The sequence below is a fragment of the Kribbella catacumbae DSM 19601 genome (assembly GCF_000372465.1).
In the GTDB taxonomy this organism is placed as follows: domain Bacteria; phylum Actinomycetota; class Actinomycetes; order Propionibacteriales; family Kribbellaceae; genus Kribbella; species Kribbella catacumbae.
This window is the reverse complement of sequence record NZ_AQUZ01000008.1, coordinates 115343-170869: the sequence shown is the minus strand read 5'-3', so window position 1 is coordinate 170869 and position 55527 is coordinate 115343. Positions and strand designations below refer to the sequence as shown.

Genomic DNA, 55527 nt, shown 5'->3' with positions numbered 1-55527 from the left:
CCGCTCACCGTCTTGGTCATCACCTCGCTGGCAGCGATCGGCTACGCAGCCACCGAGCAGGTCAAGAGCCCGATCGCCCTCGCGCTGGGGTGCGCGGTCTACACCGTGGTGACCCGTAAGGACCGGCGGACCCGCTCGATCGCGGTCGGCGTGGTCGCCGTGGCGATGGTCGGCTCAACCACATGGTTCATCGACGGCGACGTGCTCGAGAACCTCTCGGTCGCGATCTTCGTCCTGTTCGCCGCCGCCATCGGCGAGGCGGTGCGCTACCGCCGCGCCTACCTGCACGAGCTCGAGGATCGCGTCCGGCGGGCAGAGCATTCCCGCGAGGAGGAGGCCGAGCGCCGGGTGATCGAGGAGCGGCTGCGGATCGCGCACGAGCTGCACGACGTGATCGCCCATCACATCGCCTTGATGAACGTGCAGGCCGGCGTCGCCTCGCACCTGCTCCGCGAGCAACCCGACGAGGCCGAACGGGCGCTCGCCCTGGTTCGCGAAGGCGGCAGGACCGTCTTGCAGGAGCTGACCGTGCTTCTCGGCGTACTGCGTCGCTCGGGTTTGGGCACGCTGCCGACCGCGCCAACGCCTTCCCTGCAAGAGATCGGCGCGTTGATCGAGTCATCCACGGCGGCCGGACTGGAGGTCGACTGGCAGCCGCCGGTGTCGTTGCGGTTGCCGGACGTGATCGAGCTGACGACGTACCGGATCCTGCAGGAGTCCCTGACCAACGTGGTCAAACACGCGCCCGGCGCCGCCGTCCGGATCCGCATCGAGCACGAGCCCGGTTCCCTCACGGTCGAGATCACCGACGACGGCGGCCACCCCGGTACGCCGTACCGGAGCGCCGCGGTGGATCCGGTCGGCGCCGGGCACGGGCTGCTCGGGATGCGGGAGCGAGTGACCGCCGTCGGAGGCGACCTGACCGCAGGGCCTTTGCCGGACGGGGGTTTCCGCGTCCGGGCCGTTCTTCCTCTAGAGACTGGTGGAGTCACAGGTGACGATCCGGGTACTGCTGGCCGACGACCAGACGCTGATCCGCAGCGGGTTCCGGGTGCTGGTGAACTCAGCACCGGGCTTGGAGGTCGTTGCTGAGGCGGCGAACGGCCGGGAAGCCGTCGAGCGGGCCCGCAGCGAGCGCGCCGACGTGGTGCTGATGGACATCCGGATGCCCGAGGTCGACGGCCTGGAGGCGACCCGGCAGATCACCGCGGACGAGTCGCTGGCCGGGGTGAGGGTGCTGATCCTGACCACCTTCGAGGTGGACGAGTATGTTTTCGAGGCGATCCGGGCCGGCGCCAGCGGCTTCCTCGGCAAGGGCGTCGAGCCGGACGAGCTGATCAGTGCGATCCAGGTGGTCGCGCGCGGAGACGCGTTGCTGTCGCCGAAAGCCGTGCGTGGGTTGATGAATCGCTTCCTGGCCCAGCCGGAGCTGGAGCAACTGGCCGCCCCGACGCTGCTGGAGGTGCTGACCGACCGCGAGCGCGAGGTGGTCGGCCTGGTGGCGCTCGGGTTGTCGAACGACGAGATCGCCGAGCGGCTGGTGGTATCCCCCTTGACCGCCAAGACGCACGTGAACCGGGCGATGGTGAAACTCGACGCCCGCGACCGCGCGCAACTCGTGGTGATCGCCTACCGGACCGGGCTGGTCCGCAGCGGAGTACAACCGATGCAGTAGCTCGTACGGCATCCGTAGTACGGCGAGAAGCCCACGACTGGCGGACGCGGAGTAGGGGGTGCCGAAGGAACGATCGTCGGCATGGCTACCTATCTCTACCGGCTCGGCCGGTTCGCGTTCCGCCGACGCAAGCTCGTGGTGTTCGTCTGGCTGGGACTGCTCGCCGCGGGCATCGCGGGCGCCGCCACGTTGTCCGGGCCGACCGCCACGGGCTTCTCCATTCCCGGTACCGAATCGCAGCGAGCCGTGGACCTGCTCGACGAGCGGTTCCCGCAGGCCGGCGCGGATGCCGCCACGGCCCGGATCGTCTTCGAGGCTCCACCAGGACAACGGCTCACCGATCCGGCCAACACCGCCACGGTGACGAACACGCTGGCTCAGCTGACCAATGCTCCTCAGGTCGCGCGAGTCGTGGATCCCTTTACTGCCAAGGCGATCTCACCCGACGGGCGCGTCGGCTACGCGCAGATCTCCTACCAAGTCCCGGCACAGGACGTGACGCCGGAGGCCCAGGAGGCGGTCGCTGCCGCGGTCGAGCCCGCTCGTGCGAGCGGCTTGACGGTCGAGTACGGCGGGGACGCGATGCAGATCCAGGACGAGCAGAGCCTGACCGAGGTGATCGGCGTCGGCGTCGCCGCGGTGGTTCTGCTGATCACCTTCGGTTCGCTGATCGCGGCCGGTCTGCCGTTGCTCTCGGCACTCATCGGGATCGGCATCGGCGCGTCCCTGATCACGGCGGCGACGGGGTTCATCGACATCGGCGAGGGCACGACGATTCTGGCCTTCATGATCGGCCTGGCGGTGTCGATCGACTATGCGCTGTTCATCATGTCCCGCTACCGGCACGAGCTGAGCAACGGGCTGGAGCCGGAGGAAGCCGTCGGACGGGCGGTCGGGACGGCCGGCTCCGCGGTGGTGTTCGCCGGGCTGACCGTGGTGATCGCGCTGGCCGGTCTGTTCGTCGTCGGCATCCCCTTCCTGACGGAAATGGGTCTCGGAGCCGCGTTCACCGTCGCTATAGCCGTTGCCATTGCTCTTACTCTGTTGCCGGCCCTGCTGGGCATGGCCGGGCGTCGCGTGCTCGGTGGCCGCATCCCCGGTCTGCGGGGCGGAGACCCTGAGGCTGCGGACAAGCCGACCATGGGCCGCCGGTGGGCGGGCTTCGTCACCAAGCGACCGATCGCCGTTCTGCTGGTGACCGTCATCGGACTGGGCACGCTGGCCATTCCTGCCCTCGACCTGAAGCTCGGACTGCCGGACGACAGTTCCGCGGCAGTGGACTCCACGCAGCGCAGGGCGTACGAGATGTTGTCCGAGGGATTCGGCCCCGGCTTCAACGGACCGCTGATGCTGGTCGTCGACGCCGCCGGATCAGCTGACCCCAAGGCCGCCGCAGCCAGTACTGCGAACGCAGTACGCGGGCTGACGGATGTGGCCGTCGTGACCCCGCCGACCTTCAACCCAGCTGGGGACACCGCATTGATGACGGTGATCCCGTCGAGTGGCCCGAGTACGGCCGAGACCAAGGAACTCGTCGAGGCGATCAGGGCTGCACCCGAGGCGGCCGGGGCCGAGGTCTCGGTGACCGGAGCGACCGCGTTCAACATCGACATCTCCGCGAAGCTCGGCGACGCGCTGCTCCCGTATCTCTCGTTGATCATCGGCCTGGCCTTCATCCTGCTGATGATCGTGTTCCGCTCGATCCTCGTGCCCCTGAAGGCCACGCTCGGCTTCCTGCTGACGGTGGCCGCCACGTTCGGTGCGGTGGTCGCGGTGTTCCAGTGGGGCTGGCTGGCCGGATTGTTCGGCATCGAGGGGCAGACCGGGCCGATCATCAGCATGCTGCCGGTGTTCCTGGTCGGCATCGTGTTCGGGCTGGCGATGGACTACCAGGTCTTCCTGGTCACCCGGATGCGCGAGGAGCACGTGCACGGCTCCCCACCGGGTGCCGCCGTCGTGGACGGCTTCTCGCACGGCTCCCGAGTGGTGACGGCCGCAGCGGTGATCATGATCGCGGTCTTCTCCGGCTTCATCATGTCCAGCGAGATCCTGGTCCGCGAGATCGGGTTCGGCCTCGCCTTCGCGATCCTGATCGACGCCTTCGTGGTCCGGATGACGATCGTGCCCGCCGTGATGGCGCTGCTCGGCCGCTCGGCCTGGTGGCTGCCGCGCTGGCTGGACCGGCTGCTGCCGAACGTCGACATCGAGGGCGAGAAGCTGCGCCGGCAGTTCGAGCCCGTCGTCCCGGAACCGTCACCGGAGCCGGAACTGAGCTACCACTGAGGATGATCGGCGCCTGAAGGGTGACGGTGGCCACTGACAGTGATCGAGGTGGCCTGGATGATGGGCGCCATGCTGCGCTCGATGATGAAGTCCAAGGTCCACCGGGCCACCGTCACCCAGGCCGACCTCGACTACGTCGGGTCCTGCACGCTGGACGCGACGCTGATGGAGGCGGCCAACCTGCTGCCCGGCGAACAGGTCGACATCGTCGACATCACCAACGGCAACCGGCTGACGACGTATCTGATCGAAGGCCCGCGCGACACCGGCATCGTCGGCATCAACGGCGCCGCGGCACACCTGATCCATCCCGGTGACCTGGTCATCCTCATCTCGTACGGACTGTTCGACACCGCGGAGGCGAAGACCTTCGAGCCGAGCGTAGTCTTCGTGGACGGGCACAATGCGATCACCCGCATCGGCTCGGACCCCGCCGAGGTGCTGCCGGACAGCGGCACGCTCCGCGGCGACCAACTGCACACCGCGCGCTGAGATGAGGATGGCTCGACGATGAGCGACACGGACAAGGCCCCCAAGACCGCGACCCACGACAGCCCGTCGGGCGAGAAGCTGCGCGAGTTCATGAACTCCGGCTGGGGCTCGATCGAACGCGACGACCTCACGCTCAGTGACGTCGGCACGTGGGCAGCGAAGCGGCGCGACGCCCTGTCGCAGGCGTTCCCGGGTGAGCGGCTGGTGATCCCAGCCGGCACCTACAAGGTCCGCTCGAACGACACCGACTACACGTTCCGCCCGCACACCGACTACGTCTGGCTGGTCGGCGACCAGACCTCCGACGCCGTCCTGGTGCTGGAGCCGAACGGGACCAGCGGCCACGACTCGGTGCTCTACTTCCGGCCCCGCGCGGACCGCAGCCAGGGCGAGGAGTTCTGGCGCGACCGGATGTACGGCGAGCTGTGGGCCGGCCGGCGCCCGTCGCTGACCGAGACCGCCAAGGAGTTCGGGATCGAGACCCGGCACGTCGACGCACTCGCCGACGTACTGAAGAGCGACGTACCGACCCGGGTCCGCCGCGGCGAGGAGAGCTCGATCGCCTCACTGCTGAGCGGCGCGAAGATCGACGAGGACCGCGACGGCGAGCTCGCCTTCGTACTGTCCGAGCTGCGGCTGGTCAAGGACGCGTTCGAGATCGAGCAGTTGCGCGAGGCGTGCGCGATCACCCACCGCGGCTTCTCCGACGTACTGTCCGACATGGACAAGGTCCGCCAGTACGGCGAACGCTGGATCGAGGGCACCTTCTGGCGCCGTGCCCGGGCCGAAGGCAACGACGTCGGCTACACGTCGATCGCCGCCGCCGGACCGCACGCGACCACGCTGCACTGGATCGAGAACGACGGCCCGGTGAACGACGGCACCCTGATGCTGCTCGACATGGGCGTGGAGAACCGCAACCTGTACACCGCGGACATCACCCGCACACTGCCGGTGAACGGCGAGTTCACCCCCCGCCAGCGCGAGCTGTACCAACTGGTGCTCGACGCCCAGAACGCCGGCATCGCGGCACTGAAGCCCGGCGTACCGTTCCGGTCCGGGCACAACGCGGCGATGGATGTCATCGTCCGCGGCCTGGAAGCCATGGAGCTGCTTCCGGTCACCGCCGACGAGGCATTGGACCCGAACAGCGGCATCTACCAGCGCTACACCCTGCACGGCGTCAGCCACATGCTCGGCATCGACGTCCACGACTGCGCAGCAGCCCGCAACGAGAAGTACAACAAAGGCAACGTCGAAGCCGGCTACGTCCTCACCGTCGAGCCCGGCCTGTACTTCCAGGCCGAGGACCTGACCGTCCCCGAGGACCTGCGCGGCATCGGCATCCGCATCGAAGACGACATCCTGATCACCGCGGACGGCAACGAAAACCTCTCAGAAGCCATGCCCCGAGAAATAGAAGCCGTCCAGAACTGGATGGCCAGCTAAAAGCCCCGCGCCTCCTCCGTCGGCACTCCTGCCCACCCACCCCAGGCCACCGCTCCTATGTCGCGGCTCAGGAACAACGTGGTGGGCAGGAGCCGATCCACATGCGTGGCAGGAAAGGCATCCACCTCGCGCCTCCTCCGTCGGCACTCCTGCCCACCGACCCACGTCGCCGCTCCTGCGTCGCGGCTAAACAACGTGATGCGCGGGGCCGACCACCCGGCGTCCGCGACGACATCCGCATAGTTGCTCAGGCCAACTGAACATCAGCGGCAACCAGGCCTACGCCCTCGTGCACAGCGGCGCTCTACCCGCCGTCAAGGTCGGCGGCCGCGGGCAATGGCGGTCGAGCGGATCCAGCTGGAGAAGTACATCAACGGCTACCCCGCCGAGACAGCCCAGTTCGTGGCAGTCACGGCAGCAGAGCCACCGGCACAATCAGCGGGGGTCTGGGCGGCTGGCAGCTTCCGCTGGTGTCGACGTCAGTACAACAGAGTCGTCTCCGATCTTGGTGAGCATCCGGTGCACCTTCTCGTGTGCGAGCGCCATCCTCACGAGAGCCCAGATTTTCCAACCGGGTGGTACTTCGAGGGCTGTAGTGATCGGGATCCCCAGATCAGCGATCTGCGTCGCCTTTCGGTGCCGTGGCCGCATCGAGAGCATGATGCCGTGGACGGTGGTGACGTAGGCGATCAAGGTCTCGCGGAACTGACCTGGGTAGGCCTGGGCGAAGCGAGCGACGTCGTCCATCAGCGCGCGGGATTGGCTCTGCAGCACTTCGTACTGCCGGTCGCGCTCGGCGTTCCATACCCGTTGTAGGTCAGTCCGGGCGGTGGCGGGCAGATCCTCCCCGTACATCTTCGCCGCCAGCGTCAGCTTGGTGATCACCGTCAGGAGCTCCTGGCGTGCCCTGAGGATGCCGAAGTACCGCTCCTTGCGCGCTTCCATCCGTGGCTTCACGAGGTACTCGATCGCCAGCGTGACGAAGACAGCCGTAGCGCCAGCGGTGACTACGGTGTCCCAGTTGATCGTCGGCATCTCGCTCCGAGCCTCGGTATATGGATCGCTCGCGCCGTGGATCCCAGGCTCGTAGCTGCGCCAGGCGGTGTAGCTGACCTTGCTGTCGAAGGTCAAGGCGTCTGACGAACGCTAGTGCTGAGTGCGCGCTCGAACGGGTGAAGTGGCAGGTTATCGGCTCTAGGTAAGCGATCTGAGCATGGCGCCCGCTCCGTCCTTGTACTGGGGAAACGATCGCGCCCCGATGAGCGATACACCGGGCGTGGAGGGACCGATGGACGACGCCGATGCCGAGATGGGGGCGTTGGGCTGCTGGTACAAATGCGCGACGATGCCGTCGGAAGGAGCGTGTATGGAAGTCGAGTGGACAGTTGCAAGTCCCGGTCTGGCTGTCCCTTCGCCAACGCGTTCGGACGCCAAGGCATACCGCAACCAGCTAACGCAGTTGGTGGAGCAACGCTGGAGCTACTCCGAGGTCTGGGGGGTGGGGACGGTGTACCCGACCATGACGCTGTCGATCAGCGACGATCTGGCGGTAGTTCATCGGTTCGTTGACGCCGAGGCATGCTTCCTCCTGGACGGTGAGGACGTGGTTCCCGCGGACAAATCCCGTGACTTCCCGATCCAGGATGCTGTGGTGTCGTTTACCGGGGGCTTCATCTCAACATCAACTCGCGCCGCCGCCATCATCGACGCGTTCGCGCGTGGCGCCGACACGGGTGAGCTGGGTTCTTGGTCTCGCCTGTGACGGCGGACGTCCGGACATGCCGCTGATCGGTTGTCCGCAAGTCTCGCTCATGCCGAGATGAGGATGTCGAAAGCACGGCCATGCCGCGGTGGCGCGCCCAGGAAGGGACCATCTCGGCCCTAGTCAGTCGGGCAGGAACTGTCGCACTGGGTGCCCCTCGGTGAAGTCGACCAGGCGATCGCCTGTCCGGGGGTTGACCCACTCCTTATCGGCGCCCGCACGAAGGAGAAGATCAAAGATCCGGTGTAGGTCTTCACGAAGCTCGATCAGAACCGGCTCGTCCAGAACTTGCCGCGCGTCCAGAACCGCGCGCATCAAGGCCGGGTTTCCCGCGGAGTCCTTGGCATTGACGTCCGCTCCCTCTGCGATGATCCGCCCAAGTACGCCGAACGCGCTGTCGAACTGCTCAGACGTACTCATTATCTCGATGTCAGGCGGCTCGCCGGGCAGCGCCATGTTGCGCCCGAACCGCGCGCTGAAGACCGCTGCCCGGATAGCGTCATGCAGCACCGGTACATTCCAGCTGTTCACATCCGAAGAGTCGATGAAGTTGACGTCCGCACCCTTGTCCATGAGGACTCGAGCAACCTCGAAGTTGCCGGACTTGATGGCAACCTGCAGTGCCGACTGACCATCGTCCTTCTTGGGCGGAGCCTTCGCGACGGCACGCACTAGACCAGGGTCGGCATCGATCCGCGCAACGACTGCCGCCATGTCACCGGCGCGAATCTCCTTGAAGAACGCCCTCATCTTCGTGAGTGTGGCACAGCGATCCTGGGACGAAGTCGGCAAGGCCCCTCTCATGCCACAATCCGCGCTGTCATGCCGAGTTCCGGGCGTCGCTCAGCGAGGCAGAGGGTTCGGGCCGGTCGCGGTCACGAGTCGCTGGGGCACCCAGTCGTCGACGTGATGGAACCCGCCGTCGAACGGGCCAGCATCGAGCTCGACGGATGCCCTCAGTGAGAGTCGATAGAACTTCACGTGGGTGAAGTCCTCGAACAAGATGTAGACGGGGTCGGGTGTGCTGCTCGGGCCCTGGAACTGCTGTCCCGTCAGGACGGGCTTGTGGGCTCCGACGAACGCGTCGAAAGTGTCGCCGACCACGACGCCGAGGTGCTCCAACCCCATCTTGTAGACGCGCTGGTGCACGGGCGGGATGAGCTCGATGAGCGGGACGACCTTGCCGTCGAGGACTTCGAGCGGCTCGGCGGGAACGATCAAGGAGATCGGACGGCCGTTCCAGACGTTCTCGCGATTGGCGACCGCGTGGCGTTCGAGCAGGTTCCGTACATGCGCGTACTGGTCCCACTCCGGCACGCGGACGGCGAGGTGGCTGAGCGGGTACGGGCGGATGTCGATGCCCCGGGCGAGCAGGCGGTCGTTCTGCTGCGCGGCGAACGCCCGATAGTCCCCGATGATGTCGCCTACCGGATCGGCCATCGCCGCCTCCTCTCGGCCGCTAGCGTACGACGGGGTGGGCGGCGGACGCATCAGGCCGCCGCTCGCCAAACGTCCGGACATGCCGATGAGCGGATGTTCATGAGTAACGTCATCTGTCCCGTACCGGACTGACCCTGTCAGTCCAGATTGCGATAGCGCCACCAGTTGCTGTCGACAGGCGAGAACGGCTGCGGAGAAGTTGCTCGTAGGAAGCGTTCATCCAGCGCCTTCACCTGGGCCGAGATGCGCTCGGCTCGCCTGCCACCTCGGCGGATCAGTGATTCAAGCTGGTCACGTGCGTCGAGGCCCTCGGTACCGTCACATTCGGGACAGCCGGTCGCGGTTTCGTCGAAGCCGGCTTCGGCCCGCTTGACGATGTGCTGCCAACTCCGCAGCAACCATTGCGTTTGGAGGCCATAGGCGAGTCTGGCCTCGCGGGGCCGATGAGGCATCCCGCGTGAATCGTTCTTAGTCATCTGCTGCGCCGTAACGTGACGTGACCGGTGCGGTTTCGGACAGGGTACGTCGCCAGCGGACGCAGCGTCACGCGATGCACTCATTTGCCGCGATCAGCGCGCCGTTATGCCTGCGCGGCGCCTCAATCCTCGTCAGCGACCCAGTAGACGCCGGACCCTGCTTCACCCATGACCGCGATCCCAGCGTCGAACGTGAACTCGGTCGCAGGCGCCCAGGAGAATGGAAACACATCCGGCATGTCTGCGCTGTTGGTTGCGAACCGTGAGTTGAACTTGCCGAATGCGCGAAGGAACTCGCCAGCGAGCCACTCCGCCCGGTGCTCAGTCATCACTTCGCGCTTGTACGCGAGGTCCTTGTGAAGGATCGCAGCGAGGAACTGCCGGGCCCGGTCAGCGTCGACCTCAACCCATGCTCGGCCGAGCGGCTCCAAGCCCGCGATCCGAGCGATGTCGTCAAAATCCTCAGCCTCATGGGGTTGCAGGAGCGTCAGCCAGACCTGGATGGCCGGGCGCTCACGCATCATCCGAACAACCTCGGGTGCCAGATCCATGGCCTCGATTCTTCCAGCCCCAACGCTCTCATCTGCCGCGATCCGCGCGGTTATGCCGAGTTGAGGGCGGCGCCGGTCAACCTTCGGGAGCAGTCGGTTTCCACGGTCCCTCGATGACCGTCGCTTCCTGGTCGCCGGGCCAGGGAGGCATGGTGATGCAGAGGAACTGGAGCGGGTCGACGCCGGTGCAGCGATACTGGAATGCCGTCCCAACGGGAATGTCGATGGAAATGCCTCTCCCCAGAACGGTCGTCTCTTCACGAGTGCCGTCTCGTCGCCACATCTGCCCCTCGCCCGCGAGGACATGCCAGAACTCGCTCACGGTGGCGTGGACGGTCGCCCGATTCACCTGACCTGGCGGGACGGTGGAGTGGATCATGCCGCCGGTCTCGCCTTCGATCAGGTAGCGGATCTCGGCCCCGGCAGGCGAGCGGCCATCCGGGGTGGAGGGGAACGAGCGGGTCTGCATGGAGAACCTCCGTGTGCTTCCCAGCATTATCTCGCCGGCGGACGCCTCGGTAGTTCTCGGTCTTCGAGTTCCGGGTGTCTCCCGTGCAGGAACGTACCGAACTCTGGTCCGTCGCCCACCCGTACTCGGGAGCGCGCCGAACCGAACTGCTTGGGTACGTCGGTATACGAATGTCAGCCCTGTCGTGCCCGAATCGGTCGTGCCGAGCGCGAAGACTCAATCTGATGGCCGCGCCGCCGTGAGCATCGCCTCCAATTCACTATCGCGACGCCGCTGTGCTTCCACCGTTCAGACGTGCAGGTCCACAACAAGCGGTGACTCCCAGACGATGGGATCGTTCTCCACCTCGCATGAACGCGCCTCATGAAGGGCTTTGCTGGCTCTTCACAATCGAGGGTGTAGTTGCGGCCTGAAGCCACCGGTCTCCAGCAGGGATCTGGCGATGTAGTTGGTGAGGTTGCGGAACCCGAGAGCTGAGCCGCGGAGGTGTTCGAGTCGTCCGTTGATGGCCTCGGTCGGGCCGTTGCTGGTGCCGGGCCGGTCGAAGTAGGCCAGGACGTCGGCGGCGCGCTTCTTCAACGTCCGGCCGAGCGTGATGACCTCGCTCAGCACGCTGGGGACGCCCCGGCTGGTCGACTCGATCAGCTTGGTCATCAGCTCATGGCCCTTCCTGCGGTCCGGCTCGCGGTAGGCGGCGATCATCCGCTGGTAGATCCCCCAGGTGGCCTCGACCTCGACGTGTGCATCGTCGGCGAACAGCTCGTGCAGGCGGTCCTTCTGCTTGTCGGTGAGCAGGTCGGCGCCGGTGTGCAGCGTCCGGCGAGCCGAGTACAGCGGATCGCCCTTGCGGCCGCGGTGGCCGTGGATGGCCTGCTGGACGCGGCGCCGGCACTCGTCGAGGGCGTCGCCGGCCAGGCGCGCGACGTGGAACGGATCCATGACGGCTACCGCGTCGGGCAGTTCCTCGGCAGTTGCGGTCTTGAACCCGGTGAAGCCGTCCATGGCGACGACCTCGGTCCCGTCGCGCCAGGACTCCTCCCGTTCGGCCAGCCACTGCTTGAAGGCTTGCTTGGAGCGGCCCTCGACCATGTCCAGCAGCCTGGCTGGGCCGGTGCCGTCGCGGATGGGCGTCAGGTCGATGATCACGGTGACGTACTTGTCGCCGCGTCGGGTGTGGCGCCACACGTGCTCGTCCACCCCGATCGCCTTGACGCCGTCGAACCTCCCAGGATCATCGATCAGCACACGCTTGCCTTCGGCCAGGACCGCGTCGTTGGCGGTGTTCCACGCGACCCCGAGGCCCTCGGCGACGCGGGCAACGGTCAGGTGCTGGCACACAATGCCTTCCAGCGCCCACCGCAGCCCGCGGCGGGACAGCTTCGCCCGAGGCTCGGCAGCCAGGCTGGTGTCTTGGCGCCACACATGCCCGCAGCCGGTGCAGCGGTAGCGGCGCACGACTACCTCCAGCATCGTTGGGCGCCAGCCCAGCGGCTCGTGCGCAAGCCGCCGAACCACGGTGTCACGCGCGGCTCCCTCGCATCCGCAGCGGCGGCACCACCGGTCGGGTTCGACGACCCGGCACGCCAGCACCGCACGATCCGGCTCGAGCCGCTGACCTACGACTTCGAGGCCGAGCTCATCGATCCGGCAGAACACGGTGAGGTCAGGGCAGGCGAAGCCCTCATCCGGGGTAGCGTCAGGCACGTCGAGGTCTTCCAGATGGGCAGTGTGAGAACTTCCATCCTCGGGAGACCTCGACCTCTACCCGGACGCCGACGCGCCGAGCACGCGCCGAGAACAGGTCACACGCCCGCTACACCCTCAACTGTGAAGAGCCGCTTTGCTGAGCGCTCGAAGGTGAGCATCATCGAGCGCCGTGAGGTCGAGCATTCTCAAGATGCTACTTGTGGTCAGCTCGATGTCGGATCAAATTCCGACCGCTCATGCCGCGAGTGTGAAACGCGGTCATGCCGGATTAGGGACGCATCTTCGCCGGTCCGGTGTCGGGCAAGGCGAGTTGCTGTCAGGATGATCCGCGTGACGAAATGGCGGTCGCTTCAAGATGCCTACGGTACGGCTGGGCCCGTCGAAGCGCTCCTTGAGCGTGGCGACACGGAAGATCGCGCCGTCTGGGACGAACTATGGTCGCGGCTTTGTCACCAAGGCACGGTCTACAGCGCCAGCTACTCCGCGCTACCCCGGCTGGCAGAGTTAGCGGCACGCCAGGATCGGTCTGGCTTCGTCGAGCCCCTATTTCTGGCGGCGCGCATCATGGCATCAACGGACGGCCCAGAGGCGCCAGCGGCCGTTCGGGCCAAGTATGCCGAGACGATCCGGGCGCTGCATGAAGTGGCTGAGGGACTAGTGCCGTTTGCGACCGACGACACCGACTTCATATATCGAGCGCAGGCCGTCTTGGCGACCGCAAGCGATTCGGTGTGGGCGACGCGTCTGGAAGCCCTCGCGAATCAGGAGCTGGAATTCGCGTGCCCCGGCTGCGACGAACAACTCGTCATGGGCCTCGAAACCTCGCCAGCGCTCGTCAAACAGTTTGACGACGCTTCCGTGGGAGTGACGACGGTTGCGCCGTCTGCCCCAGGCCAGCTCACGGGTAGCGAGGCACGTGCCTACGAACTGACAACCACTTACCGGCGAGCGCAGGTTGCTAAGCAGCTTCTGGACCTTTTCGGGATCTTCGAGTGCCCGGCTTGCCACTTCACAGGACGTACGTCGACGGCGTTCAGCTGACGGCCCCGAGCAGTCCGCCTAATACGCACGGAGATGCGACGATCGTTCTCCGCCTCGCCGGCAAACCCTCCTCCTCGCGACTTCGTCCGCCGAACAACGGGTGTTCCAGCCAGGACTCACCTGAACTGCGGAGACGGCGACAAGTTCGGTAAAGGCCCCACCGGAAGCTACGCAACTGTCGGACCGGCTCCTCGTCCTCGGGCGCGTCCCGGTGTGTGCGGGCGATGAAACCGGCGGCTGCTTGGTCGGAGGCGTTGAAGTCCGGGCCCCGCAGCTCATCGGCGTTCTTCTCGTCGACCCAGGAACTGTTCCAAAAGGTTCGCCCGGCTGGCTGTCGATGCATAGCGACCACACATGCGATCCAGGCTGCCGCGAACAGCCGACAATCCAGCGGATGACGGTGCTGACGTAGCGGGATGGACCAAGCTGCGTGCGCACCCAGCCTGGTCAACTTGTTCGGCCCGTCAGCGGCCGTCGTTACCGATCCTCCGATCCCATTCGCGGACTCTCACCTCTTTGCGATCAAGGAGTGAAGGCCTCCAGCCGTGGCGAGGCCGGCAAGGCATCCGGCGGCCAAGCCGCTCACCACTGCGGCCACGATCGTTGTCAGGAGACTCGATGGCTCGCTGGAGGGAGCGCCTAGGATCTGACCCGCAACTGCCAAGCCAGTGGAGATCGCGGCAGCGAGGCCCGCGACCCTTCGGCCACCGCGGGCATCGGGTGTTCGAACCGGGCCGTGCGTTCCCGTCGGCTGGGTGTGGGGAAATCAGGCACGTCGTGGCGGGTGACAGCGACCATCAGCTCGTACCAGTGGCCCATCGCCACGGAGTCAGCCGGATCGAGCTGCGTGATGGTCATGCCCGCATCGTCCCGACGGGCCTGACCGTTCAGCAATTGAATTACTCAAGTGGAGCAATAAAACGTTCGCGCGTACCGCCGTCCGATGATGAGCTGGCACGGTGACCAACCACGATGAGACGGCGGCTGTCCGACCGTTGACACTGGCTTGGGTGAGTCGGCACCTGGAGGCCGGCGAACGGATCGTCAGAACCGAGGCGCTGCACGGCGGCATCACTGCCGAAATGCGGAGACTGACCATCGGCACGCGAGACGGAGACACCCGTGACCTGGTACTGCGGACCTTCGTCGACGCGGAGCACGCCGAGGACGGGCTGACCAGGGAGGCTGGCGCCCTGACCTTGCTCGCGCAGACCTGCCTACCGGCTCCTGAGCTGGTCGCAGTTGATCCGACCGCCGTGCAGTGCGAGTATCCATCGCTCCTCATGACGCATCTGGCGGGCCGGACGGTCCTCGACGATGAGGGATTGGAGGCGCGTGTCCCGCTGCTGGCCCGTCAACTCGTGGCGATCCACGCGTTGCGACCCGCCGAGCAGCCCCGCAAGTATGTGGCGTTGACGACCGCCGACACCGTCGTGACTCCGAAGAGCGCCGACGCGGCGGTATGGGCCGCGGCGATCGACGTGATCCGCAAGCCCGCGCCGCCCTATGAAGGACGGTTCCTGCACCGGGACTTCCAGCCGGGCAACGTGCTGTTCGACGTACCGCCGCCTGCGCAGGCAGGTGCCCGGATCACCGGCGTCGTCGACTGGGCAGGAACCTCCTGGGGCCCGGCGGATCTCGATGTGGCGCACTGCTCCGTCAATCTCGCGCTGTTGCACGGCCCGGCGTGGGGCGTGCGGTTCGCCGAGGCGTATGAGGAGGCCGGTGGCGTGCTGGCCGCAACCGCGAGCGAGCGGCTCTATTGGCAGGTGCGGGACGCACTGGCGTCATCAGAAGAAGTGCAGGTGGTGTCGCAGCCATGGCGAGAAGCAGGAAGGACAGACCTCACAACGCGAGCCGTGGAGGAACGGCTGGATGCCTATGTCACCGCCCTGATTGACGCCCCGGACTAAATCTCCACGATGTGAGAGCCCGCGGGTGGGGGTCACAGTCCGGAGTGGTGTCCGGAACAGGACAACGGAACTGATCTTCCGGCGGGCGAGGGTTGACAGTCAGTGATTGACAGCCTTGGCTAGTGAAACGGCGGCCTGCTGGGGATGGGCCGACGAACCTCGGGGGAGGGCGACATGTCGAATGTCGAGGTACGGCTGCGCGCGCTGTTGTGGCGGTTGTGTGCCGTCGCGGAGGCCGGTGACGATCCAGACATCGTCCGGCTGGACGGGTTAGCCGACATCGATTCCACACGTGACCGGCTGGTCGAAACCTGTCGTACGTCATTGCGTTCGCTCCACAGTCATCTGCCGCACGGCGACCAGACTGCGTCGGCGCAGCGGACCGCGGAACTGACGACGCGGGGCATCCGGATGCAGACGGTCCGGCTGCGCGAGCGGCTGCTCGGGCCGGAGGGCGCGTCGATGCACGGATACCTGCGAGCCGTGGTCGGTCTCGGTGAGGAACTCCGGGCCGCGGAACGGCTGCCGATGACACAGATGATCCTGGCCGATCGATCGGCGGCGCTGATCCCGGTGCTCGGGGCGCCGATGACCCAGGCGGCGGTGCTGATCCAGTCCGAACAGTACGTACGGTCGCTGGAGGCAGTGTTCCAGGCGACCTGGGAGCAGTCGGAGGCCGTCGAGATCAGCGAGGCCGATCCGCTCGACCGGTTGGGCGAGCGGTCCCGGGAGGTGCTGGTACTGCTGGCCGCGGGTCTGACCGACGAGGCGATCGGGCGTGAGCTCGGCGTCACTGACCGGACCGTACGCCGGCAGGTCGCCGGCCTGTGCCGCAAACTCCGAGTCGACTGCCGCTTCCAGCTGGGCCTGGAGATAGCCCGCCGCGGCTGGCTCTGAAAGCCCTTACGTCCGAAGAACTCGAGGGACGTCATCGACGAGGGACGTCATCGACAGTTCTTCGGACGTAAGGACTACGAGGCCGGGGCCCGGCTGCTGGAAATCAGCAGCCGGGCCCCGGGTTGGTGATGGCGGTTCTCAGGCGACGCCGCGAACCCACCCGCTCCAGCCGAGCCCCTGGACGCCGACTCGCACATAGACGCGATGGCCCTCACGGATGCTGAGGTTCACGGCGTAGCAGGGCTTCTTGGCGCCGTTGCGGTCCAGCAGAGTCACGACCTTGCCCCTGTAGTACAGCTGGCCGTAGACCTTGCGGTTGTCCCCGCGGGTGTCGCAAACGGTCAGGATCTCGCCCCGAGCCGCGAACCCGGCGCAGCCCCGGGTGGTGCCTCCGTAGCGCAGGCAGGCCACCGCGTTGACTCCTCTGGCCGCCGTCGGCGCCGTCTGGACGTTGGCCGTCTCGCTAGACCGGGACCCGGTGTCCTGTGCCGGTGCCGCCGAGCCGACAGTCGGAGCCATCACACCGGCGGACGCCGCGGCGCCCAGTACGGCGATACCCCGGACCATCGAACGCTGAATCTTCATGATCTCCCCTTGATCTCTGATTTCGGTTGTTGTGCGCAGGAGCTCTCCTGCCCACTACGCAACCGGATTCAGCCCCGCCCGGCAGCCAGATGTCCGGATCCGGAAACAGCGGGGTGACGTAGAGGTTGATCTCGACGATGGTGCCGTCGCTGCCCGTTGGTTGCTGGCGGCAATCATTTGGCGAGGAGACAAGAAAGAAGTGATTGGCGCGCCGGGAAGGGTCCATCGAGCGTCCATCCACCAATTCTTCTGCGGCTGGCGGCATGATCTGGGTGTGGACAGTACGGGTGGGGCGAGCGTGTGGGGCGGTCGGTCTGGTGATGCTTTTGCTGAGCGGATGCTGGAGGTCGTGAACGACTGTGGTCGCACGGCGAACGTTGCCGTGAGTCCCGTCAGCGAGCAGGTTGCTCCGCCTGGGGCGTACTTGGTGGAGGTCTCGGTCCGCGAGGGTCCCGACCTTCTGTATGAAGTCGCAGACTGGGTGCAAGGCGCTCGGATTATGGATCCTAACGGTGAGGATCTGACCGTCGAGGAAGCACTCCAGTACCTGAGGCTGCGGATCGGAGGACTGTCCCCTTCCGAAGCCCTCAACCAGTGCTGAGTCTGCCGACACCCTCGATTGAAGGTTTTCGCTGTCAGTTGTGCGCGTAGCGGGCTGAAACATTCAACACGGGATTCAAAGTTAGGATTGGAGAGCATGGAGAGACAGGCGGAGGGCCGATGATTCTGCCCAAGATTCGCGATCCGCGGATGGTGACCATCCGGCGGGGTGGCACGTTGAGCGATGAGGATCATCGGTTGCTCGCGTTGTGGGCTGCCGAGTGTGCTGAGCATGTTCTCGGGTACTTCGAGCAGGAGCGGGCGGACGATCCGCGACCACGAGAAGCAATCGCGGCCGCCCGTGCGTGGGCGCGCGGTGACCTGCCGATGATGCAGGCACGCGCAGTCGGTGGGCACTCGATGGGCGCTGCACGGCCCCTGGTTGGTGCCGCCCGTTTCGCTGCGTACTCGGCCGGACAGGCCGCCTGCGTCGGGCACGTGGCCGAGCACGACCTCGGCGCCGCCGCCTACGCGATCAAGGCCGTACGGAGCGCGCGACCTGATGATCCCGAGGCGGGCCGAGTCGAACGGGACTGGCAGCGCACTCAGCTGCCGGAGCCCGTCCGCCTACTCGTTCTCGAAGACCAACTCCGACGCAACGACATCTGTTGGTCAACCTTCTCCGACTGAGACAGCCACCCCTGCCGCCGGCCGTGGGCAATGGGACGATCGGGCATGGCGCTGACGAATCCCTGGTTGTCCGGTCCCGCTCCTACCGAGAAGCTCGATCAGGAGCGGCTCTCCGAACGCATCCTGAACCTGCTGTCGAGCCAGAACATGTGTGTTCTCGCGACAACAGGCCCGGCTGGTCCGCTGGCCACGCCCGTGCGGTACTACCACCTTGACTTCGCCATCATCTTCACCGCATCCGGCCGATCGCCGAAGATGCGCAACCTCGCCGACGACCCGAGGATCTCGATCGGCGTGTTCGCCCCACTGGTCGGCCAGGCGAGCAGCCGTGGCGCCCAGCTCTTCGGCGATGCAGTCGTCCTGCAGCCGGGCACCGCCGACTTCGATCGCCACTGGGAGGCTTACCGGTGGCAGTCCGACCACGTTGAACGCGGCAACTCCCTCTACGACCCACCGGAGAGCCCGCTGGTCGTCGTCAACCCGCACCGCATCGTCTACACCGACCACTGGCTCCGGCGCGAAGGCTACGCACCCCGCCAGTTCTGGAAACCGGAAGAACCGGTCAGCTGAGTACCACCATGAACCACGAACTGCTTCCCCTCCGCTCGACGGCGGAGGGGAGCAACTGTGGTGTTTACCAGATGCGGACGCGTTCCTCCGGAGGGAGCCACATCGTGTCGGATTCGGTGACAGCGAAGGCGGTGTGGAACTCGTCGATGTTGCGGACGACCGCGTTGCAGCGGAACTCTGGTGGAGAGTGGGGGTCGATGGCCAGGCGGCGGATCGCCTCGGCCTCGCGGGCCTTGGTGGACCAGCCCATCGCCCAGGCCAGGAAGAAGCGTTGTGGGCCGGTGAGACCGTCGACCGTGGGCGGCTCCGCGCCGTCCAGGGACAACGCGTAGGCGACGTAGCCGATCGAGAGGCCGCCCAGGTCGCCGATGTTCTCGCCCAGGGTGAGCTCGCCGTTGACCTTGTGGCCGGGCGCGTCGCCCGGTTCCAGTACGTCGTACTGCGCGACGAGCCTGGCTGTGCGCTGCTCGAAGGCCGCCCGGTCCTCGTCGGTCCACCAGTCGTTGAGGTTGCCGGTGCCGTCGTACTTCGAGCCCTGGTCGTCGAAGCCGTGGCCGATCTCGTGGCCGATCACGGCACCGATGGCGCCGTAGTTCACCGCGTCGTCGGCGTCGGGGTGGAAGAACGGCGGGTGCAGGATCGCGGCCGGGAAAACGATCTCGTTCATCCGCGGGTTGTAGTACGCGTTCACCGTCTGCGGCGTCATCAGCCACTCGGTCTTGTCGATCGGCTGGCCGAGCTTGGCCAGGTCGCGGGCGGTCTCGACGGCGACCGAGCGGCGGACGTTGCCGACCAGGTCGTCGGCGTGGATCTCGAGGCCGCTGTAGTCCTTCCACTTGTCCGGGTAGCCGATCTTCGGGGTGAAGGCGGCGAGCTTGTCGAGCGCGCGCTGCCGCGTCTCGGGGCTCATCCAGTCGAGCGCCTCGATCCGCTGCCGGTAGGCCTCGACCAGGTTGGCGACCAGCTCGACCATCCGGGCCTTCGACTCCGGCGGGAAGTGCTCGGCGACGTACAGCTGGCCGACCGCCTCGCCGAGGGCGGAGTCGACGACGCCAAGCCCGCGCTTCCAGCGCTCGCGCAGCTCCGGCGCACCGGTCAGCGTCTTGCCGTAGAAGTCGAAGTTCTCGTCGACGAAGGCCTGGCTCAGCAGCGGAGCCGCGCTCCGGACGACGCGCCAGGAGAGCCACTCCTTCCAGTGCACAAGGTCGATCTCGTGCAGGGCGGTCGCGGCTGCGGTCAGGTAGTCCGGCTGACGGACCACCAGCTGGGCGAACGCCTCCTCCGGTACGCCGGCGTTGGACAGCCAGCCCGCCCAGTCGAACCCAGGCGTCAGCTCCTCGAGCCCGGCCCGGTCGAGCTTGTTGTACGTCGCGGTGACGTCGCGGTTGCGGACCCGGTCCCAGTGCCCCTTGGCCAGCCGGGTCTCGAGCGCCATGATCCGCTCGGCGGCGGCACTCGTGTCGGCGAGTCCGGCGAGCTCGAGCATCCGGGCCACGTGCGCGACGTACGCCGTCCGCACGTCGGCGAAGGAGTCCTCGCGGTAGTACGACTCGTCCGGCAGGCTGATGCCGCCCTGGCTCGCGTACACGATGTACTCATCGGACTTCTTCGCGTCGATGTCCGTGCCGTAGTAGAAGATGCCGGCCACGCCCTGCAGCTCGAGCCGACCGAGCGAGGCGACCAGGCCGGGCACGTCCTGGATCGAGGCGACCAGCTCGAGCTGGTCCGCGATCGGCCCGGCCCCGAGCCGCTCGATCGTCTCGGTGTCCATGAAACCTGTGAACAGGTCACCGATCTTGCGTGCCTCGCTGCCGGCCGGGTGCTCAGCGGCCGCGGTCTTCTCGACGATCGCCCGGACATCCTGCTCGGCGGTGTCCCAGAGTGCGTGGAAGGCGCCGTAGATCGCCTTGTCCGCGGGAATCTCGGTGCGGTCCAGCCACGGTCCGTTCGCGTACCGGTACAGGTCGTCCTGCGGCCGGACCGTCGTGGACAGATCCGAGCTGTCGATCCCTGCTGTCATACCTGCCCGCTCCTCTGCTGGTGACTGCCACTCACCGTGACATTACCCGTTGCCGCCCAACGGCCGGGATGGTTATCAACAGGCTTTGAACCGTTTTGTCCTGGGAACCGTGTACCTACTGTTGAAAGCACAACCAGCCGCTGTGTCGGCGTAGACAGCAAAGGCGTCGACCCGGTCATCGACCAGGAGGACACTCCGCCATGTCACGTCCACAGCCGAGACGGCTAGGCCGCGCGCTCGCCGCGACTCTCGGCCTCCCCGCACTGCTTCTGGGCAGCGTCACCGCATCCGCGTTCACCGGGACGACCGCTGCCTCAAACTCCGCCCCCGCACACCAGGTCGTCAAGCACACCAGAGACGACGACCGCTGCAACTCCATCCGCTTCGGAGCCACCCAGGCAAGCCACAGTGCTCGCTTCCCCCGCCGCTTCGACCTCCCGGCCGGCTTCCAGCCGGAGGGCATCGCCATCGACCACTCCGGTACTGCGTACTTCGGCTCGCGCGTCGACGGTGACATCTACGCCGCCGACCTGCGGACCGGACTCGGCAAGGTGATCAGCCAGGGCCCAGGCACCGCCTCACTCGGCATGAAGGCCGACCAGCGTGGCCGGCTGTTCGTGGCCGGTGCTGCCGGCGGCAACGGCCGGGTGATCGACACGCGCTCCGGCAAGGTACTGGCCAGCTATGCCTTCTCCACCACGACGCCGACCTTCGTCAACGACGTCATCCTCAGCAAGGACGCCGCCTGGTTCACCGACTCGCGTCAGCCGCTCTTCTACAAGGTCCCGCTCGGCCGCAACGGCCAGCTGCCCAGCCAGGCCGCCATCCAGACCATCCCGCTCACCGGCGACTACAAGCATGACCCGATGATCAACAACGGCAACGGCATCTCGCTCACGCCGGACGGCCGCAACCTGATCATCGTGCAGTCGGCGACGGGCTTCCTGTTCCAAGTCGACCCGCGCACTGGCGTCACCAAGAAGATCGAGCTCGGCGGCGCGGTGATGACGAACGGCGACGGCCTGCTGCTGTCCGGCGACACCCTGTACGTCGTCCAGAACCGGCTGAACAAGATCGCAGTGCTGGACCTCGACCAGTCCGGTAGCAGCGGCCGGCTGGTCCGCGAGATCAAGAGCGCCGACTTCGACGTACCGACGACGGCCGCGCTCTTCGGGTCGCGGCTCTACCTGCCGAACGCCCGGTTCAGCACTCCGCCGACCCCGACGACGCCGTACTGGGTGGCGGCCGTCGACCGCTGACGGTCAGGAGACGGTGCGGAGGTCGCCTCGGGCCGCGGCCTTGAGGCGGCTTCCGCACGACAGCCGGACGGAGTACCCGGCCGGGATCGAGAGCGGCTCGCCGGTCTGCGGATTGCGGCCGGTGCGGGGCGCGCGCATCACCCGCTCGATGCTCAGCAGGCCGGTCAGCGAGACCTTGTCCCCCTTGTGCACGGCCTCGGTGACGACGTCGCCCAGCGCGTCGAGGACCTTCTCGGCCTGGTTGCGCGGGATGCCCGCCTTCGTCGCCACGCCGGCGACCAGCTCGTTGCGGTTCACGGTTCTCCTCTGACTCGGCAGCCGCCGGGCAGCTCCCCAAACGCTGCCCCGGTCGGTCCCGAAACCTTAACCGAAATGATTGTCGTTAGCGAGAGCGATCCCAGATAGTGGGGAAAACCCGCGCGATCCAGGCTGTCAGAGCCCTCGGATGCAGGGCACTAGAGCCCGTCCCGGTCGTGCCAGTGGGACTGCCAGCGGCCGTCGACAGGAGTGGCAGCCAGTTGGTAGCGGATGTCGGTCGAGAGCCGCATCGAGGACGAGACGTTGTCCAGCGCGGCATGGACCGTGTGCGCGGTGTGGATGACGACATCGCCGGCCGCGTAGTCGGCAACCAGCCAGTTGGCGTCGTACTCGTCGGCAAGGCTCGGCAGGTCGGCAGTGATCGACGCGGCCGGGCGCTTGAGTGTGCCGGCCGCCTCCTCCCGCAGTACTCGGTGGTGACTGCCCTCTAGGTAGGTGAGACCGCCGAGAGAGACCGGGCAGTCGCCGAGAGGGATCCAGGCGGACAGCACTTGGTCAGTGCCTTCCCGCAGGTAGACGAGGTCGTAGTGCGCCTGTGTCGCCGTACCAATGCCCGCCTCGCCCGGTGCGATGTGCCGGATGATCTTGCGCCGATGCAGGAACGTCTCCCCGCCCAGGAACCACTCGTACCAGCCCCGCAAGGCCGGCTGGGCACAGAACGCCTCGTACTGCGGCCCTGGCACCACCTCACCGAACAGCACTCTCCGCAGCTCAGCACGATCCACCACCCGCGGTACGCCGTGAGCGTCGGCAACCCCGGTCCGCTCGAAGAAGTACCGCCGGAACTCGAGCACCTCAGCCGGATCCAGCAGCCCGCGCAGGAACAGATACCCGTCCCGCGCCAGCCGGGCCCGCAACGCCTCCCGATCCCCACGCTCCCGCCGCGGCACCTCAGCCAGCATTCCAAGTCGCTCAGGCGACAACACATACCCATTCGAGGTCAGCACCCCACCATTCCAACCGCCGGCCCAGGATCACCGGAATGGACTAGAGCAGGTACTTCTTGGACTCTTGTGGACATGGAGAACTGGTCGACCTACCTGACCCCTGATCCGATCGAGCGACAACTTGGACTCTTCTGCCTGGGCGTCGGTGAGCAGCGCATCCCGCCCGCGGCAACTCCGGAACGCGCCCTCGGCTGCCACGCCGCCGTCTTCCTCCACCAAGGCAGAGGCCAGCTACTGCACGGCCCCGACCGAGTCCTCCACGCCATCGAAGCTCCCGCCCTGTTCTGGCTCTTCCCCGGCGTACTGCACGGCTACCGCCCCGCTACGAACTGGCAGCAGTCATGGGCCCTCTTCGGCGGTACTGCGACCGCAGCACTCACCCACCTCGGCTACCTGACCCCAGAGACCCCAGTACGCCGGTACGCCGACCCCCGCGCGCCCCAACGGGCATTCGCCAAGCTCCTCCGAGTGGCACAGACCAGTGAGGTCCAGGCCGCAGCAGCTCTCTACGACCTCATCGCGACACCAGCACAGACCGAACCGGGCAATGAGCTAGTCGCACAGCTGCGCGCCTTCGCATGCCGGCCGCTGTCGATACCGCAGTACGCCGAAGCACTCGGCGTGACGGTCGGCGAGCTGAGAGCAGCGACCCGGCAGGCGAGCGCTTCGACGCCTCAGGAGGTGATCTTGACCACGAGGATGAACGAGGCGAAGGCGTTGCTGGCCGAGACGGATCTCCCCGTCGCGGTGGTCGCGCGGGAGGTCGGGTACGACGATCCGGCGTACTTCAGCAGGCTGTTCAGTGCCCGCGTGGGGCAGGCGCCACGCACGTTCCGGCGGATTGGTTCGATCGGCGGGCGAAGATCCTCCTTTTGATCGAGGCGGGACCAGTCCACGGTCTGAAAGTGTGGGGTGAAGACCCTTCGCCGGACTGACGCACGATCGGCCCGGGTGCCGATACGGTCGTTCCATGAGCCAACCGCAATCCATCGACCCGCGCTATGTCAGCCGGCCGCCCGTGCGACCCAAGAAGCGGCGCAACTGGTTCGCCAGGATCATCGGACTCATCATCCTGCTGTTCGTGCTGACGCTGATCTGCGTCCCGCTGTTCGCCTGGGGCAAGATCAACAAGGCCGAGGCCATGCCTAGCGGCGACCGGCCGGCCGATACCCCCGGTACGACGTACCTGCTGGTCGGGTCCGACAGCCGCGAGGGTCTGTCCCGCGCCGAGCGCGCGAAACTGCACACCGGCAAGGCGTCCGGTCAGCGAACCGACTCGATCATGTTGCTGCACGTACCGGAGTCCGGCCCGACGGCGCTGATCAGCATCCCGCGCGACAGCTACGTGCCGATCCCCGGCAAGGGGAAGAACAGGATCAACGCGGCGTTCGCGTTCGGCGGCCCACAGTTGCTGATCCAGACCGTCGAGAGCGTCTCCGGGCTGCGCGTCGACCACTACGTCGAGATCGGCTTCAGCGGGTTCGCGTCGATCGTGGACAGCGTCGGCGGCATCAAGATGTGCTTGCCCAAGGCAATGAAAGATGACGACGCGCACATCGACCTGCCGGCCGGCTGTCAGGAACTCGACGGCGTGAACGCGCTCGGCTACGTCCGGGCCCGCAAGAGCGACCCGAAGGGCGATCTCGGCCGGGTCGAGCGGCAACGCGAGATGATCGGTGCGATCGCCTCCAAGGGCGTCTCACCAGCCACGTTCCTGAACCCGATCCGCTACTACAACCTCAGCACCGCGGGCGCCGAGGCCCTCACGATCGACAGCGACATGGGGCCGCTCGGCCTGTTCAAGTTCGCCCGCGGGATGAAGGCGGTGTCCAGCGGCAGCGGCGGCATCACGCTGACCGTGCCCGTATCCGACACAAACCTCGAAACCCGGCACGGCTCGGCCGTGAAGTGGGACAACGCCAAGGCCAAGGCCCTCTTCAAGGCCCTGAAGGAAGACAACACCAGCGGCCTCAAGAGCAGCTAGTGCTGACACTGGTCCACCTGGTAGTGAGCCTGGGCATGCTGGTGATCGTGCCGCTCGGGCTCAGCCTGGTGGAGGTCTCCGGTGGTACCACGGTCCGCCGCTGGTGGCTCGCCGCGGCCGTGCCAGGGGTCTTGTCCCTCTGGCTCAGCCGCGGCGCCTTGTCGATCACACTGGCCAGCATCTACCTGGCAGGCACGCTCGTACTCGCAGTACTGGCTGCCGCCGACCTGGTACGCCGGAAACGCTTACGGGCCAGGGAAGTCGCGCTCCACACCGCATTGCTCACACCGTCGATCGCCGCGCTGTCGCTGGTCGCCGAGCGTTCGTCGTACGAGCTGTTCGGTTTCAACCTGACAGTGCTCTCACTGACGGTCGCCCACTTCCACTTCGCCGGCTTTGCCGCAGCACTGGTCGCCTGCCTGGTGGTGGAGTCGATCAGCAACCAGGCGGCGACCGCTGCCGCGATCAGCGTGCCGCTGGGGACAGGGATCGTGCTGCTGGGCTTCTTCCTCGGCGATCCGGTCGAGCTGCTCGGTGCCGCAGTACTGACCGCCGGGATGTGGCTGGTGGGCTGGGCCATGTGGCGGCGCTCCCAAACCGCCGATCGGACCACCAAGGTGCTGCTGGTCGTGTCGGCATCCACCCTCGTGGTGACAATGGTGCTGGCGCTCAGCTGGGCACTGGGGCACGTGGTGGCGACGCCGTACCTGCCGTTGCGCTGGATGGTTGCTACACATGGGTTGGCGAACGCGCTCGGCTTCGCCTTGTGTGGCCTGCTGGCCTGGCGTCGACTGAAGGAGTGGGATGAAGCTCGATGACCTGCGTGACCGGCGCTTCAGCTATGACGCCGTCGGCTCGACGTTGCGCGACGAGACACCGCCCGGGTACCACCGGCTCGATTACCGCGTCCGCATTGGCGCTGGGGACGAGGTGTTCCGCCGCGCTGGCGAGGCGTTGATGACCTGGAAGGCGCACCACGCGGCCGGCGTCCCGGTCGAGGCGACAGACAGCCCGGTCGTGGTCGGCACGAACTCGCTCGGCCGACTCGGAGTCGCGTCGGTCGGCCTGCCTGTGCCCTGCCGGGTGGTCTGGGTCGTCGACGAGCCCGACCGGATCGGCTTCGCCTACGGCACGCTGGAAGGGCATCCCCAGGCCGGCGAGGAGTCCTTGGTGGTGACTCGCGAGCCGGACGGCATCTACTACACGATCCGCGCGTACAGCCGCGCCGGCACCTGGTACACCCGCCTGGGCGGGCCCGTCGCCCGTGCCGCCCAGAAGCTAGTCGCCCAGCACTACGCGAAAGCCCTGACCCGCCTCGCCAACAGCTGAAGCAGTGGACTGGCGAAACCGTCCCGGATTGGATCTGTTGCGACAAGCAACAAACTCCCTAGCCTCGCCACTATGAGCAACGTGCGCGCAGCCACCGCGGCAGACATCCCGCAACTCGTCGACGCCTACAGTTGGCTCTTCGACCCGCCCGGCGCGAAACCCGGCGACTGGGACCCGGCCGTCGCCGCCGACCGGCTGGAACGCACCCTCGCCAGCCCGCTCAGCGGAGTACTGGTTGCTGCTGATGGCGATCAGCTACAGGGCTTCTGTACGACGTACTTGGACCTCGAGTCGGTCCGATTCGGTCAGCGCTGCTGGGTGGAAGACCTCGCCGTCGATCCGGGTCAACGCTCGAACGGCATCGGCGCCGCCCTGCTGACGGCGGCCCGCGAATGGGCCGCGGCCAACGGCGCCACCCACCTGGAGCTCGACTCCTCCACCGCCCGCACCGACGCCCACCGCTTCTACAACCGCCACAACCCGACCAGCCACTCCCTCAACTTCGGCTGGCAGGCATAGCGTTACCGCAGCCCAGCGGCCACTCGTGGTAGCCGATTTGATTCGGAGTGTATTCGAACATATGCTCGATTCATGAGCAGACGTCCCGATGGTCGACCGGCAGACGGGCCACCGCGCCCGGTCCCGCCGACCCCCGGACGGCCACGCCTGCAGAGCCTGTCGCGGTTCGACGTGGACGACGACCCCGACCGGGGCTGTCTGCTGTATGAGGCGGTTGTCTTCCAAGACACCACGCAGCTGACCGGTGACGGCTGGCTGGACCGGCTGGAGGCACTCACCCGGATCAAGGCCCGCGTCGCCGCGCTGGAGGCCGAGACCGTGGCCGGGTTCGACGACTCCCTGCACGGCGTCTCGGCCGACCTGGGACACCGCTACCCCCAGCCGGGCGACCGGGACGCCACCCCCGGCGAGCGCCGCTGGATCGCCGGCGACCTGCGCTCGGTGTCCGACGAGATCGCCCTCATCCTCAACGTGCACCGCGGCTATGCCACCACCCGGATCCACACCTCCTGCGAACTCGTCCACAACTTCCCGGCCACCCTGGCCGCCTTGAGCGACGGGCTGTTCACCGAACGGGCCGCGTTCACGATCGTCACCGAACTATCGGTCCTGGACGACCTCGACCAACTCCGCGCCGCCGAAGCCGCCATCCTCGACTGGGCCCGCACCCACCCCTTGACCGACCTCAAGAAGCAATGCCACCGCGAAACCGCCCGCCGCTCCCCCGCCGCCACCGACAAGGCCTACCAACGCGCCCACCAAGACCGCTCCGTGCGGATGCACCCCGACGACCGCGGCCGAGCCGACCTCGTCCACAACCAAGACGCCACCGAAGCCGCCGCCGTCATGACCAGCCTCACCCGCGCCGCCGCCTACCGCCGCCGCAAAGGCGACAACCGCACCATGGACCAACTCCGCGCCGACGTCGCCCTAAACCGCCTCCTCCCCCGCACCAAAACCACCAACCCCGCCCCCGAAGAACCGGCCAGCCACGACGAGCCGGTCGGCGACGAACCGGTCCGCGACGAGCCCTTCCACAACGAACCCGTCCGCGAAGAGCCCGTCGCCGAAGACCAGCGAAACGGCAGCCACCCGTCCAGCGACCCCACACCCCACTCCGCCCCCTGCCCGCAGCACCACGACAGCCACGGCGGTCACGGCAGCTACGGTCACGGCGACGACGGCTACGGCAATGCGCCCGGCGGGCAGGATCCCGACGGCTACGACGGTCGCGACGGCAACGACTACGGTTACGGCGACTACGACAGCGGCACTGCCGACGGCAACGGTCACGGCGGCGACCATAGCTTCGGTCACGACGGCGATGTCGACGGTCACAACGGCAGCGGCTACGACGATGGCCACGACGGCTACGGCGAGGAACAAGAAGGCTACGGCGGGGGGCATGACGGCTACGGCGGCAGTCACGCCGGCTACGGCGGCAGTCACGCCGGCTACGGCGGCGGCGCTACCGACGGCGACCACAGCTACGGCTACGGCTACGGCGGCGACCACAGCGACGGTCACGACGGCGATGTCGACGGTCACAACGGCAGCGGCTACAGCGATGGTCACGACGGCGACGACAGCGGCACTGCCGATCCTGAGTCCTCGCCCGATCTCGACGTCATCGACGAGACCGACGACGCCGCAGGCGGGGCAGAGGCCACCGTGGTCATCCACGCCACCGGCGACGAAATCCGCGCCCTCATCAACGGCCAACCAGCAACCGGCGGAGAAGCCGACCACCACGGACCTATCCCCCAGACCACACTGCGCCGATACCTCATCAAAGCCCTCACACAAACCCTCCTGCCAAACCTCCCCACCACCCCCAACAGCCCCCGCCCCGGCCCCGGCCCAGCAACCCGCCGCCCCCGCACCCAGACCACCCCGACCGGCCACACCAGCCGAAATGGCGGTGCGAGTGACGGAGATGACGAAGGCCGAGAAGGCGGAAGTCCGGCTGGCGGTGGCGACGGCGGGCGCGGCAGTGGCGGTAACGGCGGCAACGGTCGCGGTGCCGACGGCGATGGCGGTCGCGGCGCCGACGGCGATGGCGGTCGCGGCGCCGACGGCGATGGCGGTCGCGGTGCCGACGGCGATGGCGGTGCCGACGGCGGTGGCGGAGGCGGTGGCGGGCGCGGTGGCGGAGGTGGCGATGGTCGCGGTGGCGGTGGCGGTGGTTCACGGATCGAGCTCCAGATCACCGACCGACCACCCGCCAGCGACCCCAACAAATACGCACCATCAGCCGCACTGGACAGGTATGTCCGGCTGCGCGATCGCACCTGCCAATTCCCCGGCTGCAATCGGCCCGCGGAATTCACCGACCTCGACCACCGGATCGCATTCACCACCGGCGGACCAACCACCGCGGCCAACCTCTGGTGCCTGTGCCGCCACCACCACCGCCTCAAGCACGAAGGCGGCTGGCACATCCACCCCAACCCCAACGGCACCCACACCTGGACCAGCCCCACCGGCCGCCACTACCCCAACAACCCCACCCACCATCGCCCGCCACCTGACGATCTCCCGCCACCCGACGATCCGCCTCCACCCGACGCCACTCGACCACTTCAGTCATCAGCAGAGGATCCGAAACCGGACCAACCCTGACCTGAGCTGTTCAGTGCTGCTGCCAGGCCGACGCTCGCGATTCCCGGGCGGGGTAGCTGCGGGTAGTTGAGGGGGTGACCTGCTCGGCCGACTGCCGGGCGGCCAAGAATGACCCACCTCCCGCGCGACCGGCAGGGCTTCGGCGCGAGAGGGCAGGATCGATCCGTGAGGCCCGGACGAGCGACTGCCGAGCGCGGTGGCATCTGACGGATCGTGACCACAACTCCGTGTCGCGGCTGAGGTGGTCGCTGCTGCCGAGGTGGAGGTTCAGCGGGCCGAACTCATCGCAGATCATCGCGGCCCTACGCGGATCACTGGGCCTGTGGTTGCCTGCCAACCAGACCGTCGCTGCGCCCTGACGGGATCGAAGCGGCGCGGGCCAACGTGCAGAGCGGCTGAGCGCCGCGCGCCAAGTGCAACAGCGACTGAATGCCGTGAGGCAACGTAAAGGCCCCGCAAGAGCTCATACCTTTTGCGGGGCCGGGCACATTTTTACCCGGCCAGAGCAACCGGCAGGCTGACCGACACGCGAACAGTGAGTGACATCACGCCCCCGCGTGCGCGGTACGGCCTCGGGATGGGAGGCTTTGGCGGGTGAGTCCCAAGACTTTGAGTGATCTGGTGGCGGCCGACTGGGCCGAGGCGCTCGCGCCGGTGGAAGAGACCGTGGCGCGGATGGGTGAGTTCCTGCGCCAGGAGATCGCCGCCGGCCGCCCGTATCTACCGGCCGGCGAGAACGTACTGCGAGCCTTCCGGCAGCCACTGAACGACGTGAAGGTGCTCGTCGTCGGGCAGGACCCGTACCCGACGCCCGGCCATCCGGTCGGGCTGAGCTTCTCGGTGGCGCCGGACGTGCGCCCAATCCCGCGGAGCCTGCAGAACATCTACCGCGAACTGATGGCCGACGTCGGCGTACCGGCGCCGTCCAACGGAGACCTGACGCCGTGGGCCGAGCAGGGCGTGCTGATGCTCAACAGGGTGCTCACCGTGCAGCCGGGCAAGTCCGCCTCGCACAAGGGCAAAGGCTGGGAGACCGTGACCGAGCAGGCGATCCACGCGCTGGTGAAGCGTGGTGGGCCGCTGGTTGCGATCCTTTGGGGCCGGGACGCGCAGACACTCAAGCCGATGCTCGGCAGTACGCCGTACATCGAGAGCGCCCACCCGAGCCCCATGTCGGCCGACCGGGGCTTCTTCGGCTCCCGGCCGTTCAGCCGCGTCAACGAGCTGCTGGTGAAGCAGGGCGGCACAGCTATCGATTGGCGCCTGCCCTAGGAGTACCGGTCCAGCTGTGCCACAGCTGGCTGTAGCGACCACCGACGGCCAGCAGCTCGTCATGCGTACCCGACTCGACCACCCGCCCGTGGTCCAGTACGACGATCCGATCCGCCTGCTGCGCCTGCGTGAGCCGGTGAGCCACCACCAGCGTCGTACGGCCTTCGGTAGCGGCCGCACTGGCCCTCTCCAACTCGCGAGCGCCGGCACTACCCGCCTCAGCCGTCGCCTCATCCAGTACTGCGACCGCCGGGTCAGCGAGCACCAGCCGTGCCAGTGCGACTTGCTGTGCCTGCGCGCCCGTCAACTGATGCGCGTTCTCACCTACCTGGCTGTCCAACCCTTCCGGCAGGGCCCGCACCCAAGCCAGCGCCCCCACTCGCTCCAGCGCAGCTTCAACCTCGGCAACGGTCGCTGAAGCCTTGGCCAGCCGCACGTCCTCCAGAAGCGTCCCGGAGAACACGTGGACTTCCTGGCTGAGCAGAGCAACCTGCTGCTGCGTACGCATCTCACCAAGCGCGCGAATGTCCACCCCGCCCAGCAACACGGTCCCAGCAGTGGGCATCAGGACTCCGGCCGCAATCGCCGCCAGCGTCGTCTTCCCTGCACCACTCGCGCCGACCAGAGCAACGCGCTCCCCGGGCTCCAGACGCAGCGACACCCCATCGACCACTAGCGGGCCGTCGTACGAGTGCCCGATCCCCACCAGCTCCACTGAGCCATCGGCAGGAGCAGGCCCGGCAGGCGGCTCGGGAGCCGACTCCAGCGTCAGTACTCCGGCCAGTCGCGCCAACCCGGCCGCAGCCGTCTGGATCTGGTCGAACTCCATCAGCAGCGCACCGATCGGGTTGAACAACCGGTGGAAGTACAGCGCGGCCGCAGTGGTCGCGCCGACCGTCACCGCATCCGCCCGGACCAGAAAGAACCCAGCGACCAGGATCGACGTCAGCCCGACGAACTCGGCGTGGTTGATCCGCGCCGAGAAGTTGCTGAAGAGCCGGAAGACGTTCAGCGAAAGGTCTCGCGCGGTCGCCGAGCGATCCGAGATCCTGTCCAGCTGGGTGTCTTCGAGCCGGTAGGCCCGCACGGTCGCGCTCCCGCGCAGCGAGGTGATGATCGCCTCTGACCGCTCACCCATCGCGAGCCGTTCCTTGCGGTAGAAGGGCGCCGACCGCGGCAGGTACCATCGCAGGGCCAGCAAGTACATCGGCAACGCGACCAGTCCCGCAAGGCCGAGCCGCCAGTCGAGCGCGAACATCCCGGCCGCGGTCAGCACGATCGTCAGCGTCGCCGCCAGGAGCACCGGTCCGATCTCGGTCAGCGCAGCGGCCACCGACGCCACGTCATCGCCGACCCGCGACAACAAGTCGCCAGTACGGATCTTGTCGAGCACCGGCGCCGGTAGCTGCAGCACCCGATCCAGCACCTGCTCCCGGATCCGCGCCAGCACGGTCTCACCGACCCGCGCGATCAGTGTCACCCCGACAGCAGTCAGTACGCCGGACAGCAGGGCAGCCCCACCGATCAGCACAACCACCCGTACGACGGCCGACCCCTCAGCACCGGTCGCGACGTCGTCGACCAAGACGCCAAGCGCCCACGGCGCGACCAGACCGGCCGCACTCCCAACGGTCACCACTACGGCGGCAATCAGCGACAGCGTCCGTAGGCGACGGATCTCCCGCCACAACACAATCCAGGTGGCACGCGGCCCGGCAATAGGTAGCAGGTTCATCGGAGCACCGCCTCCTGGTACGCCGAATCCGTCTCGGCCAGCTCCGCATGCCGTCCCTCAGCCACGACCACCCCGTCCGACACCACCAGTACCCGGTGCATCTTGCCCAGCAAGGCCGGACTGCTCGTCAACACCAGGGTCGCGAGCTCTGGCACACCACGGACCTCGGCGAGCCCTTCGGCCAGGAGCTCCTCGGTGACGGCATCTACCGCAGTACTGGGGTCGTGCAGCACCAGCACTGGAGGTTCGGCCAGCAGGGCTCGCGCTAGGCCGAGACGCTGGCGTTGACCTCCTGACAGAGTGCGGCCTCTGGCAGCCAGTGGATGGTCCAGGCCGTCCGCGTGCGCCTCGACGACATCAGTGGCCGCCGCAGCCGCCACTACCTCTTCCAGCCTCGACGAGGCGCCAGCGCCGGCAAGAAGGTTGGAACGGAGAGTCCCCTCGAAAAGATCGGTGTCATGCTGCTCGACCAGCACAGAGCGCCGTACAAGGTCGATGTCCAGCTCCTCGACCTCAGTACCGCCGACCAGCACCCGGCCCGAGTGGTCAGCGGCCCGGCCGGCTACGACCGTCAACAGCGCATCGGCGTCACGTGGGTCGTAGCAGAGGACCCCCACCAGCTCACCGGGTTCCAGGGAGAGGTCCAGCGACGACAGCGTCTTGTAGCCGACCTGCTCCAACGACAGCAGCGGCTTGCCCGGATCCACAGTCGTAGAGGCGCCAGTCGCGATCTCCCACGGCGAACCGAGTACCGACGCCAGGCGCCCGGCAGAGGCACGTGACGTGGCGAAGACCTGACCGCTGTACCCGAGGAGACCGACCGGCTCTGCGATGAACTGCGCCAGCCCGACCACGGTGATCAGCTCGCCGATCGTGATCCGCCCATTCAAAGCGAACCACCCGGCGACGCCTGCGACAGCCGCTAGCAGCAGTCCACTCGATGCGGTGGTCACACCGTCCTGCAGGCCATTGGTAGACGCAGCACGAAGAGTTGCCTTCAACGTGTCCTCGCTGGATCGCCGGTACCGCTCGGCAGCGTTGTGCTGCGCCCCGATCCCGCGCAGCGTCCGCAGTCCGCCGACCAGGTCGGTGGCGAGGGCCGTAGTACGGGCTACTGCCTCTTGCTGCGATGACGTACGCCGGGTGAGCAGTGGCGACAAGGCCTGAATCCCCAGCACCAGCAGGGGAACACCGATCAGCACGCCCAACCCCAGCGGCACGTCGACCAGCAACAGCGCCACCGACGACACCGCGAGCGCGGTAGAGCCGGCGAAGCCAAGCGACACAGCACGGAGTACTAGTGCGGCCTTCTCTGCGTCGGAGGTCGCGACCAGCAGCAACTCCCCCGACCTCAAGCCGGTCTGGTGTCCCCGTGGGTCCATCACTCGCCGCGCGATCTCCAGCCGCAGCTGATGCGTCTCGTCCTCGATCGCGCGGACCACCTGCCGCGCGCCGGTCTTCCACGCGTTCGACAGCACGGCGAACAGCGCGAAGATCATCAGCACGCACCAGAGCAACGGCTTCAGCCCACCGGTCGAGACGGCCTGGTCGACGAAGATGCCGATCACCACCGGTACGGCGGCCTCGGTGGCCTGGTGCAGCGACAGCACCAGCGCCCCGACGCTCAACCGCCCGCGGTGCCGGCGAATCGCCCGCCGCATCACCCTGCCAGCTGTGAACTCCACGGAAAGGCCTTCCCCAGTCGGCGCCGCCCGGTCACTCCGGCGACAAGTTAGCCCACCCTAACTTGAGCCGTGACGGATCCGAACGGCGCGATCGATTGACACCTGCCCGACTCGGCCCGTACGGTCTCGCGGTAATAGGAAACTTTCCTAACAGTTGATCTCGCTGCCGAATCAGCAGCGTGGTTGGGCGACGCGACAGCGATGGGAGGGCAGGGTTAGCACATGGCCAGCACACCCGGTACTCCCCGCCTGCTCCGCGCGATGAACGATCGCGCCGCACTCGACCTGCTCCTGTCGCACGGTCCGCTGTCGCGCACCACGCTCGGCAACCTCACCGGTCTGTCGAAGCCGACCGCCTCCCAACTGCTCTCCCGGCTCGAAAGCGCCGGCCTGGTCCGCGCCAGCGGGACGAGCGCCGGCCGCCCGGGCCCGAACGCGCAGCTCTACGAGATCAACGGCGGCATCGCGTACGTCGCCGGCCTGGACGTCACGCCGACCCGGATCCGTTCGGCCGTCGCGGACCTGACCGGCAAGGTGGTCGGCCGCTTCGAGCTGCCCACCCCCGGCCGGAGCGCCAAGGGCACGGTCGAACGCGTGGTGAAAGCCATCGACGGCGCGCTCGGCGATGCCGGGCTGACCCGCGACCGGCTGCACCGGGTCTCGATCGGCACCCCCGGTGGCTTCGACCCGACGACCGGCCGGCTGCGCTACGCGACCCACCTCCCGGGCTGGCACGCCCCCCATCTGCTCGACGAGCTGGCGGCAGCGATCGCAGTACCGCTGGAGGTCGAGAACGACGTCAACCTGGCCGCCGTGGCCGAACAGCAGGTCGGGCACGCGAACAACAGCGAGAACTTCGTCATGCTCTGGGGCGAAGAAGGTATCGGCGCCGCGATCGTGCTAGACGGCCATCTGGTCAAGGGCGCGACCGGCGGTGCCGGTGAGGTGGCCTTCCTGCCACTGCCCGGTACGCCGCTGGTGCGCAACGTCGGCCGCAACAACGCCGGCGGATTCCAAGAACTGGCCGGTGGCGAACCAGTCCTCGAACTAGCCCGGGCCAACGGCATCAAGGCCCGTACTCCGGAAGCCGCGATCGCCGCGGCGCTGCAAACCCCCGGCGCGGGCGACGTCGTACTCAACGAGTTCGCGCATCGCCTCGCGGTCGGTCTGGCCGCGATCGTGGCCGTCGTCGACCCGGAGCTGATCGTGCTCGCGGGCGGCGTGATCACGGCCGGCGGCGAGCGGTTGCGCGGCCTCATCCAGGAAGAACTCGCCGAACTCGCCGTACCGCGGCCGCGGTTGCTGATGACCGCGATCAACACCGACCCGGTGCTGTCCGGTGCCCTTCAGTCCGCTCTGAGCTACACGCGGGACGCAGTCTTCGACACAGCCGGACCGACCACCGGAGGCAGTACCGACTAGCACCCAGCCCTAAACCACATCCCCGGACCCGGGAACCCACCTGGTCCGGTGGATTCGCACACCCAAAAGCAGGCCGGTTCCATCCAGGATCAGGAGAAACGTCAAATGCGTCGAGTCCACAAAGCAGTGATCGCCTCGGCGGCGATCGCGCTACTCGGTACCGCGTGCACCGGTACGTCGAGCGCACCCCCGGCGAGCGACGACGCCACCAAGGAGACCACGATCACCTTCTGGCACGGCTGGAGCGCGCCGAGCGAGGCGGCCGCGATCACCGCGAACGTGAAGTCGTTCGAGGCGAAGTTCCCCAACATCAAGGTGAAGGTCGTCGGCAACATCAACGACGACAAGATCAAGCAGGCGCTGCGGGCCGGCGGCCCGAGCGCCCCCGACGTGGTGTCGTCCTTCACCACCGACAACGTCGGCACGTTCTGTACCTCGAACGTGTTCGCGGACCTGAAGCCGTTCCTGGACAAGTCCGGCGTCGATCTGGACAAGACCTTCCCGAAGCCGCTGCAGGACTACACCCAGTTCCAGGGCAAGCGCTGCACCCTGCCGCTGCTGAACGACGCGTACGGCCTGTACTACAACAAGGACGCGTTCAAGGCGGCGGGCATCGCCGAGCCGCCGAAGACGCTGTCGGAGTTCGACGCGATCGCGAAGAAGCTGACCAAGCCCAAGGGCGATGGCTACGCCCAGCTCGGCTTCATGCCGAACTTCCACGGCTACGAGTCGACCGCCACGCACTTCGCCGCGCAGTGGAACCCGACGTACTTCACCCCAGAGGGCAAGTCGAACCTGGCCGCCGACCCGGCGTTCGGCAAGATGCTGACCTGGCAGTCGAACCTGGTCAAGGAGCTCGGCGGCTTCGCCAAGCTGGAGAAGTACCGCGCCACCTTCGGTGACGAGTGGGGCGCCAAGAACCCGTTCCACACCGGCCAGGTGGCGATGTCGATCGACGGTGAGTGGCGGCTCGGGATGGCCAAGGAGGCCGGGGTCAAGTTCGACATCGGCGTCGCGCCGTTCCCGGTCCCGGACGAGCAGGCCGACAGCTACGGCAAGGGCTACCTGTCCGGCACCATCATCGGGATCGCGAACACCAGCCAGAAGCAGAACGCGGCCTGGGAACTGGTCAAGTACATGACCACCGACACCGAAGGCGTGGTCAACTTCTCGAACGGCATCCACAACGTGCCGTCCACCCTGGACGCGCTGAAGTCGCCGAACCTGAAGATCGACGAGAAGTTCAAGGTCTTCCTCGAGATCGCCCAGCACCCGAAGAGCAGCACCACGCCGGCCAGCCCGAACGGCGGCGCGTACCAGCTCACCCTGCAGGACTTCGGCTACGCCTTCGAGTCCGGCAAGCAGACCGATCTGGCCGCCGGTCTGGCCAAGGCCGACGCCCAGATCGACAAGGACATCGCGCAGGCCAAATGATGGCGACCATCTCCGTAGGACTGAGGCACAAGCGGCGCAAGGAACGGCTGCGCAACCTCGCCTTCCTCTCCCCGTGGCTGATCGGGGTCAGCGTCTTCTTCCTCTACCCGCTGATCTCGACCATCTACTTCTCCTTCATGAAGTACGACGGATTCACTCCGCCGGTGTGGACCGGCCTGAAGAACTGGCGGTACGTCTTCACCGACTACCCGTTCTTCTGGCCGGCCCTGCGCAACACGCTCTGGCTGGTCATCATCATGGTCAGCCTGCGGGTGGTGTTCGGCCTCGGCATCGGGATGCTGATCACCAAGGTGAAGACCGGCGCCGGGTTCTTCCGGACCGCCTTCTACCTGCCGTACCTGGCTCCGCCGGTGGCCGCGACGATGGCGTTCGCGTTCCTGCTCAACCCGGGCACCGGGCCGGTGAACAACATCCTCGGCTCGATCGGGCTGCCGCAGCCGGGGTGGTTCAACGACCCGGCCTGGTCGAAACCGGCGCTGACACTGCTGGCGTTGTGGGGCATCGGCGACCTGATGGTGATCTTCATGGCCTCGCTGCTCGACGTACCGCAGGAGCAGTACGAGGCCGCCTCGCTGGACGGCGCGAGCTGGTGGCAACGCTTCCGGTTCGTGACACTGCCGAACATCTCGCCGATCGTGTTGTTCGCGGTCGTCACCGGCGTGATCCAGACCATGCAGTACTACACCCAGCCACTCGTCGCCGGAAAAGTCGCGAGCGGGATCATTGGGGGCTCCGGGCAACAGTTCGAGCCCGGCTACCCGGAGAAGTCGACGCTGACCCTGCCGCAACTCGTGTACCACCTGGGATTCCAGCGGTTCGACACCGGCGGCGCCTCGGTGATCGCGCTCGTGCTGTTCGTACTGGCGATGGTGTTCACCGGGTTGCTGATGCGCCGCGGCAGTGGCTTCCTGGCCACGGACGACTAGGAGACTGCTGATGAGTACCTTGACGAGCCCGCGGACCGAAACACCCCCGGCCGCCCCCGGACTGACCGCGGCAGGACGCGAGGCACGGCGTACCAAGTTCCTGCACTGGGTCGCCGTGCACTCGTTGGCGATCGCGGCGGCGCTGTTCTTCGTCCTGCCGTTCGTGTTCGTCTTCCTGACCGCGCTGATGAGCGACCAGCAGGCGCTGACCCGCGACCTGTGGCCGGACGCCTTCCACTGGGAGAACCTGCGCACGGTCTGGGAGACGCCAGGCTTCCTGACCTGGTGGAAGAACACCCTCCTGTACGCCGGGCTGGGCACCGCGCTGACCCTGTTGTCCAGCATCCCGGTGGCCTACGCGCTGGCCCGGTTCAAGTTCCGCGGGCGCAATGTCGCGCTGATGCTGGTGATCTCGACGATGATGCTGCCGCCGCAGGTCATCATCGTGCCGATGTACCTGTTCTGGGCCAAGGAACTGCACCTGTCCGGGACGTTGTGGCCGCTGATCATCCCGATGGCGTTCACCGACGCGTTCTCGATCTTCCTGCTCCGGCAGTTCCTGCTGACCATCCCGAAGGACTACGTCGACGCGGCCAAGGTGGACGGCTGTGGTGACTTCCGGGCGCTGGGCCGGATCATCTTGCCGATGGCCAAGCCGGCCATCGCGGCGGTCGCGCTGTTCCAGTTCTTCTACTGCTGGAACGACTACTTCGGCCCGCAGATCTACGCCAGCGAGAACGCGGCCGCCTGGACCCTCAGCTACGGCCTGGAATCCTTCAAGGGCGCCCACCACACCAACTGGAACCTCACGATGGCAGCGACCCTGCTGGTGATGGCTCCGGTGATCATCTTGTTCTTCTTCGCCCAAAAGGCCTTCATCGAAGGCGTCACACTCACAGGGGTCAAAGGTTGAAACTCACAGTCGTCGGTGGCGGATCCACCTACACGCCTGAACTCATCGACGGGTTCGCCCGGTTGCGGGACTCGCTGCCGGTCACCGAGCTCGTCCTCGTCGACCCGGCCGCCGACCGGCTCGAGCTGGTCGGCGGGCTGGCCCAGCGGATCTTCGCCAAACAAGGGCATCCGGGTCGCGTTGTCACCACGTCCGATCTGGACGAGGGGATCGAGGGTGCGGACGCAGTACTGCTTCAGCTGCGGGTCGGCGGGCAGGCCGCCCGGGGCCAAGACGAGACCTGGCCGCTCGACTGCGGTTGTGTCGGCCAGGAGACCACCGGCGCGGGCGGTCTCGCGAAGGCGCTGCGGACAGTCCCCGTCGTCCTCGACATCGCCGAGCGGGTACGGCGTACCAACCCGGACGCGTGGATCATCGACTTCACCAACCCGGTCGGCATCGTCACGCGCGCACTACTGTCCGAGGGGCACAAGGCCGTCGGGCTGTGCAACGTGGCGATCGGCTTCCAGCGGAAGTTCGCTCGCATGCTGGGAGTCACGCCGGATCAGGTCGCGCTCGACCACGTCGGGCTGAACCACCTCACCTGGGAGCGCGGCGTTCGAGTCGACGGCGAGAACGTCCTGCCGAAGCTGCTCGCATCGCACTCGGCGGAGCTGGCCGACGAGATCCGGCTGCCGGCCGAGTTGCTGCTGCAACTGGGCGTCGTTCCGTCGTACTACCTGCGCTACTTCTACGCGCATGACGAGGTCGTCCGCGAACTGCTGGAGAAGCCGTCGCGGGCCGCGGAGGTCGCCGCGATCGAGAAGGAACTGCTCGACCTGTACGCCGATCCTTCCCTGGACGAGAAGCCTGCCCTGCTTGAGCAAAGGGGTGGCGCGTACTACTCCGAGGCTGCGGTCGCTTTGGCGTCCTCGCTGCTCAACGACACTGGTGACGTGCAGGTCGTGAACACCCTCAACAACGGCGCCCTGCCGTTCCTCCCGGACGACGCGGTGATCGAGGTCCCGGCGACGGTCGGAGCAGCCGGTACTACGCCGCTGCCGATCTCGCCCCTCGAGCCGCTGTACGCCGGGCTGGTCGCGAGCGTCACGGCGTACGAGAATCTTGCTCTGGAAGCGGCCTTGAAGGGTGGTGCTGACCGGGTGTTCACCGCTCTCCTGGCGCATCCGCTGATCGGGCAGATCGAGTACGCCAACCAGCTCACCGACAAGCTGCTCGCGCACAACCGCGAGTACCTCCCGTGGGCGTGATGATGGCCGGCCGACCGAAGGTCCCAGGAGGCATCCTCGCCTTCGACGCCGGCAACAGCAAGACCGACGTGGCCCTCGTGTCCGCCGACGGAACAGTCCTCGGTACTGCGCGCGGCGGCGGCTTCGAGCCGCACATCGTCGGAGCCTTCGCCGCCGTGGAGGGCCTCGCCCCGCTGGTCGCCGCCGCCGCGGCCGAGGCCGGACTCACGATCGGCGACGGACCACTGGTGCAGCAGATCTCCGCGTGCCTGGCGAACGCGGACCTGCCGATCGAGGAGGAGCGCCTCGCCGAGGCCTTCGAGTCGTTCGGCTGGGCGACGTCGGTGTCCGTCGCGAACGACACTTTCGCCTTGCTCCGTGCGGGTGTGGACGAACCGCGCGGCGTCGCGGTCGTCTGCGGCGCCGGCATCAACTGCGCCGGCCTGCTCCCCGACGGCCGGACCGCTCGTTTCGCTGCCGTCGGCAAGATCTCCGGAGATTGGGGCGGTGGGCAACAACTAGCCGACGAGGCGTTCTCAGCAGCCGCCCGGGCCGCCGACGGCCGCGGCCCCGACACTGCCCTGGAGAAGGCCCTGCCCGCGCACTATGGCGTCGACTCAGTCGCAGCTCTGATCGAAGCCGTCCACCTCGGCGACATCCCCTTCAGCCGCCGCCTGGAGGCGACTCCTCTCCTCTTCCAGGTGGCGGCAGCAGGCGACCCCGTAGCCACCGCAGTAGTCCAGCAACAGGCCGAAGAGATCGTCGCCATGGCCACAGTCGCCATGCGCCGCCTAGACCTACTAGACGAGCCCACAGACGTAGTACTAGGCGGCGGCGTCCTAACAGCCGGCCACCCGCTCCTAATGGAAACAGTCGTCCGCCTGCTCTCGGCCGCAGCGCCGAAGGCGATCCCCCGAGTGGTAGACGTTCCGCCGGTAGTAGGCGCCGCCCTACTCGGCCTGGACCGCACCAACGCGGCGCAGGCGGCCCATTCCCACCTCCGCGCCGCCTTCGCCCCACCTCCGGCAGCCTGACCGCCCCCGACGACGACCGCCGTACCGCGCGTACGGCGGTCGTCGTCTTGTGCGCGGGCTTGTGTGACGTGTAATCATGATTACATGAGTACACAGCAAGAGGGTGAGCGGGTTAGAGGCTGGTTGACCGGGCGGCTGCCCGCGGGGTGGTTCGAGGGTGAGCCTGAGGTGAGTATCGATCGCGACGAGATTCTCGTGGTCGGGACGATCAAGGCGCCGGAGCAGGACGGTAAGGTCAGCGCGGCCGAGCGGTCGGCTGCCGAGGAGGGCCGGATCAAGCAGTTCCGGGAGGACACCCGGGAGAAGCGGATCGAGATCGCCCGCGAGCTGGAGCACGCGACCCGGCGGAAGGTCGCCTGGGGCGTGCAGGCCGGCGAGACGCGGACTGTGTTCACGTCGCTGTCCGCGCCGGTGATGACGCGGCTGCGGCAGCCGGAGCGGCAGGTGCTCGACACGTTGGTCGACGCCGGGGTCGCGCGGTCCCGCAGCGACGCGCTCGGCTGGTGCGTGAAGCTCGTCGCCCAGCACAGCGAAAGCTGGCTCGCCGAGCTCCGCGAGGCGATGGCGAAGGTGGAAGACGTCCGCCGCACCGGCCCCGATGCTTAGGGTGCCGGACCGCCACCACTCACAAACCCCGCCTGGAGCCGCTGAGGTCAGCGGCTCCAGGCGGGGCACGGCCTGCCTGAGCAGGGTTTGTGAGTGGTGGCGGTCCGGGCTTTCCGGTTAGAGGTTGCTGTTGTCGCCGGTCCAGTTGCCGTTGGAGCCGCGCGGGGCGCCGTGGTGGGCCGGGTGCTGCGGCTCAGGCTGCCCGTACTGCGCAGGCTGGCCGTACTGCGCCTGCTGCGGCGGGGGCGGGTAGGCGGCCTGGCCACCAGTCGTGCCGTTGCCGGTCATGCCGTTGCCGGGCGAACCCGCGGTGCGGTCCTCGCCGGCCGGGCGGTTCATCGTGCTGCGGTCGAACAGGGTGTGCAGCGCCTGGCCCGCCATCTCGCGACCGCCGAGGCCGAAAGCGAGGCCGAGCGCCAGCGCGGCACCCGCGAGCACGATCAGCAGCGTGTTGCCGGTCAGCTGGACGGCGATGCCGAGCTGGGTCAGCGCGGCGAACGCGGCGTACACCAAGATGGCGTACCGGCCGACCTTCGCGAGCGTTTCGTTGCCGGTGGCACCGCGGATGATCGCGGCCAGGAAGTTCGCGAACAGCGCGGCCAGGCAGACGATCACGATCGCTGCGAAGATCCGCGGGATGTAGGCGAGCATGTCGGACATGAAGGCCGAGATCTCCGGCACGCCGAGCGCCGAGGCGAACATCGTGAAGCTGATCAGGAAGACGAACCAGAACACGACCTTGCCGAGCATCGCGGAAGCGGTCAGCCCCGTGCCGGACCGCTGCAGGATGCCGGACACGCCGGCCCGGTCCATCCACTGGTCGAAGCCGACCTTGCCGAGCAGTTTGCCGACCAGCTTGCCGAGCACCTTGGCGACGAAGTAGCCGATCACCAGGATGGCGATGCCGCCCAGCAGGTTCGGGATGAACCCGAGAAGCTTGCTGAAGGCATCTTCGAAGGGCTGGGTGAAGTCGATTGCCAGTGCAGACATCGGGCTTCCTCTCCGGACTGGCCCGCAGCCGCCGTCACGCACCCGTATCCGCGCGACGCCGGCTACGGGCGGATGCAGTGGTGTCTGAATCCCTCGTGCCCGACCTGGCAGGGCGCAAACGCCTTTTCCTAACGCAATGTGATTGCGTAAGGCAATTACCGTTACATCCAGATGGTAGTTACCCCTGCCGGACAAGGCCGACCAGCGGCTTGAGATGCTGACCGGCATGACCGATGTCGTGATCCGCCGCGCCACCGCCACCGACGTCCCCGGCATCGTGTCGATGCTGATCGACGACGAGATCGCCGCCCAGCGGGAGAGTCCGGCCGACCTGACGCCGTACCAGGCCGCCTTCGCCGCCATCGAGACCGACCCGAACCAGTTCCTGGTCGTTGCTGAACGCAACGATGAGCTGGTCGGCACGCTCCAGCTGACGATCATCCCCGGCCTGTCCCGCAAGGGCGCCACCCGAGGCCTGGTGGAAGCCGTCCGAGTCGCCGCCTCAGCCCGTGGTACCGGCCTCGGCACCACCCTGCTGGAATGGGCAAGAGAAGAAGCCCGCACCCGAGGCTGCACCATGCTCCAACTGACGTCGGACAAAGCCCGCACCGACGCCCACCGCTTCTACGCCAGCCTGGGCTTCCAAAACACCCACGAGGGCTTCAAACTCCCCCTCAGCTGACCTTCGCGCTGGGGGCGGTGAAGGTGTTGCAGGAGGCGGGGTTCGCGGACTTGAAGGCGGGGCCCTCCCAGAGCCACTGGTTCCTGCGGGAGCCGTGGTCGCGGACCTTTTTCGGGTTGTACTCGTCGCCGCTGTGCTTTGTCTGGAACTCCCAGATGTCGAGCTTCTGCCCACGAAGGCCCAGCGAGGCCTTGTTGGCGCCCAGGAACACCGCGCCCAGACAGCTCGCCTGCAACTCGAAGCGGCGGTTCTCCTCCAGCTGCGATGCCTTCGACTTCATCCAGCCCTTGCGCGACTCTGACGAGATGCCGATGTTCACCAGGATCTGCACGTGATGGGCATACTCGTGAGCGATCGTGGCCATCATCGAGACCCGCGCATCGAGCGGGCTGTCCTGGTAGAACGCAAGATCGTCCTTGGCCTGCATGTACATGGTCTCGTCGACACCGCAGTAGTACGCCGTGTCCGGATGCTTACCCGTGCAGGTCGCGGCAGACGTTTTCTGACCGACCAGCGCCACTTTCGCCTGCCGGAACGGATAGCCCGCCTTCAGGACCAACGGTTCCCACGTCTCGTGCAGGCAAGGAAGCAGAGCCTGGTAGTAGCGCAGTACGTTCGCTGCGGTGTTCGGCTTCACTGCAGGCTCCACACACTTCACCGTCGGGACCTTGCCGACCGTGTACAGCTTGTTCTTCTGCACTCGATCCGCATCCGAGACCGTCGGGGCAGTCTTCGTGACGGTTGGTACCGGGGGTGCCGGGAGCGGGCTCTCGGAGGGTTTTACCGAGGGTTGGGTGAGCGGGTTGGCGACTGTGCTGTCGAAGGAGTCGATCAGTTTGTAGCTGGCGACGGCGCCGCCGCTGACCAGGATCAACGCCAGTGCGGACAGCAGTCCCACGATCGGCCGGGAGAATCGCCGCGGCTGCTTCAGTTCCGGCTGCTGCGTGACGAACTGCGGTACTCCGGTCCGGGTGGACGTCGTGTGCCAGCCGACCGGGCGGGCCCCGCCGAGCTGCCGGGTCCCGCGCAAGGGCGTGACCGGTGCTCCCGGCAACGGAGCGGCCGGCGGTGCGCCGAAATCCCCCTGGTACGCCGGATCGGCCGGCAGCGGAGACGCCTTCTTCAGCGTGCGGTCGACGGGCGCGCCGATGGGACGGGCCTTGCCGAGGCCGAGCTGCCTGCGGTTCACGGTGTCCGGCGACGTCAGCGCAGTACGGGGTGCACCCGGCGCGGCCGGTTCAGGTGCATCGCCCGCGCCGCCCGGCAGGAAGTGTCCGATCCTGGGCGGCCCTGGCGTGGGCACCCGCTCGTCGTCCGCCATTCATCTACCTCAGTCCGTCGGTGATCAGCTGACCTTGGCCGCCGCTGCCACGAAAGTGTTGCAGGAGCCCGGATCGGGAGCCGCGAAGCCCTGGTTCATCCACAGCTCGACGCTCTTGCGGGAACCATGGTCGCGCACTTTATCCGGGTCGGTCTCATCGCCGTCGTGCTTGCTGCGCCACTTCCACCAGGTGAGCAGGTCGCCGGTGACCGGGAAAGTGGCCTTCTCGGCACCCAGGAAGGCGGCCGACAAGCAGGTCGCCTGCAGCGCGATCCGCCGCGTCTCCTCCAGCCTCAGGGCCTCGGTGGCGGCCTCGTCCCGCCGGCTTGCCGACGAGTCCAGGATGCCGGTCAGGTTCTGGACGTGGACGCCGTAGACGTAACCGAGCGCGTCGGCCATGTCGATCCGGGTCAGCGACCTGTTCTTGCGGAAGTTGTCCTGCAGGTCCTCCCACGGCAGCGCGACGCTACCGCCGTCGGTCGGGCAGTACGAGGACACGTCCTTCTGTACGCCGCACGCGGTCTCCTGGCCGTCGTCGAAGATGATCAGCTTCGGCGGGTGGAACTCGTTGCCGCTCTTGCGGACGACGGGCTCCCAGAACTTGTTCATGCAGACCAGGAGCGCCTGGTAGTAGGACCGGACGTTCTCCTTGGAGGTCGGCCGGAACGCGGGTTCGCGGCACTTGACCGGCGCGATCTTGCCGGTCGAGTAGAGCTTGTTCTTCTGCAGGACGATGAGATCCGGCGTCGGCTCGGCGGTCGGCTGCGCGGACGGGGTGTAGCCGGGCTGCTTGACCGACGGCGTACCGAGTGGGTTCGCGACGAAGTCGTCGTACGACGAAAGCACCTTGGTCGCCACGAAAACGCCACCGCCGAGGACGACGAGCGCACCGGCGACGATGCCCGCGATCAGGACCTTGGACTTCTTCTTCGGCTGGAACGGGATCGGCTCCGGCTGGTACCGCGCCTTGAACGCGGCCGCGGCCCGATCGCCGGGCGGCGGCGGTCCGAGGCGCGAGCCGGTCAGGACCGGCGGGCCGTCCGTCGTCTCGGCGCCACGGCCGAGTCGTGGGGTCGGCGCTGCCAGCGGCTCCGAGGGAGCGCCGTACGCCGGTACGCTCGGCCGCCCGTACTTCGGCAGCTCCGCCGGCTGGTCGTCTTTCGGCAGGAAATGCCCGGGCTTGGGCCCCGACTCCTCGGCCATGCGTCCCCGCTTCTCCCCAGTGCCGGGCAGAGCCCGGACCCACCCATGTTTGGTCGCGATCCGGCCACCCCCGGCCTGAACCGCCGCATGATGCTACGACGGCGGCACGCGTTCGGCGTACTGGATTGCAGCTATTGACATCGCTTCGCGACCTGAAGTGACTCTCTGTGCTGGCGGGAGTACTGAACTCGACGGTCGGCGGGGTTTGTCGGTGGGGTGGTTTAGGGTCCGTCGCATGGACTTGAGTGATGGGGCGCGGAAGCTGGTGGACGGCGGGAATCCGGGGATTCTGGCGACGATCAACGCGGACGGGAGCCCACAGACGTCGGTGGTGTGGATCGGGCGGGAGGGGGACGATGTGGTCATCTCCACGACTGCCGGGCGGCGCAAGGACGTGAACCTGCGACGGGATCCGCGGGCAAGCCTGCTGGTGATCGCGAAGGACGACCCGGACGAGTACGTCGAGATCCGCGGCACGGCGGTGGTGACTGAGGATGCTGGGCGAGCGCTCGCATTCCGGCTGGCCGAGCACTACGAGGGCGAAGGCGCCGGCCAGGAGTACCTCGACCTGCCCGCCAAGGTGGTCCGCACCGTCATCCGCATCACACCCACCAGACTCACCGGCCCGGCCGCCTAGAACCCCCCGCCTCGCGCCTCCACCGTCGGCGATCGATCGGTGTGCTCCGCCCCGCCAAGCGGGCATCACCCATTGGTAGAGCAGGGGGCTAACCCCACTCCGAGGGGCGAACCCCTCCGGAGTACGGGTAACCCCACTCAGGCGTCGAAGGCGCGGGCCCGGCCACGCAAGACGATCGGCCGCGGACCGCCACCACTACCAAACCCGGTCTGAGGCCCCGACACGCCAAGGGAAATCGGTTGCTCGCGAGGTTTGATAGTGGTGGCCGTCCGCCCCTGCGGAAAAGGGGTGAGCCGACGGTCCGTGGAGGCGTGGGACGTCGCACGCGGACTTGGGGCGGGAGCAGGAGGCCGCCCGCCTCGCGACTCCTCCGGGCTCAGATGACGTGGCCGATGGCCAGGAAGTGGAAGCTGGTGGACATCACTCGCGGATCGTTCTCCAGCAGACGGGCCAGGTGGAGTGCCGACGGGAGTAGCCGCGGAACGTCTTCAGGGGAAGAGTGTTCGAGGGTCGCGGCCGCGGGCCCTTCGACGGCCAGCACCTCGATGTCGGCAAACCCTGCCTCGCCGAACTCCGCGCGCAACTCATCCGCGTGATGGAAATACGCGTTGGTGAAGCCGTTCGGCTCGTCGTAGTTGCGGCCGGTCGTCAGCGCGTCGGTGAACATCTGGAGGGTTTCGCCGGTCAGCATGCCCTTGGTGCCGTACTCCAGCAGTCCGGCGTACCGACTGATGCCTGCGGCAACTACCAGTCCACCCGGCCTGGTCACTCGTCGCGCCTCCGCCAACGCCTGGGCGCGATCCGCCTGCTCCACCAAGTGATACAGCGGCCCGAGCAGCAACGTGACGTCGACGCTGTCGTCCTCCTGCTCCAGCTTCCGCGCATCCCCGGCCATCGCCGCGAACGTCCCGAGCTCGGCAGCCTTCGCGACATGCTCCTCCACCGGATCGACCAGCGTCACGTCGTACCCATCAGCCGCCAGCCACCGCGCATGCACACCGGTCGCCCCACCCACATCCAGAACCGTTGCCCCCGGCCCCGGCAGGTACCGGCGGACCAACTCCTGCGTCCGCAAGAACTCCAGCTGCCCATGCCCCGACCGAGCCAGCCGATCATCCTCGACATACCGCTCCGCATAAAACGCCCTGATCAAAGGATCCAGTTCAACCATCCCCAATCATCCCCACCCAAAAGCCCCAGGACACCCCATTTTCCGGCTCTCCTGACTGACAGTTGCTTCGGCCCGATGCGGGAGCGGTGCGGAGAGGGGCAAAAGGGGGCGAATGACCCACGGATCAATCAGGAGAGCCCCACTTCCCCTCGCCCCCACCCTGCCCCGATGACGTGTCTGCGGAGAGGTGAGCTGGTGATTTCGTAGGTGCGGTCGAGAAACGCGATGGTGGGGTCGGGGGCGTAGGTGAAGGTCCAGCGGGTGGGTGTGGGGGTGCGGAGCCACGCGGTGGGGGGTTCGCTGAGGGGCGGGTAAGGGATGGCGGCGATCAGCGGGATGGCTTCGGCGGGCATGAACCAGCGGGCCTCCTGGATCGAGGCGTCTGGGTCGTTGATGGCGAAGTCACCGTCGGGGACGTCGGCGGAGTAGTTCCACGCCGTACTGCGGGACGCGCCGTCGCGGCTCATCACCGAGACCTCGGCGACCAAAGTCAGCTGGTCCACGCGGACGTGCAGGCCGGTCTCCTCGCGGAGTTCGCGGACTGCTGCCTCCGCCGGCGACTCGCCGGGCTCGACGGCGCCGCTCGGCATGCTCCACTGTTCGTTTTCCCAGTCCTCGTAGCGCTCGCGGACGAGGACGATCCGGCCCGCGCGGAAGGCGAGGACGCCTGCGTAGTCACCCATTGAGCTGGAGGGTGAACTCGGTTTCGTTGAACTCGTTGGTGCCATGTTCGCTGAAGGCGATCGAGCGGAGGGTGGCGAGGCCGGCGTCGTTGGTGGGGTCGACCGAGGCGTGGATCTGCTCGGCACCGAGCTCGGTGGACAGCTGGATGACGTGGCCGAGGGTCGCGCGGCCGAGCCCCTGGCCGCGGCGAGTCGGGCAGACGTAGTACGTGATCTCGGCTTCGTCGTCGAGGATCTCCAGGTCGATGAAGCCGATCGGACCGGTCTCGTCGAAGGTGATCCAGCCGTGCCGGCTCGGTGCCTGCAGCAACGGCGTCCAGCGCGCCACGGCGTGGCCGTAGAAGCCGCCGAAGATCGCGCCGCCGACGGGATCCGCCGCCAGCCACTGCTCGACCTGCCGCAGTCCGTCCTCATCGATCGGCCTCACCCTCATGCCACTGCACTCTGCCTGCCGCCACCGACAATTCGCAATCCTGTTGCGGCTCCATGACCAGAACGGTTGGCTAGCGCCCATGGTTGACCTCAAGCGCGCGGAGTACCCGCTGTCCTCGAAGTACGACGCCGGCTGGCTGCTCGACTGCGACATGGGCCCCAACCCACTCTGGCTGCTCGAGGATCTCGCCCGCGACCTGGACCTCCAGCCCGGCATGAAGGTGCTCGACCTCGGCTCCGGCAAGGGCGCGACCTCGGTCTTCCTCGCGAAGGAGTACGGCGTACAGGTCTGGGCCGCCGATCTCTGGGTCGACCCCTCCGACGCGGCCGCGAACTTCGCCGCCCACGGGGTCGAGGCCACCGCGCTCAGGGCCGAGGCGCACACCCTGCCCTTCGCCCGCGCGTTCTTCGACGCGATCGTCTGCATCGACGCCTACGAGTACTTCGGTACTGCGGACAACTACCTCGCCTACCTCACCGCCTTCCTCAAGCCGGGCGGCCGGCTCGGCATCGCCACCCCGGCGATGACCCGGGAGATCCGCGACCTCGGCTACATCCCGGAGCACATCAAGAAGCTGGTCGGCTGGGAGGCGCTCGCCTGGCACACCGCCGACTGGTGGCGATTCCACTGGGAGATCACCGAACTCGTCGAGGTCACCTCCGCCCGCCTCCAGGAGACCGGCTGGCGCGACTGGCTGACCTGGGCCGAGGCCGCCTCCGAACACACCGGCACCCCCGACGGCAGCCTCGAGATGCTCCACGCGGACCAGGGCGAGTACCTCGGCTTCGCTTTGGTCAGTGCCCGCAAACCCGGCTGACCCACGGGCCGGGTGTCGCGGTTCACCAGCACTGAGCAATGCTGTCGGTATGAGCTGGGCTATCTACGCGATGCGAGGGCCAGGAGGCGTACGCCGCCTCGAGGACATTCCGGACGGGTACGAGCCGCCCTCACTCGGTACTGCGGAAGCGGTGGTCGACCAGGTGCGGGAGGTGGCACCGGGCGTCGATGCGAGCAAGCGGTCCTGGTTGCAGCTGAAGAGCGCCGAGTACGACATCGAGATGACGATCGGCAAGGGTGTCGAGGTTCGCGACGTCACCTTCTACATCGACGGGCCGCGCTCGATCCCGCTGGTGATGGAGATCAGCAGCAAGCTGGGTGTCACGCCGTACGACACCGAGTCCGGCAACTTCCTCACCGAGGAGTCCCGGCCACCGGTGCCGCCGCCGCTGACGGACGACGAGATCAAGGCGAACAAACCCAAGTGGTGGAAGTTCGGCCGCAGCTGATCACTCGGCGGCGCGACCGGCTCAGCTTGCTCAACCGGCAGGGCGGGTGCCGATCAGGGTGGCGATCTTGTTGATCCGGTGTTCGGGGTTGTTCAGCGCGTCCTTCCAATAGTTGCCGGCGGCATGGTCTTCGGGCGTCGCGCAGGTCGACAGCGTGAGCATCGCCCGGGTCGGCGTCACACCCGGCCGCCCCGGTACGGCGGCGTTCTGCTGCGCCTTCTCGGCCGGCTTGCGGAACGAGATCGTCATCGTCTGACTCACCACGTAGTCGTAAACGATCCCGTTGGACGTGACGAGGACGTGCTCGCCGTTCTTCAGCTCAGGCAATCGCCCGAGCGGCCGGCCATGCGTGGTCCGGTGCCCGGTGACGATGAAGTTGCCGATCTCCCCCGCCCCGACCCCGCCCGCCGGCCCCCGCGGCGACGCGAACACCCCACGATCCTGAATCACCGTGCCGGCCTTGTCGTCCGCAGTACCGGTGTAGGCGACAACGCGCAACGCCCGTACGCCGATCGCAGGAATCGCGAGCGTCGTCACCGCCGTCCGCCCAACAGTCGGCTTCGTCCCAGTCGGCTTGGAGGCCGACGGCTTGGAGGCCGACGGCTTGGAGGCCGACGGCTTGGAGGGCATCGGCGTGGCTGGCGTCGAGCTCTCCGGAACGGATGGCACGACCGTCGGCTCCGCAGTATTCGCAGGACCGGAAGGCACCGTGTCGGTACACCCCACAAGGGCAGCAGCCATCACCACCGCAACCACCCATCGCCCCACCATCATCGGAACCTAACCCCCACCACCGAAAACCAGCCGAAACGCGTGTTTACCCGACCCTCACCTGGCTACCCACAAAATCAAGATAGCCGCACAACGAATCCGGCTCCGGAGGCGTTTTACAGGTATGACGTTCGATCAGTGGGTGCGGGACGGACGCGGGCGGTTGCTCGCCTTCGCGACCGTGCTCTGCGGCGGGCGGCACCTGGCCGAGGACATCGTCCAGGAGGTGCTGGTCCGGGTTCACCGCAAGTGGGACTCGATCAGCGGTCTGGACCACCCGGACAGCTACATCCGCAAGATGGTCGTCAACGAGTTCCTGTCCTGGCGCCGCAAATGGGCCCGGATCGAGCCGAGCGGACTGCTCGAGGCGGTCGGCTCGGTCCCCGATCCGGCGGGCCGGATCGCCGAACGGATGGAGCTGCTGACCGAGCTGTGCGCCCTGCCCAAGCGGCAGCGGGCAGTCGTCGTCCTGCGGTACCTGCTCGGCCAGAGTGACGCCCAGATCGCCGAGATCCTCGGCTGTACGGAAGGCACCGTGCGCGGCTATTCGTCCCGCGCGCTGGCAACCCTCAAGATTCAGCTCACCGCGGAGGTGGCCGACCATGCGCACTGAGGAATCCCTTCGCGAAGCCCTCGAGTTCTTCGCCGAACGGGCCGGGCAGCTCGAGCCAGAACCCACCCGTACGCCGGTACGCCGGGTCCGCCGTTCCGTCGTACTCACGGCCGTGGCGGCGACAGTCGCCGCAGCGGTCCTCGTACCGGTCGTGCTCGATCGCAAAGGCTCGCCGCCACCGGTGACGGAGAACACGACAACCCCCAAGCCGCCCCTCAGGTGGACTCATCAGCAGCTGAGCGTGTATCCGACCGGGGCGACCACTCGGACCTACTCAGGGCCGAACCAGACGTCCTGTCATGTGTCCACCCAGGCGGGCAGCTACGACCTGGCCAAGCTCGGCAAACTCCGGAAGAAGACGACGGTCAACGGCCACCCGGCCGACCTGATCCAGGCCGCCGTCGAAAAGCCCCGGATGCCAGTGGCCGAGTCGGGCACCGCCGAGCCCAAGCCGACCCCCGCCCCGCAGACACACCTCAGGATCGCTTGGAGCTACCGGAACGGCAGCTGGGCGCTGGCCGACTGTTCGCCGGACCTCGAGGATCTCGGCGGGGCCGAACAGCGGGTCCAGGGGTTCGCGGAGAGCGTCGATTTCGGGACGCCCCAACTCACGGCGCCGATCGACTTCGGGTATCTGCCACCCGGTGCCCAGGTCCAGGGGATCAGCGCCACTGCCGGCTCCGTCCAATTCGGGATCCCCAAAGGCCCGACGGCGTCGATCCTGGTCTCGCTCAACTGGCCGCCGCTGAAACATGTCTACACCGGCGAGCGGGCGGTCCAGATCAACGGACGCGCCGGCCGGATGCGCGTCGACGGAACGTTGCTGATCCCGTTCGGGACCTTCGATCTCGTGGTGCAGGCATCGAGCTCCACTGGAGCCGATCAGGAGAGCATGGTGCTGGCGATCGCGAAGGGAATCCGGGTCGCCGACCCGATGGATCGCTCGTCCTGGTTCCCGGCCGAGATCGGGCTCAGCCCCAGGTGAGCGGGTCGAGCAGGTGGTAGAAGGCCAGGCGCTGGGGATCCGGCGTCAGACCGTAGGTCGCGAAGAAGCGGTCGGCGTCGATGGACCACTCGTCCTGAAGCTGGGCCCGGACCAGCGCGAGGTCGGCGTACCGGTCGGCGATGCCGAGACGGCCGACGTCGATCGCTCCCGTGCAGTCGAGGGTGTCGGGGTCGAAGAGGAAGTTCGGCAGGCAGGCGTCGCCGTGGCAGACGACGAGGTCGGCCTTCTCGCGAACCGAAGGCAGTTCGGCGTGCAACCGCGCCAGCAGCTCCTCGGGCTGGACGAGCCGCCACTCGTCGGTGAGGAAGTCGGGGTTCACCGCACCTCGCCGTACGACGTCCTCCGCCTGGCCGACCACGTCGTCGAGCCGGCGCTCGAACGGGCAACTCTCCAACGGCAACTCGTGAAACGCGCGAAGTGTCAGCGCGAAGCTGTCCACCAGCTTGTCCGACCACGGCAGATCGATCGCCGCGACACCGGGAACCGTAGAGGTCAACAGGGCCGCACCCTCGTCCCCCTCGATCCAATCGAGCACAGCTGCCCCGGGAATCGACGTACCGGACAACCACTCGACCCGATCGCGCTCGGCCAGCAACTCCCCGACACCGGCAGGCCCGCAACATTTCGCATACACCGCACCGCGGCGGAACACCTCGGTATCAGACTCCCCGGCGTTCACCGGCTCCCAACCACTCTCCGGCAACAACACCCCGCAATCCTCACACAACCGCTGCCGCCGGCGTTCTACCAGGAGAAGCAACTGGAGGAGAACATGAGTAACCGGCACGCGATCGTCAACACTCAACTCGGCGACCTCACGCTCGTCGCCTCGGACGACGCGCTGATCGGCGTCTACTTCCCGCATCACTGGGTGAAGCCGGAGCGCGCCACGCTGGGCGACGAGGTCGAGGCAGCGACCGACCCGGTACTGGCCGACGCCGCCCGCCAACTGGACGAGTACTTCGCGGGCGAGCGCGACACCTTCGACCTGGCCATCGAGCTCCGGGGCGGTGACGTGTTCCAGCAGCAGGTCTGGGCGTTGCTCGACGAGATCCCGCGCGGCGAGACCACGACGTACGGCGAACTCGCGGAGCGGCTGGGCGACAAGCAGCTCGCCCAGCTGGTCGGGAAAGCGGTCGGGAGCAACCCCCTCTCGGTCATCGTCCCGTGCCACCGGGTGGTCGGGAAGAACGGCAAGCTGACCGGGTACGCCGGTGGGCTCAAGCGCAAGCAGTTCCTGCTCGACCTGGAAGAGGCCGCGCCGGCCCGTCTCTTCTAGGAGGACGACTCGCGCACGATCAGCTGCCAGGGGAAGTCGTACACCTTGCCGTCCGCGCCCTCGAGGTCGGTGAGGCGGGCGACCATGATCCGGCACAGCGCGGCGTTGAACCCGACCGGCCCGACCGTCGACAGCGACGGATCGAGATGCTCACCCTCGGGCGTGTTGCCGACCCCGATCACGGCCAGATCCCCCGGTACGTCGAGGCGCAACCGGTGCGCGGCCCGAATCGCGGCGATCGCGGCGAAGTCCGTCGTACAGTAAAGCGCCGTCGGCCGATCAGGCCGGTTGAGCACCGACATCGCTGCCCGGTATGCCCCTTCGGGATGCGGCTCGTAGGTCGCCACCAGGTCATCCAGGACCGGTACTCCGGCCGCCGCCATCGTGTGCAGGTAGGCGTCGTAGCGCGGCCAGCCCGCCAGCTTCGAGGTGAGCGCGCCGATCCGGGTGTGCTGCTCCAGCAGGTGTTCCACGGCCAGGTGGCAGCGCGGCTCGGCACCGGACCGGATGACGTCGAAGCCGCGCGGTTCGAGCACCTCGCTGAAGACGACCATCTGCACGCCCTGAGCGGCGAACGCCTCGAGGTCGGTGACCAGCTCCGGATCGTCGCGGACGTGGTCGATGAAGATCACGTCGGGCGTCCGGTTCGCGAGGACCGTCCGCCAGTCGCCGTCGGCCACGATCAGGGCGGTCTTGCCCAGCGGGGTCACCGCGGCGCTGACATCCGCGGCCACCGCCTGGGCCCAGGGATCAGCGAGCACACTCAGCGACAACAGCACGAGATCGGACTTCCCCGTACGGATCGCGCGAGCTGCGTCGTTGCGCCGATACCCGAGCCGGGCGGCGGCATCCCGCACCCGGTCGGCGGTCGTCTCCGAGATCGTCTGGCCGCGCGGGTGACCGGACAGTACGTAGGACACCGTGGCGATCGAGACCCCCGCCGCGGCGGCCACCGTGCGCAGCGTCGGTTTGTCGGTCATCCCCGTGGACATAGGACTGATTCTCTCAGCCCTTGACCGCTCCGGTGATGACGCCCTTGTTGAAATGCCGCTGCAGGAACGGATAGACCATCGCGATCGGCACCAGCGCCACCACGACGACGGCCATCTGCAACGACTGTGGCTGCGGCAACGGCGTCACCCCGAGCTGGTCGGCCGACAACGACTTGCCCTGCAGCACATAGGTCCGCAGGATCACCTGCACCGGCCACTTCGACGTGTCGTTGATGTAGAGCAGGGCGTTGAAGAACGCGTTCCAGAAGCCGACCGCGTAGAACAGCCCGACCACCGCGATCACCGCCTTCGACAACGGCATCACGATCCGGCGCAGGATGGTGAAGTCGCTCGCGCCGTCGATCCGCGCGCTCTCCAGGATCTCCTGCGGCACGTTCATGAAGAACGTCCGCATCACGACGAAGTTGAAGGCCCCCAGCGCGCCGGGCAGGATCAGCGACCACAGACTGTCGATCAGCCCGAGCTGCTTGACGATCAGGAACATCGGGATGATGCCCGGCGCGAACAGCAACGTGAACAGCACCAGCAGCAACACCGGCCGCCCGAACAGCACCGGCCGCGACGTCGCGTAGGCCAGTGCGATCGTGGTGCACAACGCGATCGCAGTACCGACGACGGTGACGA

Annotated in this window: 58 protein-coding genes (2 of these 58 only partly in view); 34 read left to right on the top strand and 24 right to left on the bottom strand. The window is 67.3% G+C overall.

The window, feature by feature from the left end; genetic code table 11:
* From A3ES_RS46960 to A3ES_RS0111475, 5 genes are all read left to right on the top strand, one after another.
* Positions 1-1092, top strand: the 3' portion of a protein-coding gene (locus A3ES_RS46960; RefSeq protein WP_020386957.1) for a sensor histidine kinase. The gene continues 195 nt to the left of window position 1, outside the view; 1092 of the gene's 1287 nt are visible here — the last part of the coding sequence; the start codon falls outside the window, past its left edge; its stop codon occupies positions 1090-1092.
* Positions 995-1675 carry a response regulator transcription factor gene (locus A3ES_RS0111490; protein ID WP_020386956.1) on the top strand — a complete coding sequence of 227 codons (681 nt, stop codon included), beginning with the start codon at positions 995-997 and terminating at the stop codon, positions 1673-1675. The genes A3ES_RS46960 and A3ES_RS0111490 overlap by 98 nt, the downstream gene beginning before the upstream one ends.
* A gap of 81 nt (positions 1676-1756) precedes the next feature.
* Positions 1757-3958 carry an MMPL family transporter gene (locus tag A3ES_RS0111485; protein WP_020386955.1) on the top strand — a complete coding sequence of 734 codons (2202 nt, stop codon included), beginning with the start codon at positions 1757-1759 and terminating at the stop codon, positions 3956-3958.
* Positions 3959-4027: 69 nt separating this feature from the next.
* Positions 4028-4450 carry an aspartate 1-decarboxylase gene (panD, locus tag A3ES_RS0111480; RefSeq protein ID WP_040454514.1) on the top strand — a complete coding sequence of 141 codons (423 nt, stop codon included), beginning with the start codon at positions 4028-4030 and terminating at the stop codon, positions 4448-4450.
* A gap of 18 nt (positions 4451-4468) precedes the next feature.
* The gene (locus tag A3ES_RS0111475; RefSeq protein ID WP_020386953.1) at positions 4469-5899 is read left to right on the top strand and encodes an aminopeptidase P family protein; all 1431 of its coding nucleotides are present in this window, start codon (positions 4469-4471) and stop codon (positions 5897-5899) included.
* A gap of 435 nt (positions 5900-6334) precedes the next feature.
* On the opposite strand, the gene A3ES_RS53950 is transcribed toward A3ES_RS0111475, so the two are convergent.
* Positions 6335-7030 (bottom strand): hypothetical protein, encoded by a 696-nt coding sequence (locus tag A3ES_RS53950; RefSeq protein WP_020386952.1) that lies wholly within the window; start codon positions 7028-7030, stop codon positions 6335-6337.
* A gap of 157 nt (positions 7031-7187) precedes the next feature.
* Here A3ES_RS53950 and A3ES_RS0111465 point away from each other — a divergent pair, with 157 nt between their 5' ends.
* The gene (locus A3ES_RS0111465) at positions 7188-7661 is read left to right on the top strand and encodes a hypothetical protein (protein ID WP_020386951.1); all 474 of its coding nucleotides are present in this window, start codon (positions 7188-7190) and stop codon (positions 7659-7661) included.
* Positions 7662-7784: 123 nt separating this feature from the next.
* Here A3ES_RS0111465 and A3ES_RS0111460 read toward each other — a convergent pair whose 3' ends face one another.
* The 6 genes from A3ES_RS0111460 to A3ES_RS0111435 all read right to left on the bottom strand — a co-directional run bounded on the left by A3ES_RS0111460 (position 7785) and on the right by A3ES_RS0111435 (position 12301).
* A complete protein-coding gene (locus A3ES_RS0111460; protein ID WP_157630459.1) occupies positions 7785-8333 on the bottom strand; it encodes an ankyrin repeat domain-containing protein in 549 nt (182 codons plus the stop codon).
* 171 nt (positions 8334-8504) lie between these two features.
* Positions 8505-9101: a VOC family protein gene (locus A3ES_RS0111455; protein ID WP_020386949.1), complete on the bottom strand. Its 597-nt coding sequence runs from the start codon at positions 9099-9101 to the stop codon at positions 8505-8507.
* A 137-nt stretch (positions 9102-9238) separates the two neighbouring features.
* A complete protein-coding gene (locus tag A3ES_RS46955; protein WP_157630458.1) occupies positions 9239-9577 on the bottom strand; it encodes a hypothetical protein in 339 nt (112 codons plus the stop codon).
* A 122-nt stretch (positions 9578-9699) separates the two neighbouring features.
* Entirely contained in the window at positions 9700-10128 is a 429-nt protein-coding gene (locus A3ES_RS0111445) for a hypothetical protein (protein WP_020386947.1), read from the bottom strand.
* A 76-nt stretch (positions 10129-10204) separates the two neighbouring features.
* Positions 10205-10597 (bottom strand): cupin domain-containing protein, encoded by a 393-nt coding sequence (locus A3ES_RS0111440; RefSeq protein WP_020386946.1) that lies wholly within the window; start codon positions 10595-10597, stop codon positions 10205-10207.
* A gap of 384 nt (positions 10598-10981) precedes the next feature.
* A complete protein-coding gene (locus A3ES_RS0111435; protein WP_020386945.1) occupies positions 10982-12301 on the bottom strand; it encodes an ISL3 family transposase in 1320 nt (439 codons plus the stop codon).
* Positions 12302-12625: 324 nt separating this feature from the next.
* Between A3ES_RS0111435 and A3ES_RS51200 the strand changes: the two genes are divergently transcribed.
* The gene (locus tag A3ES_RS51200; RefSeq protein ID WP_157630457.1) at positions 12626-13345 is read left to right on the top strand and encodes a hypothetical protein; all 720 of its coding nucleotides are present in this window, start codon (positions 12626-12628) and stop codon (positions 13343-13345) included.
* Positions 13346-13984: 639 nt separating this feature from the next.
* Here A3ES_RS51200 and A3ES_RS0111420 read toward each other — a convergent pair.
* Positions 13985-14203 carry a hypothetical protein gene (locus tag A3ES_RS0111420; RefSeq protein WP_020386942.1) on the bottom strand — a complete coding sequence of 73 codons (219 nt, stop codon included), beginning with the start codon at positions 14201-14203 and terminating at the stop codon, positions 13985-13987.
* A 152-nt stretch (positions 14204-14355) separates the two neighbouring features.
* Between A3ES_RS0111420 and A3ES_RS0111415 the strand changes: the two genes are divergently transcribed.
* Both A3ES_RS0111415 and A3ES_RS46945 read left to right on the top strand, forming a co-directional pair.
* Positions 14356-15258 (top strand): phosphotransferase family protein, encoded by a 903-nt coding sequence (locus A3ES_RS0111415; protein WP_157630456.1) that lies wholly within the window; start codon positions 14356-14358, stop codon positions 15256-15258.
* Between the two features lie 174 nt (positions 15259-15432).
* Positions 15433-16155 (top strand): helix-turn-helix domain-containing protein, encoded by a 723-nt coding sequence (locus tag A3ES_RS46945; protein ID WP_020386940.1) that lies wholly within the window; start codon positions 15433-15435, stop codon positions 16153-16155.
* Between the two features lie 138 nt (positions 16156-16293).
* Here A3ES_RS46945 and A3ES_RS0111405 read toward each other — a convergent pair whose 3' ends face one another.
* Positions 16294-16740, bottom strand: coding sequence for a hypothetical protein (locus A3ES_RS0111405; RefSeq protein ID WP_020386939.1), 447 nt, complete (start codon positions 16738-16740; stop codon positions 16294-16296).
* Between the two features lie 337 nt (positions 16741-17077).
* Here A3ES_RS0111405 and A3ES_RS0111400 point away from each other — a divergent pair, with 337 nt between their 5' ends.
* From A3ES_RS0111400 to A3ES_RS0111390, 3 genes are all read left to right on the top strand, one after another.
* On the top strand, positions 17078-17341 hold the full coding sequence (locus tag A3ES_RS0111400; protein WP_020386938.1) for a hypothetical protein: 264 nt from the start codon (positions 17078-17080) through the stop codon (positions 17339-17341).
* 119 nt (positions 17342-17460) lie between these two features.
* Positions 17461-17970, top strand: a complete 510-nt coding sequence (locus tag A3ES_RS0111395) for a putative immunity protein (protein ID WP_020386937.1) — start codon at positions 17461-17463, stop codon at positions 17968-17970.
* Positions 17971-18015: 45 nt separating this feature from the next.
* On the top strand, positions 18016-18540 hold the full coding sequence (locus A3ES_RS0111390; protein ID WP_020386936.1) for a pyridoxamine 5'-phosphate oxidase family protein: 525 nt from the start codon (positions 18016-18018) through the stop codon (positions 18538-18540).
* A 64-nt stretch (positions 18541-18604) separates the two neighbouring features.
* On the opposite strand, the gene A3ES_RS0111385 is transcribed toward A3ES_RS0111390, so the two are convergent.
* Positions 18605-20560 (bottom strand): M13 family metallopeptidase, encoded by a 1956-nt coding sequence (locus A3ES_RS0111385; protein WP_020386935.1) that lies wholly within the window; start codon positions 20558-20560, stop codon positions 18605-18607.
* 200 nt (positions 20561-20760) lie between these two features.
* On the opposite strand from A3ES_RS0111385, the gene A3ES_RS0111380 reads away from it, so the two are divergent.
* Positions 20761-21819 (top strand): SMP-30/gluconolactonase/LRE family protein, encoded by a 1059-nt coding sequence (locus A3ES_RS0111380; RefSeq protein ID WP_020386934.1) that lies wholly within the window; start codon positions 20761-20763, stop codon positions 21817-21819.
* 3 nt (positions 21820-21822) lie between these two features.
* Here the strand turns inward: A3ES_RS0111380 and A3ES_RS0111375 are convergent, their stop codons facing one another.
* Positions 21823-22116, bottom strand: a complete 294-nt coding sequence (locus tag A3ES_RS0111375) for an HU family DNA-binding protein (protein ID WP_020386933.1) — start codon at positions 22114-22116, stop codon at positions 21823-21825.
* Between the two features lie 158 nt (positions 22117-22274).
* Positions 22275-23084, bottom strand: a complete 810-nt coding sequence (locus A3ES_RS0111370) for a phytanoyl-CoA dioxygenase family protein (protein WP_026162775.1) — start codon at positions 23082-23084, stop codon at positions 22275-22277.
* Between the two features lie 72 nt (positions 23085-23156).
* Here A3ES_RS0111370 and A3ES_RS46940 point away from each other — a divergent pair, with 72 nt between their 5' ends.
* The 7 genes from A3ES_RS46940 to A3ES_RS0111335 all read left to right on the top strand — a co-directional run bounded on the left by A3ES_RS46940 (position 23157) and on the right by A3ES_RS0111335 (position 30810).
* Positions 23157-23960, top strand: a complete 804-nt coding sequence (locus tag A3ES_RS46940; protein ID WP_020386931.1) for a helix-turn-helix transcriptional regulator — start codon at positions 23157-23159, stop codon at positions 23958-23960.
* A 94-nt stretch (positions 23961-24054) separates the two neighbouring features.
* Positions 24055-25068 carry an LCP family protein gene (locus A3ES_RS0111360; RefSeq protein ID WP_020386930.1) on the top strand — a complete coding sequence of 338 codons (1014 nt, stop codon included), beginning with the start codon at positions 24055-24057 and terminating at the stop codon, positions 25066-25068.
* Positions 25068-25886, top strand: a complete 819-nt coding sequence (locus A3ES_RS0111355; protein WP_020386929.1) for a YndJ family protein — start codon at positions 25068-25070, stop codon at positions 25884-25886. Before A3ES_RS0111360 ends, A3ES_RS0111355 begins: the two co-directional genes overlap by 1 nt.
* On the top strand, positions 25873-26397 hold the full coding sequence (locus A3ES_RS0111350) for a DUF1990 family protein (RefSeq protein WP_020386928.1): 525 nt from the start codon (positions 25873-25875) through the stop codon (positions 26395-26397). Before A3ES_RS0111355 ends, A3ES_RS0111350 begins: the two co-directional genes overlap by 14 nt.
* 72 nt (positions 26398-26469) lie before the next feature.
* On the top strand, positions 26470-26916 hold the full coding sequence (locus tag A3ES_RS0111345) for a GNAT family N-acetyltransferase (RefSeq protein ID WP_040454466.1): 447 nt from the start codon (positions 26470-26472) through the stop codon (positions 26914-26916).
* A gap of 72 nt (positions 26917-26988) precedes the next feature.
* Complete coding sequence (locus tag A3ES_RS46935; RefSeq protein ID WP_083933365.1) at positions 26989-29538, top strand: HNH endonuclease signature motif containing protein; 2550 nt, start codon at positions 26989-26991, stop codon at positions 29536-29538.
* A gap of 594 nt (positions 29539-30132) precedes the next feature.
* On the top strand, positions 30133-30810 hold the full coding sequence (locus A3ES_RS0111335; RefSeq protein WP_026162774.1) for a uracil-DNA glycosylase: 678 nt from the start codon (positions 30133-30135) through the stop codon (positions 30808-30810).
* On the opposite strand, the gene A3ES_RS46930 is transcribed toward A3ES_RS0111335, so the two are convergent.
* Together A3ES_RS46930 and A3ES_RS0111325 are read right to left on the bottom strand one after the other, a co-directional pair.
* Positions 30788-32545, bottom strand: a complete 1758-nt coding sequence (locus A3ES_RS46930) for an ABC transporter ATP-binding protein (protein WP_020386925.1) — start codon at positions 32543-32545, stop codon at positions 30788-30790. The two genes, A3ES_RS0111335 and A3ES_RS46930, sit on opposite strands and share 23 nt — an antisense overlap.
* Positions 32542-34230 carry an ABC transporter transmembrane domain-containing protein gene (locus A3ES_RS0111325; protein ID WP_026162773.1) on the bottom strand — a complete coding sequence of 563 codons (1689 nt, stop codon included), beginning with the start codon at positions 34228-34230 and terminating at the stop codon, positions 32542-32544. The genes A3ES_RS46930 and A3ES_RS0111325 overlap by 4 nt, the downstream gene beginning before the upstream one ends.
* Positions 34231-34452: 222 nt before the next feature.
* On the opposite strand from A3ES_RS0111325, the gene A3ES_RS0111320 reads away from it, so the two are divergent.
* The 7 genes from A3ES_RS0111320 (at position 34453) to A3ES_RS0111290 (ending at position 41815) form a co-directional block, all read left to right on the top strand.
* Complete coding sequence (locus tag A3ES_RS0111320) at positions 34453-35652, top strand: ROK family transcriptional regulator (RefSeq protein ID WP_020386923.1); 1200 nt, start codon at positions 34453-34455, stop codon at positions 35650-35652.
* 105 nt (positions 35653-35757) lie between these two features.
* Positions 35758-37086: an ABC transporter substrate-binding protein gene (locus A3ES_RS0111315; RefSeq protein ID WP_020386922.1), complete on the top strand. Its 1329-nt coding sequence runs from the start codon at positions 35758-35760 to the stop codon at positions 37084-37086.
* Positions 37083-38033, top strand: coding sequence for a carbohydrate ABC transporter permease (locus A3ES_RS0111310; protein WP_040454462.1), 951 nt, complete (start codon positions 37083-37085; stop codon positions 38031-38033). The genes A3ES_RS0111315 and A3ES_RS0111310 overlap by 4 nt, the downstream gene beginning before the upstream one ends.
* 10 nt (positions 38034-38043) lie before the next feature.
* Positions 38044-38946, top strand: coding sequence for a carbohydrate ABC transporter permease (locus A3ES_RS0111305; RefSeq protein ID WP_020386920.1), 903 nt, complete (start codon positions 38044-38046; stop codon positions 38944-38946).
* Positions 38943-40196: a 6-phospho-beta-glucosidase gene (locus A3ES_RS0111300; protein ID WP_020386919.1), complete on the top strand. Its 1254-nt coding sequence runs from the start codon at positions 38943-38945 to the stop codon at positions 40194-40196. The genes A3ES_RS0111305 and A3ES_RS0111300 overlap by 4 nt, the downstream gene beginning before the upstream one ends.
* Positions 40196-41209: an N-acetylglucosamine kinase gene (locus tag A3ES_RS0111295; RefSeq protein WP_237744917.1), complete on the top strand. Its 1014-nt coding sequence runs from the start codon at positions 40196-40198 to the stop codon at positions 41207-41209. Before A3ES_RS0111300 ends, A3ES_RS0111295 begins: the two co-directional genes overlap by 1 nt.
* Positions 41210-41293: 84 nt before the next feature.
* Positions 41294-41815: a hypothetical protein gene (locus A3ES_RS0111290; protein WP_026162771.1), complete on the top strand. Its 522-nt coding sequence runs from the start codon at positions 41294-41296 to the stop codon at positions 41813-41815.
* A gap of 117 nt (positions 41816-41932) precedes the next feature.
* On the opposite strand, the gene A3ES_RS0111285 is transcribed toward A3ES_RS0111290, so the two are convergent.
* The gene (locus tag A3ES_RS0111285; protein WP_020386916.1) at positions 41933-42805 is read right to left on the bottom strand and encodes a mechanosensitive ion channel family protein; all 873 of its coding nucleotides are present in this window, start codon (positions 42803-42805) and stop codon (positions 41933-41935) included.
* A 226-nt stretch (positions 42806-43031) separates the two neighbouring features.
* On the opposite strand from A3ES_RS0111285, the gene A3ES_RS0111280 reads away from it, so the two are divergent.
* Positions 43032-43487 (top strand): GNAT family N-acetyltransferase, encoded by a 456-nt coding sequence (locus tag A3ES_RS0111280; protein ID WP_026162770.1) that lies wholly within the window; start codon positions 43032-43034, stop codon positions 43485-43487.
* Here A3ES_RS0111280 and A3ES_RS0111275 read toward each other — a convergent pair.
* Entirely contained in the window at positions 43480-44808 is a 1329-nt protein-coding gene (locus A3ES_RS0111275; RefSeq protein WP_020386914.1) for a neutral zinc metallopeptidase, read from the bottom strand. The two genes, A3ES_RS0111280 and A3ES_RS0111275, sit on opposite strands and share 8 nt — an antisense overlap.
* A gap of 24 nt (positions 44809-44832) precedes the next feature.
* Positions 44833-46011 (bottom strand): neutral zinc metallopeptidase, encoded by a 1179-nt coding sequence (locus A3ES_RS0111270; RefSeq protein WP_020386913.1) that lies wholly within the window; start codon positions 46009-46011, stop codon positions 44833-44835.
* Positions 46012-46246: 235 nt separating this feature from the next.
* Between A3ES_RS0111270 and A3ES_RS0111265 the strand changes: the two genes are divergently transcribed.
* Entirely contained in the window at positions 46247-46648 is a 402-nt protein-coding gene (locus A3ES_RS0111265) for a PPOX class F420-dependent oxidoreductase (RefSeq protein WP_020386912.1), read from the top strand.
* 376 nt (positions 46649-47024) lie between these two features.
* Here the strand turns inward: A3ES_RS0111265 and A3ES_RS0111260 are convergent, their stop codons facing one another.
* The 3 genes from A3ES_RS0111260 to A3ES_RS0111250 all read right to left on the bottom strand — a co-directional run bounded on the left by A3ES_RS0111260 (position 47025) and on the right by A3ES_RS0111250 (position 48935).
* The gene (locus A3ES_RS0111260; protein WP_020386911.1) at positions 47025-47819 is read right to left on the bottom strand and encodes a class I SAM-dependent methyltransferase; all 795 of its coding nucleotides are present in this window, start codon (positions 47817-47819) and stop codon (positions 47025-47027) included.
* Positions 47820-47947: 128 nt separating this feature from the next.
* The gene (locus A3ES_RS51195) at positions 47948-48502 is read right to left on the bottom strand and encodes an NUDIX hydrolase (protein ID WP_020386910.1); all 555 of its coding nucleotides are present in this window, start codon (positions 48500-48502) and stop codon (positions 47948-47950) included.
* Entirely contained in the window at positions 48495-48935 is a 441-nt protein-coding gene (locus tag A3ES_RS0111250) for a GNAT family N-acetyltransferase (protein ID WP_040454460.1), read from the bottom strand. Before A3ES_RS0111250 ends, A3ES_RS51195 begins: the two co-directional genes overlap by 8 nt.
* 79 nt (positions 48936-49014) lie before the next feature.
* Here A3ES_RS0111250 and A3ES_RS0111245 point away from each other — a divergent pair, with 79 nt between their 5' ends.
* Both A3ES_RS0111245 and A3ES_RS0111240 read left to right on the top strand, forming a co-directional pair.
* On the top strand, positions 49015-49752 hold the full coding sequence (locus A3ES_RS0111245) for an SAM-dependent methyltransferase (protein WP_020386908.1): 738 nt from the start codon (positions 49015-49017) through the stop codon (positions 49750-49752).
* Between the two features lie 49 nt (positions 49753-49801).
* Positions 49802-50221 carry a hypothetical protein gene (locus A3ES_RS0111240; protein ID WP_020386907.1) on the top strand — a complete coding sequence of 140 codons (420 nt, stop codon included), beginning with the start codon at positions 49802-49804 and terminating at the stop codon, positions 50219-50221.
* 30 nt (positions 50222-50251) lie between these two features.
* Here A3ES_RS0111240 and A3ES_RS0111235 read toward each other — a convergent pair whose 3' ends face one another.
* Positions 50252-50890 (bottom strand): class E sortase, encoded by a 639-nt coding sequence (locus A3ES_RS0111235; protein ID WP_237744916.1) that lies wholly within the window; start codon positions 50888-50890, stop codon positions 50252-50254.
* A 226-nt stretch (positions 50891-51116) separates the two neighbouring features.
* Between A3ES_RS0111235 and A3ES_RS0111230 the strand changes: the two genes are divergently transcribed.
* Together A3ES_RS0111230 and A3ES_RS0111225 are read left to right on the top strand one after the other, a co-directional pair.
* Positions 51117-51605 carry a SigE family RNA polymerase sigma factor gene (locus A3ES_RS0111230; RefSeq protein ID WP_020386904.1) on the top strand — a complete coding sequence of 163 codons (489 nt, stop codon included), beginning with the start codon at positions 51117-51119 and terminating at the stop codon, positions 51603-51605.
* The gene (locus A3ES_RS0111225; protein WP_020386903.1) at positions 51595-52590 is read left to right on the top strand and encodes a hypothetical protein; all 996 of its coding nucleotides are present in this window, start codon (positions 51595-51597) and stop codon (positions 52588-52590) included. Before A3ES_RS0111230 ends, A3ES_RS0111225 begins: the two co-directional genes overlap by 11 nt.
* Here A3ES_RS0111225 and A3ES_RS0111220 read toward each other — a convergent pair.
* Positions 52577-53338 carry an aminoglycoside 3'-phosphotransferase gene (locus tag A3ES_RS0111220; protein WP_026162767.1) on the bottom strand — a complete coding sequence of 254 codons (762 nt, stop codon included), beginning with the start codon at positions 53336-53338 and terminating at the stop codon, positions 52577-52579. The two genes, A3ES_RS0111225 and A3ES_RS0111220, sit on opposite strands and share 14 nt — an antisense overlap.
* A 45-nt stretch (positions 53339-53383) precedes the next feature.
* On the opposite strand from A3ES_RS0111220, the gene A3ES_RS0111215 reads away from it, so the two are divergent.
* On the top strand, positions 53384-53890 hold the full coding sequence (locus A3ES_RS0111215) for a methylated-DNA--[protein]-cysteine S-methyltransferase (RefSeq protein ID WP_020386901.1): 507 nt from the start codon (positions 53384-53386) through the stop codon (positions 53888-53890).
* On the opposite strand, the gene A3ES_RS0111210 is transcribed toward A3ES_RS0111215, so the two are convergent.
* Together A3ES_RS0111210 and A3ES_RS0111205 are read right to left on the bottom strand one after the other, a co-directional pair.
* Entirely contained in the window at positions 53887-54870 is a 984-nt protein-coding gene (locus tag A3ES_RS0111210; RefSeq protein WP_020386900.1) for a LacI family DNA-binding transcriptional regulator, read from the bottom strand. The two genes, A3ES_RS0111215 and A3ES_RS0111210, sit on opposite strands and share 4 nt — an antisense overlap.
* 25 nt (positions 54871-54895) lie before the next feature.
* A protein-coding gene (locus A3ES_RS0111205) for a carbohydrate ABC transporter permease (protein ID WP_020386899.1) crosses the window boundary here: on the bottom strand, positions 54896-55527 show its 3' portion. It continues 244 nt past the right edge of the window; the window shows 632 of its 876 coding nt (coding positions 245-876); its start codon lies beyond the right edge, outside the window; the stop codon is at positions 54896-54898.

Excerpts from the sequence above, each read along its gene's own strand:
- A3ES_RS0111485 (WP_020386955.1), top strand. The coding sequence starts at position 1,757 with ATGGCTACCTATCTCTACCGGCTCGGCCGGTTCGCGTTCCGCCGACGC.
- panD (WP_040454514.1), top strand. The coding sequence starts at position 4,028 with ATGCTGCGCTCGATGATGAAGTCCAAGGTCCACCGGGCCACCGTCACC.
- A3ES_RS0111475 (WP_020386953.1), top strand. The coding sequence starts at position 4,469 with ATGAGCGACACGGACAAGGCCCCCAAGACCGCGACCCACGACAGCCCG.
- A3ES_RS0111465 (WP_020386951.1), top strand. The coding sequence starts at position 7,188 with ATGGACGACGCCGATGCCGAGATGGGGGCGTTGGGCTGCTGGTACAAA.
- A3ES_RS0111455 (WP_020386949.1), bottom strand. The coding sequence starts at position 9,101 with ATGGCCGATCCGGTAGGCGACATCATCGGGGACTATCGGGCGTTCGCC.
- A3ES_RS46955 (WP_157630458.1), bottom strand. The coding sequence starts at position 9,577 with ATGACTAAGAACGATTCACGCGGGATGCCTCATCGGCCCCGCGAGGCC.
- A3ES_RS0111445 (WP_020386947.1), bottom strand. The coding sequence starts at position 10,128 with ATGGATCTGGCACCCGAGGTTGTTCGGATGATGCGTGAGCGCCCGGCC.
- A3ES_RS0111440 (WP_020386946.1), bottom strand. The coding sequence starts at position 10,597 with ATGCAGACCCGCTCGTTCCCCTCCACCCCGGATGGCCGCTCGCCTGCC.
- A3ES_RS51200 (WP_157630457.1), top strand. The coding sequence starts at position 12,626 with ATGATCCGCGTGACGAAATGGCGGTCGCTTCAAGATGCCTACGGTACG.
- A3ES_RS0111420 (WP_020386942.1), bottom strand. The coding sequence starts at position 14,203 with ATGACCATCACGCAGCTCGATCCGGCTGACTCCGTGGCGATGGGCCAC.
- A3ES_RS46945 (WP_020386940.1), top strand. The coding sequence starts at position 15,433 with ATGTCGAATGTCGAGGTACGGCTGCGCGCGCTGTTGTGGCGGTTGTGT.
- A3ES_RS0111405 (WP_020386939.1), bottom strand. The coding sequence starts at position 16,740 with ATGAAGATTCAGCGTTCGATGGTCCGGGGTATCGCCGTACTGGGCGCC.
- A3ES_RS0111400 (WP_020386938.1), top strand. The coding sequence starts at position 17,078 with ATGCTGGAGGTCGTGAACGACTGTGGTCGCACGGCGAACGTTGCCGTG.
- A3ES_RS0111395 (WP_020386937.1), top strand. The coding sequence starts at position 17,461 with ATGATTCTGCCCAAGATTCGCGATCCGCGGATGGTGACCATCCGGCGG.
- A3ES_RS0111390 (WP_020386936.1), top strand. The coding sequence starts at position 18,016 with ATGGCGCTGACGAATCCCTGGTTGTCCGGTCCCGCTCCTACCGAGAAG.
- A3ES_RS0111385 (WP_020386935.1), bottom strand. The coding sequence starts at position 20,560 with ATGACAGCAGGGATCGACAGCTCGGATCTGTCCACGACGGTCCGGCCG.
- A3ES_RS0111380 (WP_020386934.1), top strand. The coding sequence starts at position 20,761 with ATGTCACGTCCACAGCCGAGACGGCTAGGCCGCGCGCTCGCCGCGACT.
- A3ES_RS46940 (WP_020386931.1), top strand. The coding sequence starts at position 23,157 with ATGGAGAACTGGTCGACCTACCTGACCCCTGATCCGATCGAGCGACAA.
- A3ES_RS0111360 (WP_020386930.1), top strand. The coding sequence starts at position 24,055 with ATGAGCCAACCGCAATCCATCGACCCGCGCTATGTCAGCCGGCCGCCC.
- A3ES_RS0111350 (WP_020386928.1), top strand. The coding sequence starts at position 25,873 with ATGAAGCTCGATGACCTGCGTGACCGGCGCTTCAGCTATGACGCCGTC.
- A3ES_RS0111345 (WP_040454466.1), top strand. The coding sequence starts at position 26,470 with ATGAGCAACGTGCGCGCAGCCACCGCGGCAGACATCCCGCAACTCGTC.
- A3ES_RS46935 (WP_083933365.1), top strand. The coding sequence starts at position 26,989 with ATGAGCAGACGTCCCGATGGTCGACCGGCAGACGGGCCACCGCGCCCG.
- A3ES_RS46930 (WP_020386925.1), bottom strand. The coding sequence starts at position 32,545 with ATGAACCTGCTACCTATTGCCGGGCCGCGTGCCACCTGGATTGTGTTG.
- A3ES_RS0111320 (WP_020386923.1), top strand. The coding sequence starts at position 34,453 with ATGGCCAGCACACCCGGTACTCCCCGCCTGCTCCGCGCGATGAACGAT.
- A3ES_RS0111315 (WP_020386922.1), top strand. The coding sequence starts at position 35,758 with ATGCGTCGAGTCCACAAAGCAGTGATCGCCTCGGCGGCGATCGCGCTA.
- A3ES_RS0111310 (WP_040454462.1), top strand. The coding sequence starts at position 37,083 with ATGATGGCGACCATCTCCGTAGGACTGAGGCACAAGCGGCGCAAGGAA.
- A3ES_RS0111305 (WP_020386920.1), top strand. The coding sequence starts at position 38,044 with ATGAGTACCTTGACGAGCCCGCGGACCGAAACACCCCCGGCCGCCCCC.
- A3ES_RS0111295 (WP_237744917.1), top strand. The coding sequence starts at position 40,196 with ATGATGGCCGGCCGACCGAAGGTCCCAGGAGGCATCCTCGCCTTCGAC.
- A3ES_RS0111290 (WP_026162771.1), top strand. The coding sequence starts at position 41,294 with ATGAGTACACAGCAAGAGGGTGAGCGGGTTAGAGGCTGGTTGACCGGG.
- A3ES_RS0111285 (WP_020386916.1), bottom strand. The coding sequence starts at position 42,805 with ATGTCTGCACTGGCAATCGACTTCACCCAGCCCTTCGAAGATGCCTTC.
- A3ES_RS0111280 (WP_026162770.1), top strand. The coding sequence starts at position 43,032 with ATGACCGATGTCGTGATCCGCCGCGCCACCGCCACCGACGTCCCCGGC.
- A3ES_RS0111275 (WP_020386914.1), bottom strand. The coding sequence starts at position 44,808 with ATGGCGGACGACGAGCGGGTGCCCACGCCAGGGCCGCCCAGGATCGGA.
- A3ES_RS0111270 (WP_020386913.1), bottom strand. The coding sequence starts at position 46,011 with ATGGCCGAGGAGTCGGGGCCCAAGCCCGGGCATTTCCTGCCGAAAGAC.
- A3ES_RS0111265 (WP_020386912.1), top strand. The coding sequence starts at position 46,247 with ATGGACTTGAGTGATGGGGCGCGGAAGCTGGTGGACGGCGGGAATCCG.
- A3ES_RS0111260 (WP_020386911.1), bottom strand. The coding sequence starts at position 47,819 with ATGGTTGAACTGGATCCTTTGATCAGGGCGTTTTATGCGGAGCGGTAT.
- A3ES_RS51195 (WP_020386910.1), bottom strand. The coding sequence starts at position 48,502 with ATGGGTGACTACGCAGGCGTCCTCGCCTTCCGCGCGGGCCGGATCGTC.
- A3ES_RS0111250 (WP_040454460.1), bottom strand. The coding sequence starts at position 48,935 with ATGAGGGTGAGGCCGATCGATGAGGACGGACTGCGGCAGGTCGAGCAG.
- A3ES_RS0111245 (WP_020386908.1), top strand. The coding sequence starts at position 49,015 with ATGGTTGACCTCAAGCGCGCGGAGTACCCGCTGTCCTCGAAGTACGAC.
- A3ES_RS0111240 (WP_020386907.1), top strand. The coding sequence starts at position 49,802 with ATGAGCTGGGCTATCTACGCGATGCGAGGGCCAGGAGGCGTACGCCGC.
- A3ES_RS0111230 (WP_020386904.1), top strand. The coding sequence starts at position 51,117 with ATGACGTTCGATCAGTGGGTGCGGGACGGACGCGGGCGGTTGCTCGCC.
- A3ES_RS0111225 (WP_020386903.1), top strand. The coding sequence starts at position 51,595 with ATGCGCACTGAGGAATCCCTTCGCGAAGCCCTCGAGTTCTTCGCCGAA.
- A3ES_RS0111215 (WP_020386901.1), top strand. The coding sequence starts at position 53,384 with ATGAGTAACCGGCACGCGATCGTCAACACTCAACTCGGCGACCTCACG.
- A3ES_RS0111210 (WP_020386900.1), bottom strand. The coding sequence starts at position 54,870 with ATGACCGACAAACCGACGCTGCGCACGGTGGCCGCCGCGGCGGGGGTC.